The organism is Corynebacterium provencense (genome assembly GCA_900049755.1).
Lineage (GTDB): Bacteria > Actinomycetota > Actinomycetes > Mycobacteriales > Mycobacteriaceae > Corynebacterium > Corynebacterium neomassiliense.
Genome location: LT160593.1, coordinates 874,530 through 932,200, shown reverse-complemented (window position 1 = coordinate 932,200; position 57,671 = coordinate 874,530). Strand labels below are relative to the sequence as shown.

At 67.7% G+C, this 57,671-nt stretch carries 49 protein-coding genes, 1 tRNA gene and 1 pseudogene (2 of these 51 cut by a window edge); 26 read left to right on the top strand and 25 right to left on the bottom strand.

The genetic code is table 11. The features are described from left to right. Nucleotides 1-298: the 5' end (the start) of a 2-isopropylmalate synthase gene (gene leuA / locus BN3906_RS10640; protein WP_066588115.1), read on the bottom strand. It extends 1,532 nt beyond the left edge of the window; 298 of the gene's 1,830 nt are visible here — the first part of the coding sequence; its start codon is at nt 296-298; the stop codon falls past the left edge of the window. Nucleotides 299-557: 259 nt separating this feature from the next. On the opposite strand from leuA, the gene BN3906_RS10630 reads away from it, so the two are divergent. Then, nucleotides 558-1,952 (top strand): putative hexosyltransferase, encoded by a 1,395-nt coding sequence (locus BN3906_RS10630; RefSeq protein ID WP_261796971.1) that lies wholly within the window; start codon nt 558-560, stop codon nt 1,950-1,952. 47 nt (nt 1,953-1,999) lie between these two features. Here BN3906_RS10630 and BN3906_RS10625 read toward each other — a convergent pair whose 3' ends face one another. The 3 genes from BN3906_RS10625 to fepB (BN3906_RS10615) all read right to left on the bottom strand — a co-directional run bounded on the left by BN3906_RS10625 (nt 2,000) and on the right by fepB (BN3906_RS10615) (nt 5,463). Continuing rightward, entirely contained in the window at nt 2,000-2,854 is an 855-nt protein-coding gene (locus BN3906_RS10625) for a DMT family transporter (RefSeq protein WP_066589836.1), read from the bottom strand. A gap of 137 nt (nt 2,855-2,991) precedes the next feature. Then, entirely contained in the window at nt 2,992-4,110 is a 1,119-nt protein-coding gene (gene fepB / locus BN3906_RS10620) for a Fe2+-enterobactin ABC transporter substrate-binding protein (RefSeq protein WP_066588104.1), read from the bottom strand. A gap of 255 nt (nt 4,111-4,365) precedes the next feature. Continuing rightward, on the bottom strand, nt 4,366-5,463 hold the full coding sequence (gene fepB, locus BN3906_RS10615; protein ID WP_066588102.1) for a Fe2+-enterobactin ABC transporter substrate-binding protein: 1,098 nt from the start codon (nt 5,461-5,463) through the stop codon (nt 4,366-4,368). Nucleotides 5,464-5,590: 127 nt separating this feature from the next. On the opposite strand from fepB (BN3906_RS10615), the gene BN3906_RS10610 reads away from it, so the two are divergent. The 3 genes from BN3906_RS10610 (at nt 5,591) to BN3906_RS10600 (ending at nt 10,184) form a co-directional block, all read left to right on the top strand. Continuing rightward, complete coding sequence (locus tag BN3906_RS10610) at nt 5,591-7,663, top strand: siderophore-interacting protein (protein WP_066588101.1); 2,073 nt, start codon at nt 5,591-5,593, stop codon at nt 7,661-7,663. 196 nt (nt 7,664-7,859) lie between these two features. Further along, a complete protein-coding gene (locus BN3906_RS10605; RefSeq protein WP_066588097.1) occupies nt 7,860-9,134 on the top strand; it encodes an aspartate kinase in 1,275 nt (424 codons plus the stop codon). A gap of 12 nt (nt 9,135-9,146) precedes the next feature. Beyond that, complete coding sequence (locus BN3906_RS10600) at nt 9,147-10,184, top strand: aspartate-semialdehyde dehydrogenase (protein WP_066588088.1); 1,038 nt, start codon at nt 9,147-9,149, stop codon at nt 10,182-10,184. Between the two features lie 96 nt (nt 10,185-10,280). On the opposite strand, the gene BN3906_RS10595 is transcribed toward BN3906_RS10600, so the two are convergent. Next, nucleotides 10,281-11,366 (bottom strand): ferrochelatase, encoded by a 1,086-nt coding sequence (locus BN3906_RS10595; RefSeq protein ID WP_066588086.1) that lies wholly within the window; start codon nt 11,364-11,366, stop codon nt 10,281-10,283. Between the two features lie 87 nt (nt 11,367-11,453). Between BN3906_RS10595 and BN3906_RS10590 the strand changes: the two genes are divergently transcribed. Both BN3906_RS10590 and BN3906_RS10585 read left to right on the top strand, forming a co-directional pair. Then, complete coding sequence (locus BN3906_RS10590) at nt 11,454-13,226, top strand: FAD-dependent oxidoreductase (protein ID WP_066588084.1); 1,773 nt, start codon at nt 11,454-11,456, stop codon at nt 13,224-13,226. A gap of 167 nt (nt 13,227-13,393) precedes the next feature. After that, a complete protein-coding gene (locus tag BN3906_RS10585) occupies nt 13,394-13,756 on the top strand; it encodes a VOC family protein (RefSeq protein ID WP_066588082.1) in 363 nt (120 codons plus the stop codon). Nucleotides 13,757-13,874: 118 nt separating this feature from the next. Here BN3906_RS10585 and BN3906_RS10580 read toward each other — a convergent pair whose 3' ends face one another. After that, nucleotides 13,875-14,555 carry an RNA polymerase sigma factor gene (locus BN3906_RS10580; protein WP_078057367.1) on the bottom strand — a complete coding sequence of 227 codons (681 nt, stop codon included), beginning with the start codon at nt 14,553-14,555 and terminating at the stop codon, nt 13,875-13,877. 143 nt (nt 14,556-14,698) lie between these two features. On the opposite strand from BN3906_RS10580, the gene BN3906_RS10575 reads away from it, so the two are divergent. After that, nucleotides 14,699-16,348: a catalase gene (locus tag BN3906_RS10575; RefSeq protein ID WP_227871162.1), complete on the top strand. Its 1,650-nt coding sequence runs from the start codon at nt 14,699-14,701 to the stop codon at nt 16,346-16,348. 87 nt (nt 16,349-16,435) lie between these two features. Here BN3906_RS10575 and BN3906_RS10570 read toward each other — a convergent pair whose 3' ends face one another. The 6 genes and pseudogenes from BN3906_RS10570 to BN3906_RS10550 form a co-directional block, all read right to left on the bottom strand. Continuing rightward, the gene (locus BN3906_RS10570; protein WP_066588080.1) at nt 16,436-16,867 is read right to left on the bottom strand and encodes a Na+/H+ antiporter subunit G; all 432 of its coding nucleotides are present in this window, start codon (nt 16,865-16,867) and stop codon (nt 16,436-16,438) included. Between the two features lie 5 nt (nt 16,868-16,872). After that, nucleotides 16,873-17,151 carry a monovalent cation/H+ antiporter complex subunit F gene (locus BN3906_RS10565; RefSeq protein WP_066588078.1) on the bottom strand — a complete coding sequence of 93 codons (279 nt, stop codon included), beginning with the start codon at nt 17,149-17,151 and terminating at the stop codon, nt 16,873-16,875. After that, the gene (locus BN3906_RS10560; protein WP_078057366.1) at nt 17,148-18,377 is read right to left on the bottom strand and encodes a Na+/H+ antiporter subunit E; all 1,230 of its coding nucleotides are present in this window, start codon (nt 18,375-18,377) and stop codon (nt 17,148-17,150) included. The genes BN3906_RS10565 and BN3906_RS10560 overlap by 4 nt, the downstream gene beginning before the upstream one ends. Further along, nucleotides 18,377-20,041, bottom strand: coding sequence for a monovalent cation/H+ antiporter subunit D family protein (locus BN3906_RS10555; RefSeq protein WP_078057365.1), 1,665 nt, complete (start codon nt 20,039-20,041; stop codon nt 18,377-18,379). Before BN3906_RS10555 ends, BN3906_RS10560 begins: the two co-directional genes overlap by 1 nt. 13 nt (nt 20,042-20,054) lie before the next feature. Continuing rightward, nucleotides 20,055-20,225 (bottom strand): annotated as a pseudogene (locus BN3906_RS14220) (NADH-quinone oxidoreductase subunit K); the annotation flags it as partial. Next, nucleotides 20,222-23,389, bottom strand: a complete 3,168-nt coding sequence (locus tag BN3906_RS10550; RefSeq protein ID WP_066588075.1) for a DUF4040 family protein — start codon at nt 23,387-23,389, stop codon at nt 20,222-20,224. The gene BN3906_RS10550 and the pseudogene BN3906_RS14220, both read right to left, overlap by 4 nt. Before the next feature lie 399 nt (nt 23,390-23,788). On the opposite strand from BN3906_RS10550, the gene BN3906_RS10545 reads away from it, so the two are divergent. Beyond that, a complete protein-coding gene (locus BN3906_RS10545; RefSeq protein WP_066589828.1) occupies nt 23,789-24,640 on the top strand; it encodes an aldo/keto reductase in 852 nt (283 codons plus the stop codon). A 111-nt stretch (nt 24,641-24,751) separates the two neighbouring features. After that, on the top strand, nt 24,752-25,876 hold the full coding sequence (locus tag BN3906_RS10540; RefSeq protein WP_261796970.1) for an HtaA protein: 1,125 nt from the start codon (nt 24,752-24,754) through the stop codon (nt 25,874-25,876). Between the two features lie 99 nt (nt 25,877-25,975). Here the strand turns inward: BN3906_RS10540 and BN3906_RS10535 are convergent. The 4 genes from BN3906_RS10535 to BN3906_RS10520 all read right to left on the bottom strand — a co-directional run bounded on the left by BN3906_RS10535 (nt 25,976) and on the right by BN3906_RS10520 (nt 29,482). Then, nucleotides 25,976-26,049, bottom strand: a tRNA-Pro gene (locus tag BN3906_RS10535). A 117-nt stretch (nt 26,050-26,166) separates the two neighbouring features. Beyond that, on the bottom strand, nt 26,167-27,126 hold the full coding sequence (locus BN3906_RS10530; RefSeq protein WP_066589823.1) for a metallophosphoesterase: 960 nt from the start codon (nt 27,124-27,126) through the stop codon (nt 26,167-26,169). Nucleotides 27,127-27,210: 84 nt separating this feature from the next. Further along, nucleotides 27,211-27,612 (bottom strand): hypothetical protein, encoded by a 402-nt coding sequence (locus tag BN3906_RS10525; RefSeq protein ID WP_066588073.1) that lies wholly within the window; start codon nt 27,610-27,612, stop codon nt 27,211-27,213. A 52-nt stretch (nt 27,613-27,664) separates the two neighbouring features. Next, a complete protein-coding gene (locus BN3906_RS10520) occupies nt 27,665-29,482 on the bottom strand; it encodes a transglycosylase domain-containing protein (protein WP_078057501.1) in 1,818 nt (605 codons plus the stop codon). 486 nt (nt 29,483-29,968) lie between these two features. Here BN3906_RS10520 and BN3906_RS10515 point away from each other — a divergent pair, with 486 nt between their 5' ends. From BN3906_RS10515 to BN3906_RS10505, 4 genes are all read left to right on the top strand, one after another. Continuing rightward, nucleotides 29,969-30,391 (top strand): WhiB family transcriptional regulator, encoded by a 423-nt coding sequence (locus BN3906_RS10515; RefSeq protein ID WP_066588070.1) that lies wholly within the window; start codon nt 29,969-29,971, stop codon nt 30,389-30,391. A gap of 186 nt (nt 30,392-30,577) precedes the next feature. After that, nucleotides 30,578-30,730, top strand: a complete 153-nt coding sequence (gene sp36 / locus BN3906_RS14850) for a Sp36 family protein (RefSeq protein ID WP_174217089.1) — start codon at nt 30,578-30,580, stop codon at nt 30,728-30,730. Nucleotides 30,731-30,732: 2 nt separating this feature from the next. Beyond that, complete coding sequence (locus BN3906_RS10510; RefSeq protein ID WP_066588066.1) at nt 30,733-31,197, top strand: RidA family protein; 465 nt, start codon at nt 30,733-30,735, stop codon at nt 31,195-31,197. 193 nt (nt 31,198-31,390) lie between these two features. Further along, on the top strand, nt 31,391-32,227 hold the full coding sequence (locus BN3906_RS10505; RefSeq protein ID WP_066589822.1) for an MBL fold metallo-hydrolase: 837 nt from the start codon (nt 31,391-31,393) through the stop codon (nt 32,225-32,227). A 69-nt stretch (nt 32,228-32,296) separates the two neighbouring features. On the opposite strand, the gene BN3906_RS10500 is transcribed toward BN3906_RS10505, so the two are convergent. The 3 genes from BN3906_RS10500 to glxR form a co-directional block, all read right to left on the bottom strand. Further along, complete coding sequence (locus BN3906_RS10500) at nt 32,297-35,599, bottom strand: FAD/NAD(P)-binding protein (protein ID WP_066588063.1); 3,303 nt, start codon at nt 35,597-35,599, stop codon at nt 32,297-32,299. After that, nucleotides 35,596-36,720: a pyridoxal-phosphate dependent enzyme gene (locus BN3906_RS10495; protein WP_078057364.1), complete on the bottom strand. Its 1,125-nt coding sequence runs from the start codon at nt 36,718-36,720 to the stop codon at nt 35,596-35,598. The genes BN3906_RS10500 and BN3906_RS10495 overlap by 4 nt, the downstream gene beginning before the upstream one ends. Before the next feature lie 126 nt (nt 36,721-36,846). Further along, nucleotides 36,847-37,530 carry a CRP-like cAMP-activated global transcriptional regulator GlxR gene (gene glxR, locus BN3906_RS10490; RefSeq protein WP_066588060.1) on the bottom strand — a complete coding sequence of 228 codons (684 nt, stop codon included), beginning with the start codon at nt 37,528-37,530 and terminating at the stop codon, nt 36,847-36,849. A 202-nt stretch (nt 37,531-37,732) separates the two neighbouring features. On the opposite strand from glxR, the gene nth reads away from it, so the two are divergent. From nth to BN3906_RS10470, 4 genes are all read left to right on the top strand, one after another. After that, nucleotides 37,733-38,434 (top strand): endonuclease III, encoded by a 702-nt coding sequence (nth, locus tag BN3906_RS10485; protein ID WP_066588058.1) that lies wholly within the window; start codon nt 37,733-37,735, stop codon nt 38,432-38,434. 287 nt (nt 38,435-38,721) lie between these two features. Then, nucleotides 38,722-39,222: a TlpA family protein disulfide reductase gene (locus BN3906_RS14215; RefSeq protein WP_261796969.1), complete on the top strand. Its 501-nt coding sequence runs from the start codon at nt 38,722-38,724 to the stop codon at nt 39,220-39,222. A gap of 56 nt (nt 39,223-39,278) precedes the next feature. After that, the gene (locus tag BN3906_RS10475) at nt 39,279-40,133 is read left to right on the top strand and encodes an NUDIX hydrolase (RefSeq protein ID WP_078057363.1); all 855 of its coding nucleotides are present in this window, start codon (nt 39,279-39,281) and stop codon (nt 40,131-40,133) included. Continuing rightward, the gene (locus BN3906_RS10470; protein WP_066588054.1) at nt 40,130-41,335 is read left to right on the top strand and encodes a MarP family serine protease; all 1,206 of its coding nucleotides are present in this window, start codon (nt 40,130-40,132) and stop codon (nt 41,333-41,335) included. Before BN3906_RS10475 ends, BN3906_RS10470 begins: the two co-directional genes overlap by 4 nt. Before the next feature lie 15 nt (nt 41,336-41,350). Here the strand turns inward: BN3906_RS10470 and BN3906_RS10465 are convergent, their stop codons facing one another. From BN3906_RS10465 to BN3906_RS10455, 3 genes are all read right to left on the bottom strand, one after another. After that, a complete protein-coding gene (locus tag BN3906_RS10465) occupies nt 41,351-42,250 on the bottom strand; it encodes an alpha/beta fold hydrolase (RefSeq protein WP_066588051.1) in 900 nt (299 codons plus the stop codon). 25 nt (nt 42,251-42,275) lie between these two features. Continuing rightward, entirely contained in the window at nt 42,276-42,791 is a 516-nt protein-coding gene (locus BN3906_RS10460; protein WP_066588048.1) for a phage holin family protein, read from the bottom strand. A 173-nt stretch (nt 42,792-42,964) separates the two neighbouring features. Next, nucleotides 42,965-43,855: an HAD family hydrolase gene (locus BN3906_RS10455; RefSeq protein ID WP_261796968.1), complete on the bottom strand. Its 891-nt coding sequence runs from the start codon at nt 43,853-43,855 to the stop codon at nt 42,965-42,967. Between the two features lie 166 nt (nt 43,856-44,021). Between BN3906_RS10455 and BN3906_RS10450 the strand changes: the two genes are divergently transcribed. The 6 genes from BN3906_RS10450 to BN3906_RS10425 all read left to right on the top strand — a co-directional run bounded on the left by BN3906_RS10450 (nt 44,022) and on the right by BN3906_RS10425 (nt 48,923). Beyond that, nucleotides 44,022-45,089 (top strand): CpaE-like family protein, encoded by a 1,068-nt coding sequence (locus BN3906_RS10450; RefSeq protein ID WP_066588044.1) that lies wholly within the window; start codon nt 44,022-44,024, stop codon nt 45,087-45,089. Further along, a complete protein-coding gene (locus BN3906_RS10445) occupies nt 45,086-46,357 on the top strand; it encodes a TadA family conjugal transfer-associated ATPase (protein WP_261796967.1) in 1,272 nt (423 codons plus the stop codon). Before BN3906_RS10450 ends, BN3906_RS10445 begins: the two co-directional genes overlap by 4 nt. Beyond that, on the top strand, nt 46,345-47,610 hold the full coding sequence (locus BN3906_RS10440; RefSeq protein WP_261796966.1) for a hypothetical protein: 1,266 nt from the start codon (nt 46,345-46,347) through the stop codon (nt 47,608-47,610). The genes BN3906_RS10445 and BN3906_RS10440 overlap by 13 nt, the downstream gene beginning before the upstream one ends. 158 nt (nt 47,611-47,768) lie before the next feature. Beyond that, complete coding sequence (locus BN3906_RS15520) at nt 47,769-48,125, top strand: DUF4244 domain-containing protein (RefSeq protein WP_390620340.1); 357 nt, start codon at nt 47,769-47,771, stop codon at nt 48,123-48,125. 19 nt (nt 48,126-48,144) lie between these two features. Continuing rightward, complete coding sequence (locus BN3906_RS10430; RefSeq protein ID WP_261796965.1) at nt 48,145-48,525, top strand: hypothetical protein; 381 nt, start codon at nt 48,145-48,147, stop codon at nt 48,523-48,525. 5 nt (nt 48,526-48,530) lie between these two features. After that, entirely contained in the window at nt 48,531-48,923 is a 393-nt protein-coding gene (locus BN3906_RS10425) for an Rv3654c family TadE-like protein (protein WP_078057499.1), read from the top strand. 57 nt (nt 48,924-48,980) lie between these two features. Here the strand turns inward: BN3906_RS10425 and BN3906_RS10420 are convergent, their stop codons facing one another. Beyond that, nucleotides 48,981-51,593: a DEAD/DEAH box helicase gene (locus BN3906_RS10420; RefSeq protein WP_261796964.1), complete on the bottom strand. Its 2,613-nt coding sequence runs from the start codon at nt 51,591-51,593 to the stop codon at nt 48,981-48,983. Between the two features lie 283 nt (nt 51,594-51,876). Here BN3906_RS10420 and BN3906_RS10415 point away from each other — a divergent pair, with 283 nt between their 5' ends. Next, nucleotides 51,877-52,080: a cold-shock protein gene (locus BN3906_RS10415; protein WP_010120999.1), complete on the top strand. Its 204-nt coding sequence runs from the start codon at nt 51,877-51,879 to the stop codon at nt 52,078-52,080. Between the two features lie 235 nt (nt 52,081-52,315). Here the strand turns inward: BN3906_RS10415 and BN3906_RS10410 are convergent, their stop codons facing one another. Beyond that, complete coding sequence (locus BN3906_RS10410; protein WP_066588038.1) at nt 52,316-52,684, bottom strand: winged helix-turn-helix transcriptional regulator; 369 nt, start codon at nt 52,682-52,684, stop codon at nt 52,316-52,318. A gap of 207 nt (nt 52,685-52,891) precedes the next feature. Between BN3906_RS10410 and BN3906_RS10405 the strand changes: the two genes are divergently transcribed. Both BN3906_RS10405 and topA read left to right on the top strand, forming a co-directional pair. Further along, entirely contained in the window at nt 52,892-53,533 is a 642-nt protein-coding gene (locus BN3906_RS10405) for an NAD(P)-dependent oxidoreductase (protein WP_066588036.1), read from the top strand. Between the two features lie 229 nt (nt 53,534-53,762). After that, the gene (gene topA / locus BN3906_RS10400) at nt 53,763-56,753 is read left to right on the top strand and encodes a type I DNA topoisomerase (RefSeq protein ID WP_066588034.1); all 2,991 of its coding nucleotides are present in this window, start codon (nt 53,763-53,765) and stop codon (nt 56,751-56,753) included. 50 nt (nt 56,754-56,803) lie between these two features. Here topA and BN3906_RS10395 read toward each other — a convergent pair whose 3' ends face one another. Then, on the bottom strand, nt 56,804-57,671 hold the 3' portion of the coding sequence (locus tag BN3906_RS10395; protein WP_066588032.1) for an alkaline phosphatase D family protein. It continues 821 nt past the right edge of the window; 868 of the gene's 1,689 nt are visible here — the last part of the coding sequence; its start codon lies off the right edge, out of view — the gene reads right to left on this strand; it ends in the stop codon at nt 56,804-56,806.

The window sequence follows — 57,671 nt, the reverse complement described above, 5'->3', positions numbered from 1 at the left end:
TGCGCAGCAGCAGGTCGAACATGCGGCGCTTACGCTCCGGGCTCATCGGGTCGATCAATGCCTGGTTGCCGTCACGCAGGTCGACCGCGCACCACTGGGGGGCCCTGTCGATGACCTTGTCCGGCCAGGTACGGTCCGGCAGCCGGAAGTCCTCCACCTCGGTGAAGTGCGGCTGGTAACGGTGGACCGGCATCTGTGAGGGACGCTGCCGGTTCCAGGACGGCTGGTCGGCCGGGATCTCACCGGCCGGGGTGTCGATGTGGGCCGGGGCGGAGATGAACGAATCGGTGGGGGTCACGGTGTGCTCCTGATCAGGTCTGACGCTGGCGGTGCGTCTCGGTGGAAAACTCTCGACACCGACCGGCGCAACTCAACCCCGCGACGGGGAGCCGGTCGGTATTACACCCTGACCCCGCCGCGGCAGAGAAGAAGAAGCTGACCGCGGAACGTGTTCACGGCGACCACTCTAACCCATCGGCGCCGAAGAGTGTGACACGGCCCATAGGACACACCATATCCGGGGGGATTCCTGCGAGGCTTCGCTAACCTCAGGGGCGATGAACAGCCACGCCCCGGGAGCCCGCCCCGCCACCAGCCCCGCCACGAGTCCAACCACCAGCCCCACCACGAGTCCAACCACCAGCCCCCGCCGTATCCCCGTGGTCCCGGTCGTGGCGCTCGCCACCACAGCCCTGCTGCAGACGGTGCAGTTCCTCTCCATGCAGATCGCCGGCTCCCGCCGGGGAATGTCCCTGACGGAGGTGCTGATGCAGTGGGACTCCCAGTGGATGACCCTGATATCACGACACGGCTACTCAGGATTCTCCATGGGCACTGCCGGCCAGCCGGGAGGGGAGCCGATCCAGTGGCAGTCGGTGGCGTTCTTTCCCGGCTACCCCTTCCTCGTCCGGACGGTCGCCGCGCCGGTCAGGTTCCTGACCGGCGCCGAGATCACTTCCGGAGCGGCGGTCGGAGTGTCGGTCGTGGCGTCCTTCCTCATGGTCTGGGGGCTCGGACGCCTCGCCGTGGACGTCCTGTGGCCCCGGGTACGGGGGATGCGGGGACGACAGGACGACGCCACCGTGACACCGGCGGGCCCGGTCACCGAAGGACTGCTGACAGCGTCGGCAGGGGTCCTGGCGCTGGGGGCGCCGATGGCCGTGGTCTATGTCATGCCGTACTCAGAGTCCCTCTTCACCGCACTGTCGGTCTGGACGGTGTACATGCTGCTGCGGGGGCGCCACCTCACGGCGGGTGTCCTGGTGTTCCTGGCGGGCCTGACCCGCATCACCGCCGTGGTGCTCGTGCTCACCCTCTTAGTCGCCGCCGTCGTGGAGCTGTGGCACTGGTGGCGCGCCGGGCGGGGAGCGGACACCGCCGGCCGGGTCGAGCGTGCCTGTGCCGCGCCGGTGATCGGGGCTCTCGGGACCGCCGGCTACATCATCTGGGCCAACCGACAGACCGCGGAGATCGGCGGCTATTTCGCCGCCCAGGAACGAGGCTGGCACTCCGGCTTCGACTTCGGCGTGGCCACCTGGGAATGGGTGACCACCAGACCGTTGAACATCTTCTCCCACGGCGTCGATGACGGGACCATGCCGGGATACGCCATATCAGGGTGGTCGATGATCCTCGTGGCCGTGCTGTGTGCGGTCTCCCTGTGGCCGCTGCTGACCGGGACGATCCCCTGGCAGCTGTGGCTTCCGGCCGTGGCAGTCGCAGGGATGACGCTCGGGTCGGACGGAATAATGCACTCCCGGCCGCGTCTGCTGCTCATCCCGGTGCTCTTCCTTCTGCTGCCTGCGGTGGTCCGCGGTGTCCGCGCGGTGCGGTCCGGAGCTGTGCGACGCCCGTGGTTGGCAGGGGTTCCGGTGGTCGTCGGCGTCACCTGGTGTGTGGCCGGCACGCTGGTTTCCGCGGCGATGCTCGTGGACTTCGCCTACGCGATATAGCCGGAGACATGCACGATGAGGACATCCAGGTTGAGGTACCGCCTGCCTCAGTCGACGCCGCGACGTGACAGAACCACTGTGCCGACGATCATCGCCGCCAGCGCCGCAGCCATCACCAGCCAGCCGGTTCCGTGGACCTGGAACTTCTCGCCGAGCAGGGTGTAGCCGAGGATGAACGCGACCACTGGCTCGGCGATGGTCATCGCCGGCAGGGAGTTCTTCAACGCCCCGGCATTGAAACTGAGCTGCTGGATTCCCGTCCCGACCGTCGCGCCGGTGATGAGTCCGTAGATCTCCCAGCTGGTCACCAGGCCGTGGACGCCGTCGGTGGTGAAGATGTCCACCACCGCCTTGGAGAGCACGGCGACGTACCCCATCACCGCTCCGGTGACCAGCCCCAGCAGCAGTGCCTTCTGGTTGTCGGGTCGGCGCCCCGCGGCCCAGCACACCGCGGCGAGGCCCACGACACCCACGCCGAGGGCGATGATCCAGGCGTCCAGGTCCGGGACCGAGCGCCCGGGAAGGGGTCGGCCCATGATCACGAGGACGCCGACAGCGACGGTGAGCAGGCCGGCCCAGAACATCTCCGGGCGTGAGACCCGGCGGCCGTCAAACTTCGCGGATAGGGGCAGGGTGAACATCAGTGACAGCACGAGGATCGGCTGGACGACCAGGAGCGTCCCGAAGCCGAGGGCGACGATCTGCAGTGCGTACCCCGTCGCCGCGCACAGAAGTCCTCCCCACCACTTCGGCCGCATGACGGCGGCGAGCAGTGGGGAGCGGTGTGCGTCGTCCGGGTCGCCGGAGGTCTGCTCCGCAGTCTGGTGCCTCAGGACGGTGCCCCAGGCGATGGTGAGGGCGGAGAGCAGGGCGAAGACGACAGCGAGCGCGTTGCTGTGCATCATCAGGGAGCCAGGTTATCTGACCGGGGCCCCCGACGGAGAGTTACGTGGCAGATCGGATGCATGTCACTGCCCCGTCAACTCTCCTTCTCTGCCCCCTGCCGCCGCCCCCTGCCGCCCCCCCTGCCGCCGCATTTCTACTTGGCGAAGTAGTCCTCGATCTGGTCGAGGATGTCCATCGCACTGAAGTAGTCGATGCGGAAGGCGGACGGGGCGAGTTCGAAGACCCTGTCGTTGCTGACGGCGTAGGTGCCGGCCAGGTTCGGGACTGCCTTCAGCTTGTCGATGACCGGTTCCTTGCCGTCGACGTTGATACCCAGGACAGTTTTGCCGACGAGCCCCTTGTCGGCGTTCTCCGCGGTGACCTGACGGACATCGGTGCGTCCGGCGTAGCTGCCGTCGGTGCGGGCGACCCCGTCACCGGGGACGTCGAGGTCCCAGCCCAGGTCCTTGACGATCTCGCCCTGCGCGGATTCGGCGGTGAAGAAGTTGACCGCACCTTCCTGGGCGGGGATGACCACGTTGACCGGCTGTTCCGGCTTCTCGATCTTCTCGGTGACCTCCCTGACCCGGTCGTCGTAGCTCTGGATCGCGTCGGCTGCCTCGGCTTCGTGGCCGGTGATCTCGCCGATGCTGGTGGTGATGTCGCCCCAGGTCTTGTCGGAGTAGTCGAGGACGACCACGGGGACGCCGATCTTCTTCAGCTCCTCGTACTGTGCGGTGGCGGTGTCTGCGCCGCTGGCCGACACGAGAATGAGATCGGGGTCCTCTGCCGCGACCTTCTGCAGGTCAGGCTCGAGCTGCCAGAGGGCTTTGACGCCTCTGTCGTCGGCTTCCCCTGCCCACTGCGTGAAGAATCCCTTGTCGTCCGAGGTGGGACCGACATTCGCCCCGCCCGAGGCCACGACGGGGGCGTCGACGGCCAGGAGCGAACCGGTCAGTGTGACGGCGGTGGAGACGATCTTCTCCGGCTTCGCCGGGATCTCGACCTTCTCGGTCTCCTTCGTGGCTTTGCCGTTGCTGACGACGACGGAGTCGACGGACCGGGGCCAGGTTCCCTGGTCGTCTGAGGCGTCCCCGGTTTCCGTGCCACCGGCGGCACCGGTCGTCCCGGTCTGGGACGCCGAGGTTCCGGACTCTCCGGAATCGTCGCCGGAACAGGCGGCGAGTCCCAGCGTGAGGACGGATGCAGCTGCGGCTGCGACGACGGCCCGTGCGGGCCTGTTCCGTCGGAGCGGGAGGGTACGGAAGTTCATTGTCGCGGACTCTCTTTCTCGTGGATCGGACTGTACTGGTGCGCTTCCCCGAAAGGCACGCGCGGTCCAGAGTAAAGAAAGACTGGCCTTACCGGTACCACCAGGTGGAATGTTCAGAATTTTGATAGCATCCTCTAAGTAAAATATTCATCAGAAAAATCTCTGTGCCGCACCGTTGCGGGAGTTCGGGTCTCCCGGCACCGGAGCGACCGGATCCCGGACGCCCCCGGCGGGAGGTGTCCGACGGTGGGGGAGCTACTTCACGAACAGTTCGTCGACGCGGTTGAGCATCATCATCGCGCTGTAGTAGTCCATGCGGAACAGTTCCGGCGGCATCGTGTACACGCGGTCGTTCTGCACGGCGTAGGTGCCGCTGAGTATCGGAAGGCTCTTGAGATACTCTGCGGGGTCTTCTCCGATACCGGAGTCAATGGCGAGCACCGTGTGCCCGACGAAGGCCTTGTCCTGGTTTTCAGCGGTGACCTGCCTGACATCGGTTCGACCGGCGAAGGGGCCGTCGGAGCGGGCCACGTCGTCGGGAACGGTGAGGTCCCATCCGAGTTGGGCGGCAACCCGTCCCTGCGGCGACTCGGCTGTCATGTAGTTCGCGTTACCGCTCTTGTCGGCGCTGGGAAGGACCAGGCTGACCGGCTGCTCCGGATCATTGATGTTGTTCTTCACTTCGTCGACCCGTTGGTCGAACTCGCTTATCCGGGCGGCGGCGTCTGCCTCCCTTCCGGTGATCTCACCGATCTCTGTGGTGAGCTCCTTCCAGTCCATGTTGACGTAGTCGATGACGACCACAGGGACGCCGATGGCCTGGATCTTCTCGATGCCGGTTACGGCGGAGTCCTGACCGTTGGCGGCGACGAGGATGAGATCCGGGTCAGCGTTGACGATCTTCTCTAGGTCAGGGCTGAGCTGCCACAGGCTCTCCACCCCCTTCTCCCGTGCTTCGTCGGCCCACTGGTTGAAGAACCCCTCGTCATTGTCTGCGGTGGAACCGCGGGTGGCCCCGCCTGTCGCGGTGACCGGAGCGTCCACCGCCAGGAGAGTTCCTGTCAGTCCCACGGCGGTGGAGACGATGCGCTGCGGCTGGGCAGGGATCACCACATCCTCAGTGGCACAGGTGGAGATGTCCAGCTGGTTCGTGCAGTCCAGATGGTGGTTCTTCACTGCCAGCGAGGAGACGGTGCGGGGCCAGGAACCGTCCCCTGATGATGATTCGCCGGTACCGTCTCCGGTGTTGTCCGAACAGGCCGCAAGTCCGGTGGTCAGGGCCACCGCCGTGGCGGTGGCGAGAATGCCGCGCAGCCTGGGGCGCAGCCTGGGACGCAGATCTTTCTTGAACATACTTTGCTTCCTCCGGGGTAGCACGTCAGATCAGAAGCGCGGGGTGGGCCGGCAGATACCGGATCACCTTCCGCGAGCCAAGCCAATGCTAGCCTTGCCCCGTAGTGAACAACCGAAAGGACGCCCCGTGCCCCGCATCAGCCGTGACACCGACATCTACCCCATCTCCCTGCGTGAACTGGAGGTGCTGCGGGTCGAGGACGTCACCCCTTCCATGCGCCGGATCACTTTCGGCGGCCCTGGGCTGCTCACCCACATCAGAGACGGCGAAGAAGTCCCCGCTCTGGTCAGTGACGGTTTCGACGATGACGTCCGGCTGATCCTGCCTGACCCCGACACCGGTGGACGTCCCCGGCCCCGCTCCCTCGGGGACGGTCGTCTGGAGTGGACTGAACAGGTCAACGACCTTTTCCGGACGTACACGGTCCGGAAGTGGACCCCGGACGCCGGCCGGTACGGGGAGCTGGTCATCGATTTCGCGAGACACGGTGCCGGGCTCGCCGAGAGCTGGTCCGCAGAAGCGCAGCCCGGTGACCTCGTGTATGTCGCAGGGCCGAAGAACTGCGGTTCCCACCCCTCCCACACTGACTGGCTGCTGCTCATCGGTGACGAGACCGCGCTCCCGGCGATAGGCCGTTGTCTCGAGGAGTGCCCGGCCGGCCATCCGGTCACGGCGGTCGTCGAAGTGCCTTCGCGCGCCGACATCCAGGAGATCAGCACCGGGGCCGCCCTCGACATGCACTGGGTGGTCCGGGACGAGGGAGGGGACTTCACCGACGAGATCTTGCGGCTCGGCCGGGCGGGAAACAGACTTCCCTCAGGTACCCCGTTCATCTGGGCTGCCGGAGAGGCAGGCCGGCTGAAGAAGATCCGCGCCTTCGCCCGCAGGTCGGGGGTTCCGAGGGAACACGTGCAGATCACCGGCTACTGGCGTCGCAACGACTCCACCGGAGCTGACGGCGCCGGAACGTCAAGTGTGGCCCCGTTGATGCAGCTCTACGAGATGGCGGACATCACCCCGGGTCTGGCGCTGCGCGCGGCCGCGCAGCTCGGCGTGTTCGAGGCTGTGGACGCCGCGGGAGAGTCCGGTCGCACCGCCCCCGGCGGTTCCTCTCAGGGGACGCAGGCCGGAGCCGGGTCACCCGTGGTGACCCCGGCCGTCCTCGCCCCTGTCCTCGGCGTGGACGCGGCACTGTTGCTTCGGTTCCTCCGGTACCTGGGTTCACTGGGACTGGTGGAGCTGGATGTGCCCGAGGGCGGTCCCGGGGGCGGTGCTGACGGCCGTGCAGGAGAGCATGCAGGAGGGTCGGTCAAGGTGGATCGCACCGACGGTGACGTACCCGTTGACGCAGCCTCGACGACCGGTGTCCGGCTCACCTCCCTGGGCCGCGAACTCGCCGACCCGGAGGGACCGGTCTCCCGTCTCACCGGCCCTGAATCCCTGCGCTCCCTGGCTTGGCTGCATCTTGTCGAGGGGTTGCGCACCGCAGGACCGGTGGCCGTCGGGGACACGGGGAAGACCTGGGCGCAGCTCCGGGAAGCCGACCCCGCTGTCGTCGCCGGTCTGGCGGACGCCGAGGTCACCCGGTCCCAGTGGGTCGCACCGGCTCTGGCGCAGGGTTTCGGCCGGCTCGCCGACAGGCTCACCTCCGGACAGGGGCTCGCCTCCGTCGCCGTCGCAGGGGCGGGGGAGGGGACCGGCGCAGCGGTGTACGCCGACGAGCTGCTGCGTCACCATCCGGACCTGCAGGTTGTCGTCCTTGACACCGGGGTCGGCGCTGACCGGCTCACTGCGGAGGTCGGACCGTCCCGTCGGGACCGGCTGACAGTCGCAGCCTGGGACCTGACGGCTGTCCCGCAGCCTCCCGTGATCCCCGCTCTGCCTGTCGGCCCGGAGGGCAGGGTCGGGGCGGTCGTCGTCGTCGACCCCTATGCCCTAGTCTCTCCGGGCGAGGTTCCCGCCCTGCTGGAGTCCGCGGCGGCGGTGTCGCCGCGTGTCGTCGTGGTCACCCGCCTTCTGGCGGAAACCGGGGACGAGGACCACGACTACGCCGAGGACCTCACCCGTCAGCTTCTCGACGCACGAGCCGTCCCCACTGCCCGGGACGTGTCCGCAGCTGTCGCCTACGCCGGGCTGACCGGGGTCGCCGATCTTCCCGTCGGGTGGGGAAGCCATGCCGTGGTGACTCTGAAGCTCTGAAACTCCGACTCCCTGTCCCTGTCCCCGTCCCCGGGCCCCGGGACAGGTCGGTCGGCTCGGTCGGCGGGTCACAGACCTCTGTTACCCGGGCCTTACACTGGTCAGGTACGCTGAGGCGGTCTGACAGTATTCGCGCCGTCGGTGGCGTGACCGTACGCGGCGGCATCCGCGACAACGGGAAGTGGAGTAGACAACAGTGGCCCTGATCGTCCAGAAGTACGGTGGCTCGTCCCTGGAGAATGCCGAGCGTATCCGAAGGGTCGCCCAGCGCATCGTGGAGACCAAGAAGGCGGGCAATGACGTTGTCGTCGTCTGTTCCGCGATGGGGGACACCACCGATGAACTCCTCGATCTTGCCGCCCAGGTCAACCCGGTTCCCCCGGGGCGCGAGATGGACATGCTCCTCACCGCCGGTGAACGCATCTCCAACGCCCTCGTGGCGATGGCGATCAACTCTTTCGGTGCCGAGGCGCAGTCCTTCACCGGGTCGCAGGCCGGTGTGATCACCACGGAGCGTCACGGTAACGCCCGCATCGTTGACGTCACCCCGGGCAGGGTCCGGGAGGCGTTGGACGAGGGCCGGATCTGTCTCGTCGCAGGGTTCCAGGGGGTCAACCGTGAGACCAGGGACGTGACCACGCTGGGTCGCGGCGGGTCAGACACGACCGCGGTCGCTCTGGCGGCTGCTCTCGGCGCCGATGTCTGCGAGATCTACTCGGACGTCGACGGCGTCTACACCGCCGACCCCCGGATCGTGCACAACGCCCAGAAATTGGACCACATCTCCTTCGAGGAGATGCTGGAGATGGCAGCCGTGGGTGCCAAGATTCTCATGCTGCGGTGTGTCGAGTACGCCCGTGCCTTCAACGTCCCGATTCACGTCCGTTCATCATTCAGCAACGAGCCCGGCACTGTCGTGTCGGGGTCTGTGGAGGATATTCCAGTGGAAGAAGCAGTCCTTACCGGTGTCGCCCATGACCGTTCCGAAGCCAAGGTCACCGTTCTCGGCATCCCCGACAGGCCCGGCGAGGCGGCACGCGTCTTCCGCGCCCTGGCGGACGCGGAGATCAACATCGACATGGTGCTCCAGAATGTCTCGAGTGTCTCGGACAACCTGACGGACATCACCTTCACCTGCCCCCGGGCGGACGCCCCCCGCGCGGTGGAGCTGCTCAAGGGTCTGCAGGGTACCGAGGAGGACCAGAAGTTCGGCCAGATCCTCTTCGACGACCAGGTCGGCAAGGTGTCCCTCGTCGGTGCCGGGATGAAGTCGCATCCGGGCGTCACCGCCGACTTCTGCGAGGCCCTGCGTGACGCAGGAATAAACATCGAGCTGATCTCCACCTCCGAGATCCGTATTTCCGTGCTCATCCGTGACACCGAACTCGACAAGGCTGTGGCTGCCATCCACGAGCGCTTCCAGCTCGGAGGAGACACCGAGGCCGTCGTCCATGCCGGTACCGGCAGGTAGAAAGGAATCCCCGTGACCACTCTCGCCGTCGTCGGCGCGACCGGACAGGTCGGCCGAGTCATGCGTTCAATCCTCGAGGAGCGGAGTTTCCCGGCCGACAAGGTCCGGTTCTTCGCGTCCCCCCGGTCTGCCGGTACCACCATCGCCTTCAGGGGTGAGTCCGTCGTCGTGGAGGACATTGCAGCCACTTCGACCGAGGATCTCCGAGGAATCGACATCGCCCTGTTCTCCGCAGGTGGAGGGACCTCCCGCGAGCATGCGCCGCGCTTCGCGGAGGCGGGGGCGACCGTGGTGGACAATTCCTCGGCCTGGCGTAAGGACCCTGATGTCCCGCTGATCGTCTCCGAGGTCAACCCGGACGACGTCCACCGGGTCCCGAAGGGGATCATCGCCAACCCCAACTGCACCACCATGGCCGCCATGCCTGTCCTCGGTGCCCTTCACCGGCAGGCAGGACTGACCAGGCTGCACGTCTCCAGCTACCAGGCGGTCTCCGGTTCCGGTCTCGCCGGGGTCAGGGCACTGGCGGACCAGGTCCGTGCGAACACCGGCATTCTGGAGGAACTGACCACCGACGGATCAGCTCTCGTCGCGGAGGATTTCGGACCCTATGTGGCGCCGATCGCCTTCAACGCCCTGCCCTTCGCGGGGAACCTGGTCGACGACGGTTCCCTGGAGACCGATGAAGAACAGAAGCTGCGCAACGAGTCCCGCAAGATCCTCCACATCCCGGATCTCCGGGTCGCAGGGACCTGCGTCCGTGTCCCGGTGTTCACCGGGCACACGATGACGGTCCACGCGGAATTCTCGTCCCCCGTCACCCCCGGGGAGGCGAAGTCACTGCTGGAGGACGCCCCGGGTGTCACCGTGGTGGACGTGCCTACCCCGCTCGCGGCCGCGGGTACCGACGATTCACTGGTGGGCAGGATCCGTCAGGACCAGTCGGTCGACGGTGACAGGGGACTCGTCCTCGTCGTCGCCGGGGACAACCTGCGTAAGGGTGCCGCGCTCAACACGATCCAGATCGCGGAGCTGCTGCTCCGGTCCTGACTGCGGAGCTGCTGCTCCGGTCCCGGGCACCGTGTCCCTGCCGACGTGCCGGTGCCCTCCACGGGTCGTCATCGACCGGTCAGGAACCCCCGACAGTCACCGTGCGGCGATGTCGGAGGTCTCCTCCTCACCCGGGATGTCGGGCCAGTGCTCGTGAACGAGGTCGAGGACCATGCGGGTGAACTCGGGCTCGAAACCGGGGGTGGGGACCCTGACCAGGGGGACGCCGAGTTCCTCGGCCGTCGCTCTGGCTTCGGTGTCGAGGTCCCAGATCACCTCCATGTGGTCGGTGATGAAACCGACCGGACACAGCAGCACCGGGCGCCGGTCGCCGCCGGGGACGAACTCCCCGGAGAAGCTGGCGGCCCCCTCTCCTGCGATGGTCGCCTGCAGATGATCGCAGATGTCCGGCTCCAGCCACGGGATGTGGGGAGGTCCCGAACGCGACTGCCACACCAGTTCCACATCGGTTCCGTCAGCGCCGTCGACGGCGAAGGAGGAACGTTCGCGGATCTCTCGTGCGGCGGTGAGCACCTGTCCGGAGTAGCGGTGCATGTTGTCGGCGGAGGATGCCTCGTCGGCGCTCACCGGCACGGAGTGCGCGGTGAACAGCAGGCGTATGCCCTCTTCCCCCGCGTCCGGGACTTTCGCACGGGTTTCGTCGATGAGACGGGCGAATGCGTCGAGGAACAGCGGATGGTCGTGGAAGGGACGGATCTTCGTCATCGCCGGCGGGGTGAGACCCGCTTCCCGACAGGATTCTTCGGCGCGGGCGATGTCCTCGAGATACTGGACATGCCCCGAGTAGCCGCCCCACGCGGAGGTGGCCAGGACCAGAGCCTCAGTGATGCCGTCCCGGGACATCTGCGCGACCGTGTCCTCGACGAAGGGGTGCCAGTTGCGGTTTCCGAAGTAGACGGGCAGGTCAATGCCCGCAGGGGCCAGCCGTTCCGCGATCAGCGACTTCAGATCGTCGATGATGCGAAGGTTCTGCTCGGTGATGGGGCTCCTGCCGTCCATCGCGAAGTAGTGCTCCCCGACCTCGGCGAGCCGTTCGCGGGGGACGCCCCGCCCGCGGGTGACGTTCTCGAGGAAAGGTATGACGTCCTCGGTGGAACCGGGGCCGCCGAAAGACAGGAGAAGCAGTGCCCGGTGCGGCACCTGTGGAGACTCTGAAGCCATGAAGGACAGCCTACCCGCGGGGGTGCCGGGAGCAGGTAATCGTGGAAGCGCCATGACTTCATATACCCCGGGGGGTATGGTGTGGGCATGAGAGAACCACACCACACCGTCATCGTCGGAGGCGTCGCCGGAGGAATGTCCGCCGCGACAAGACTCCGGCGCCGCGACGAACACGCCAGAATCACCGTCATCGAGAAGTCCGGGCACGTCTCATTCGCCAACTGCGGACTGCCCTACTACATCGGAGGCGTGATCCGGGGGCGGGAACAGCTCCTGCTCCAGACCCCGGAATCCCTCCACCGGCGCTTCAACCTCGACGTCCTCGTCAACACCGAGGTCACGGCGCTGCACGCCGACGCCCACGAGGTCGAGGTCGTTGACCTGACCACAGGCCGGCGCCGGACCGTCCGCTACGACTCCCTCCTCCTGGCCCCCGGTGCGGCCCCGTTCGTGCCCGAGATCCCCGGCATCGGGCGGGCACTGGTCCTGCGTACCGTCGAGGACACCGACCGGATCCACGCCGAGGTCAGCTCACTTCCGCACGGGGCACCTGTCGTGGTGGCCGGCGGAGGATTCATCGGGATCGAGGTCGCCGAAAACCTGGTGCACCGCGGCCTGGAGGTCACCGTGGTCGAACACGGCAACCAGATCATGGGGCCCCTCGACCCCGAGATGGCTTCGATCGTGGAACAGCACCTGCGTGACCACGGCGTCCGCGTCCTCACCTCGGCCGGGGTCACCGCAGTCGGCGCCGACGACGTCACCCTGGAGGACGGCACCAGTCTCCCCGCCGCTGCCGTGATCATGGCCGCAGGCGTCCGGCCGGCCACCGCCTTCGCCGTCGAGGCGGGGCTGGAGACCCTCCCCGGCGGGGCACTCGTCGTGGACCGTCACTGGTGTACCTCCGCCCCCGACGTCTATGCCGTGGGGGACGCGGTGGCCGCCCCCGACTTTCTCACCGGCGATCCGGTGGTCGTTCCGCTGGCGCAGACCGCGAACCGTGACGGCCGGTACGTCGCCGACATCATCGCCGACCAGACTGCCGGCGCGGAGGATGTCGCCGGGTCGGCAGGGGCACCGGGGGCCGGCCGTTCCCGGAGCAGGGAGATGCCGGACACTTTCGGCACCTCGGTCATGGGGGTGTTCGGACTGCAGGTGGCGTCCACCGGATGGTCGCAGAAGAAGCTGGTCGCCGCCGGCGTACCCCACCGGGTCATCGCCACCCACCCCTCCGACCATGCCGGCTACTACCCGGGGTCACAGACCCTCTCAGTGAAGATGACGGTCGGGTCCGGTGCGTTCAGGGGAGAAGACCTCACCGACAGGATCCTCGGAGCACAGATCGTCGGAGGTGCGGGGGCGGACAAGCGCATCGACGTCATCGCCACGGCCATGCAGTCAGGTCGGTCAGCCCCCGACCTGGCGGACCTTGAACTGGCGTACGCCCCCCAGTTCGGTTCCGCCAAGGATCCGGTCAACATGCTCGGATATGTCGCGGACAACCTGCGCACCGGCCGTACCGAGCTGGTGACATGGGAGGATGTCGACAAGATCGTTACAGGTACCGCCCCGGAGGATCTCACCGACGCCGTACTTGTCGACGTGCGCACCCCCGGAGAGTTCGCGTCCGGTTCGGTACCTTCAGCGGTCAACATTCCGCTGGACGAGCTCCGGGGACGCCTCGACGAGCTACGGGAGCTGAGTGAGGGGACGCAGGGACCTCGTCCGACAGTGGTGTTCTGTCAGGTCGGTCAGCGTGGTCATGTGGCCGAGTCACTGCTCCGGGGAGAGGGTTTCACCCGGGTGTACAACCTCACCGGCGGTTACCGTACGTGGTCGGACGGGCAGCGCAGCCGCTGACAACGCACGGGTGCCGGTCGGAGGGTTTGATTCAGGGGCTGCCGGGATCTGACGCCGCGTCCCCGCGCGCGGTAGCGTGGACGGTGCACGTGTCACCACAGTGAACCGGCACGTGCCTGAACCAGAAGACAGTCACCGTACATCCCGACATTCCCGAGGAGACGACCATGGCCGACGAGCCTAGCCGCGAACTGAAGTTCATTTTCCTGTCCACCGAAGACATCGACGAGTCGCTGAAGTTCTACACCGAGGTGCTCGGTTTCCCGCTCAAGTTCAGGGACGGCAGTCACTTCGCCGCACTTGATGCGGGGCAGGTGACCCTGGCCCTGAGTACCTCCATCGACCACCCCATCCCCGGAAAGGTCGTCGTGGGCATCAAGAGCGACGATCCGGACCGGGACGCCGCTCTCGTCGACGCCAACGGCGGAGCAGTTGTCCAGGAGGCCCACGATGACGCCCATGAGCGCCGCGCTGTCGTCTACGACAACGCGGGCAACGGCATCGTGTTCTACCGGTCACTGCACCGCTAGACCACCCTCGACGCCACCGGAGTTGCCCCGGGTGACCGGGACTCTCCCCGGACCGGTCGTGCCCGGACCGGTCGTGCCCGGCCCGGCTGAGCTTCGCCGGGCGGACCGGGGGACCCGGTCAAGCGAGGTGGAGGTGGCCGCCCGTGTCTCCGCTGCCGCGGGAAGACACCTGGCTGCCCGCGGTCCCCGGGACGGTCCGACGCGCGTTCTTCTGTGCTTCGAGGAGGTCGGCGCGGGCCCGGGCGACACGGGAGCGGATCGTGCCGACTCTCACGTCACAGATGTCGGCGGCCTCGGCGTAGGAGTAGCCGAGAATCTGGGTGAGTACGAGCGCTTCGCGCCGTTCCGTGGGCAGGTTGTCGAGCATCGCCCGGGCATCCACGAGCTCGGCCCACGCCTGGTCGCCGGCGGTGTCGGACGAGGGGGTCTGACCCGCGGCGTCCTCCCATTCTTCGACGGACTTCCGCGGCCGGGCCATGTCATGTCGCACACTGTCGACCCACACTCTGCGGGCCAGGGACAGGATCCAGGTCCGTGCGGAGGACCGTGCGGCAAAGCGGGGGAGTGCACCGAGGACGCGGAGATAAGTCTCCTGGGTGAGGTCGTCGGCGCGGTCGGTGTCCGCGAGATGGGCGAGGAGCCGCCAGACGTCACCGTGTGTGGCCTCGATGAACGCGGAGAGTGCCTGCCTGTCCCCGGCCCCGGCCTTCAGTGCGAGATCGGTGACGGCGGCATCGTCGGAACCGTGTCCGGAGGTGGCCGACCGGCGTTGCCGGGAGAAGTGTTCACGCACGCGCATAACTGTAGCACCCGGGTGGTCACACACCCCCCGCATGATAGGTAAACCATAGGTAATAAGTTGCGACTGATCGACAGAAACGATCAGATCGTGTATAACCGGTGTTGACGGAGTTCCACTGATCCACCTGACTGGAGGACACCATGACTGTCAACGACCGCACCACCCCTGAAGACCGGGCCGGAGCATCCGGTCCCACCGGACCCGAAGACATCGCAACCCGGGGTGTGTGCCCTTACTCGGGCCACTCCACCAACGTCAACGGAGCACCGGTCCGGACCGAGGAGCACTCGGTGACCGTGGGGGAGCAGGGGCCCCTCGCACTGACGGACACCCACCTGCTCGAGAAGCACGCCCACTTCAACCGTGAGCGCATCCCGGAGCGCAATGTCCACGCCAAGGGCACCGGCGCATTCGGCGAGCTCACCGTCACGGAAGACGTCTCCAGGTACACGAAGGCGGACCTGTTCCAGCCCGGACGCGTTACCCCGATGCTCGCCCGCTTCTCCACCGTCGCCGGTGAGCAGGGCTTCCCCGACACCGTCCGTGACGTCCGCGGATTCTCGCTGAAGTTCTACACCAGGCAGGGAAACTACGACCTCGTGGGCAACAACACCCCCGTGTTCTTCCTCCGGGACGGAATGAAGTTCCCCGACTTCATCCGCTCCCAGAAGCGGCTCACCAACGGGCTGCGCAGCCCGGACATGCAGTGGGACTTCTGGACCCGCAGTCCGGAGTCCGCGCACCAGGTCACCTACCTGATGGGCGACCGCGGTATCCCGCGGGACGCCCGCCACATGGACGGCTTCAGCTCCCACACCTACCAGTGGATCAACGCTTCCGGTGAACGCTTCTGGGTGAAGTACCACTTCAAGACCCGCCAGGGATGGGAGTACTTCACCGACGAAGAAGCAGGAAGAATCGTCGGTTCCGGCGACTTCGACCACACCCGCGCCGACCTGTACGAGGCCATCGAACGGGGCGACTACCCGACCTGGGACTTCAAGGTGCAGATCATGCCCCTCGACGAAGCCCCGGGCTACCGCTGGAACCCCTTCGACCTCACCAAGACCTGGTCCCAGAAGGACTACCCGCTGATTCCGGTGGGCCATTTCACCCTGAACCGGAACCCGGAGAACTTCTTCGCCCAGATCGAGCAGGCCGCGTTCGCTCCCTCCAACATCGTTCCCGGCATCGGGTTCTCCCCGGACAAGATGCTCATGGCCCGTACCTTCGCCTACGCGGACACCCAGCGTTACCGCCTGGGGGTGAACTACTTCCAGCTGCCGGTGAACCGGCCGGTGGTCGAGGACAGGAACTTCTACACCGCCAAGGACGGCGCCGCGGCCTACGAGTTCCCGCCGGCAGGCACGCCGCTCTACTCGCCGAACCGCTACGAACGTGAGGAAGGCGTGGCCGACGTCTCCGACGGATCCGGTGTCGTGGAGGCAGGCGTGGAACCGGGCACCTCGAAGTACGGTTTCGGACGGGGCGCGGAATCCGCCACCGGGCCGGCTGACGACCTGGGACTGTTCGACGAGAACTACGGCGGTGACCTGACCCGGGGAGCCTACGTCCGGCACCCGGAGGACGACGATTTCGTTCAGGCCGGCCAGCTGGTCCGTGAGGTGCTGGACGACGCCGCCCGCGAACGGCTCGCCGGCAACATCGCCCGCGCCATGCAGGGCGTCTCGGAGCAGGTCGAGGGTCAGTGCTGGGTCTACTGGGGGAAAGTGGACGAGAACCTGCGGGACCGTGTCCGGGAGATCTACACGGAGCTCAGCAACAGCTGACGCTGCCGGGCACAGGGGGGTCGGAGACCGAGGTCCGTGAAGAGCGGGCCGCAGGTGTCCGATGACAGGGTGACAGGCGGGGGCCTGTCACCCTTTCCCCGGTTCCCGTTCCCCTCCGGACAACGGGACAGTGTGGTCCCAGTGTGTGGCGTGCAGGGCACGGCCCATCACCCACGAACCGACCGCCTGGACGATGAGCAGAGCTCCGATCGCCCCGACGGCCTCGAGCAGCTGTCCCAGTGCGAACCCCTCGGTGAGCCACGAGTTGACCAGGTGCGCGATGATCAGCAGCGGCAGTCCCATACCCATGGCAGGGCCCAGCATGTTGACCTGACTGAGGGCGTCCGGGGCCAGGTACATCGCCACAGCGGAGACAAGGATGAACAGGGATCCTGCGACCGCCAGCAGACCGACGACCACAGCCCCCCACCAGGTCAGTTCATGGTATTCGCGCATGACCGGTGCTTCGGCGGCGAGGACTGACAGGGAACCGGTGACGGAACCGGTGAATGCACCCATCTCACTCACCGTCGTCCCCGGGTGAGGACCCGTGCATAGGAGATGGTGCTGATGGCACCGCCGAGACCGGCGATGAGAACCACGTCATAGACGATCGATGATCTCTCGAACAGGGTGTACACGAGGAAACCCGCGATAACGGTGACGAAGATGATGTCGGCGAGAACCGCCCGCCGGGCGTCGTTCCCTGTCGTCACCGCTCTCCAGAGCACGACGAGCATGGAGATGCCGACGATCACCGCGGAGATTCCCGCGAAGATCCACAGCAGATGGGTCGGGGTCACTGGTCCTCCTCCTTCTTCTTGTCTTTCCCGTTCCTGTTCCCGGTGTCAGTGCCGGTCCCGCCGTCGCCGTCGCCGTTGGTGGTGCCGGTGCCGGGACGGTCTCCTCCGGAGTCCTTCTCCGGAGGCGGTGCAGGTGCCGCGGGCCGGCGACCGATGTTGAGACGCGGCAGCGGCAACCGGGCCCGTACCTCGAGAGCGTTGATGAGGGACGAGTTCGCGGGAACACCGGATCGTCGCTTCCGGGCCGTCCTGCCGGAGCCTTTCCCCGTTCCGGAGTCGGCGCCGTCTCCGGTCTCCGACCGGTCCGAACCTCCCTCCCGGCCATCCCCGGTACTGCTCCCGGTGGCGCCGGAACCGGGTGCGGCGTCGGAGGTGGAGGCCCCGTCGCGGGACCGGGTCAGGCCCGACGTCAGACCGAGACCTTCTGCGGCGCGTTCGTAGATGCTGGCGTCCTCCTCTCCCAGCGCAGCGAGTGCGGCACGGGCCTCCCGCCGCCGCTTCTGCTCCAGCTTCCGCTTCGCCGCCATCTTCTCCGCGTGCTCCCGGGCGATCTTCTCCCGCTCCGCCTTGGACAGGTCCGGAAGGTCGGCGACATCAAGCTCATCCTCGGCACGCATGATCGCCGCGACGAATGCGGTGGCATGAGGGGTCGAGTCGACCTTCTCCACAGCAAACACACTGTCTTCGCTGGCACGTCCACCGTGGGTGCCCCGGTAGCCGCGTGGGCCGGGGACACCGCGTTCGACCAGGTGCTCGACATCGAACTCCGGAGTTCTGCGCTTGACCTCGGGAGCAAGCTTCGCCTCCATCACCGCCAGGGAATGGATGAGCTCCTGGGGGTCCGCGCCGTACATCGCGTGGACGGCGAGGAAACGTTGGACCCGGGGCAGACCGTGGGTGCGGAACTCCTTCGGCCCGGTGGCACCGATGTCCCGCGGGTTGAACTTCCCGGACGCGGCGTCATCGTCGACCTCCTTCGGCCCGGTGATCCCCAGGGCGAGGGTGCCCGGTGTCATGGTGATGGATGCGATGAACGCCGCGACATCGGTCTCCTTGGTGACGCGCAGCGGATAGTAGATGATCACCGGGGCGATGTTGCGGCCGGTGGTGAAGGTGTCCTTGGCCATGATCAGCGATTCCCTGACAATCTGGCCGACGAGCCAGCCGCAGTACGTCACCACGTGCACGGCGGACCTGAACAGGGAACCGGGGGAGCGGAGCGCCATCACCGGTCACCTCCTTGAGGAGTGTCGGCTTGAGGAGTGTCGGCTTGAGGGGTGTCAGCCTGCGGGGTTTCTGCCGGCGGGGTGTCGTCGGAGGTCGTGGGGGCGGAGGGATCGTAGGGGGCGAGAAGCTCCTCCGGTGGGAGGACAACTCCCACCGCCTCCTCCGGGTCGCCCAGGACCGCCCTGACATAGCCGGTGGTGTCGATCAGACCGGCCGCAGCGTCCCTGGTCCACCCGGTGACCGGCCCGACGGCGACGAACATCACCACGCTGACGGCCATGAGCGCGGCCGAGGGGAGGGTCATCCTGCCGCTGACGGCGAGGGACGGATCCATGTCCTGGGGGTCCATCGGCCTGCCCCAGAACGTCTTGCGCCAGGCGTACAGGAGGCTCAGCAGGGCACCGACCGAGGCGACGACGACCGCCGCCAGGCCCACCCACACCTTCCACCCGGAGTCGGCGCTGATACCCAGCACGATCAGCAGTTTCCCCCACAGTCCGGAGAACGGGGGCAGTCCTGCGAGAGACAGTGCCGCGGCGGCGAAGACGGTGGAGACCAGGGGGTCCCGACGCATCAGCCCGGACAGGCGGCGCAGCCGGCCGGTTCCGTAGGTCTCCTCGACAGCACCCGCGGCGAGAATCATCGCGGCCGCGCTGACCATGTGGTGCAGCATGTAGAACACGGCCGCGGACAGCATCAGCCCGGCATTGCCGGACAGGAAGGCCAGTGCGATGAGGATGAAAGGGATCCCGTTGACCATCTGGTACGCGATGACGCCACGCAGTGTGGTCTCGCCGAGCCCGGCGAAACTGCCGATGAGCATGCCCGCCACCGCGAAGCCGAGGATCACCTGGGCCCACCGCTGGTCACCGTCGAAGACCGTCATGTACACACGCAGCACGGCATACACGCCGACCTTCGTGTGGAGACCGGAGAACAGTGCCATCACCGTCGGGGAGGTGAACCCGTAGGCACGGGGCAGCCAGGTGTGCACCGGGGTCGACCCTGATTTCACGCACAGGGCGATGAGCACCATTCCCAGGGCGAGCCACAGCTGCCACTGGGTCCCGAAGACTCCGTCGTCGAAGCCGGCTTCAGAGGCCCGGGGTCCGGCCGCCCCGGCCAGGGCGGCGAGGTTGGTCGTCCCCACGACCCCGTACACCAGGCCCACCCCGGCGAGCAGACACATGGAGGTCACCAGGTTGACGAGGATGAACGTCCGGCCTGCTGACAGCCGCGCCCAGGTACCGGTCATCGTCAGCAGCCCGAAGGACGGCATGAGCATGATCTCGATGAACACGAAGAGGTTGAACAGGTCGGCGGTCAGCAGTGCCCCCCACACACCTCCGAGAAGCATGAGGGTCATGGAGGGGAAGAATCTGACCCGGTTCTCACCCACCACCTCGGCGAACCAGTTCGCCGCCAGGGCGACGACCGAGGTCGTCATGATCATCAGCGCCGACAGCGTGTCCGCCACGAGGGGTATGGACACTCCGCCGACGAACTGGCCGATACCGGTGGCGATGACGCCGGTGCCGGCCTGTCCACCGGGCCCGGACACCGCCGCCAGCAGGACGCCACCGCCGGCAATTCCGGCGGCCGGAACCAGCAGGGCGACTGCGCCAGAGGACCCCCGGGTCCCGCAGCTGTGTCTTATCCACATCTAATGTGTATAAGAGACAGGCGACGGGGTCGTCCCGCCAGGCGCCCACTCCGGTCGCCAGCAGCAGGAGGTTAACGCCGTGGCTCATCAGGGTCGTTCCGATGATGATGCGCACCATGCCCCGCTGCATGACGAGGTAGACACCGCCGGCGATGAGGATCGCGATGACAGCGGAGATGATCACTGGTCCTTCTCCTTCCCCGCGGCGTCCGCGGTCTCTCCGGTGTCTCGGGTCGCTCCGGTCTCTCCGGTCCCCCTGTCGTGCCCGGCCTCTTCGGCGCGCCGGACCTCCCCGGGATTGAGCGGCACGGCGGAGCCGCCGAAGTTCACCGCGACCGGAGATGCTGCGGTGGCGGGAAGGGGAGCCGGTGTGTCACCGGTCTCGACCGGGTCCGCCTTGTGCGAACGGTCCGGGTCCGCGCCGGGTCGGCCCCGGCCGCCGAGCATGTTCACCACGGTCATCACGGTCCCGATCACCGCAAGGTACACGCCGGCGTCGAAGACCAGAGAGGTCGTGAGATGTTGACCGGCGAATTCACCGTGCAACGGTGTGAGGAAACCGGCACCCTCGGGCGCGAGGTAACCGACCAGTCCGGTCCCCAGGGCGAGGAGCATACCGGCCCCGATGATGCGGTAGCCGATCTCCGGTGCCCCGACGGTCCGGGAGGAAGGTTGCACGAGGTACCAGAAGACGATGCCGAGGGCGAGGACGAGTGCGGCGAGGAATCCGCCACCCGGCGACTGGTGGCCACGCCAGAACACTGCAGCCGAGTAGAGCACGAGAACGGCCGCCATGGGCCACATCACCACCCGTCCGAGCATCGAGTTGAGGTAGGTGCTGCGCAGGTAACGGGAGTAGAAGGGGGCGAGCTCCGGAACGTTGTGAACGTCAGCGAACCGGGCGGTCGCCTTACCGGTGGTCTTCCGGCGGAACAGTTCGGAGGTCGAACCCGGGCCGTAGCCGGGCACGGGGGACCGGGGCACCGACCCTACGACCGCGGCGACCACCAGGCCCGCCATGCCGAGCACGCACAGTTCGCCCAGGGTGTCGAAGCCACGGAACTCGACGATGATCGAGGCGACGATGTTGTTCGCCCCGGTCTCCTCCGGACCGTTCTCCAGGTACCACATCGCCAGCTCCGGCCGGCCGTGGCGTCCGACGAGCAACCAGGAGCCGACGAAGACCACGATGCCGACGACCGTGGCCGCCACCACCGAGAACTTCGCCCGGTTCTCCCCCTCGCGCAGGTAGAGGCGGGGCTGGTGCCGGACGACGAGCATGAGGAACACGGTGACCACGAACTCGACCATCAGGTTGGTCAACGCCACGTCCGGGGCGCCGAGGGTCAGCATGATCCAGGAGACCGCGGCACCGGCGACACCGACGAGGATCACCGAGCCGAACCTGGACCGGGTGGAGATGATCGCGATGACCACCGGCAGCACCATTGCGAGGCCGACGAGGTCACCGATCTGGTCTATGCCGTCCACCCGGGGGGGCAGGGACCCCAGCTGCCGAAGGCCCTCCTCGTCGAGGAAGGCGGCGCCGGCGAGCACCAGCACCATCGCGAAGATCCAGATGAGATGCCGGTTCGGGTTCAGTGAACTGCCCGGCAGATTGGCCAGGCGTCCCCACCTGTTCGCCAGTTGCACGGTCAGTGAGATGAAACCGGCCCCGGTGAACGGCAGCAGGTGCCGGGACTCTGCCGCGGCGAAGATCTGCCGCCGCCGGAACAGCAGGAGGACGCCGACGACAATGACTCCGCAGGTGATCCACAGCGGCACGGTCCAGCCGTGCCACAGTGACAGGTGGGAGTGGGGTGACCCCGCCCCGGTAGCGGCGACGACGGTGTCCAGGGGACCGTCCCAGGCTGACAGCATGACCACCGCGGGCAGGGAGGCGACCGCCGGGAGCACTGCCGGGATCCAGAACACCGGTGAGGCCTCACGGACCTCGGCGTCCGGCTTCGTTGACGGGGAGGGCACACGTTCGGTGCCGTCGGAGTCGACGGGGCGCCCGTCGATGAAGGCACCGAAGACGTACTTCGCGGAGTACAGGAGTGTGGCGAGGGCCCCCACCGCGGCGGTGGCAAGCAGCACGGTCTGTCCCGCGGTGCCCAGCGGCGCCTCCTCGAAGGCCGCGAGCATGCCTTCCTTGGACACGAAGCCGAGGGTCGGGGGGATCCCCGCCATGCAGGCGGCGGCTATGACTGCGCCGGCGAAGGTGAAGGGCATCCTGCGCCAGAGGACCCCCAGGTCGCGCAGGTCGCGGGAGCCGGCCTGGTGGTCGAGAACGCCGATGACCATGAACAGCGAGGACTTGAACAGGGCGTGTGCGGCGGTGTGCAGTACCGCGGCGGCGAGGGCGGCGGGTGTGCCGACACCGATCGTCGCGACGATCCAGCCCAGCTGGGAGACCGTGGAGTAGGCGGTGAGCTTCTTCAGGTCGGGCTTCTGGACGGCGAATACGGCGGCCATGACCGCGGTGAACATACCGGAGATGATGAGCAGGAGGTTCCAGACGGTGACGTCGTGGAAGGCCCCGGAGAAGCGGAGCAGCAGGTACACGCCGGCCTTGACCACGGCTGCGGCATGGAGGAAGGCGGAGACGGGTGTGATCGCGGCCATCGCCTCCGGGAGCCAGGCGTGGAAGGGGAACTGCGCTGCCTTGGAGAATCCGGCCAGCGCGGTCAGGGTGGCCACGACGCCGGTGAGCACGGCGTCCCGCCCCCAGACGTCGGAGGCGATGATCCCGGAAAGGCTGGTGGTCCCGGTGGCCGCGACGGAGATCCCCAGGGCGACAAGGAGGCTCAGGCCTCCGGTGAAGGTCAGCAGGAGGGTCCGCATCGCGCCGGGTTCGCCGGTGTGTCCTGCCCGGGCGATGAGGAAGAAGGACGCCAGGGACACAAGTTCCCACCCGATGAACAGGAGTGCGACGTCGTCGGCGAGGAAGAGCAGCACGACGGAGGCCATGAAGCCGGTCATGAGCACGTAGAAACTCATCGCCCCGTCCCCGCGGTGCAGGTAGCGGGTGGAGTAGGCGAAGACGGCCGCGCCGATGAGGAGTGCGAGAAGCACGAAGAACAGGGACAGGCCGTCGAGCCGGAGGGAGAAGGAGATGTCTCCTCCGCCGGGCAGGACGTCGGGTAACCAGGTCGTCGACCAGGTCACCTGTCCATGGTCGTTCACGGCACCGGCGAGCGCGGGATCCGCGAGGATCCAGACTGCGAGTGCCGTGAACAGGGCGGCCAACGGCCAGCCCGCGTTCCGGTCGAGTACACGGACCAGAACGGGGGCGAGGACGAGGGCCACGGCGAGAATGACGGGGATGAGGACAATGCTCGTCACGGTCTGCGGGCCACCTCACTGTTTGACTGGGGTCTGCTGGGTCTAATGTACGGAAACTTCAGTTACCTGCGTGACATCTCCCGGGGACGGTGGATACTGCCGTTGCGTGCCGGTGGACGTCTGTGGACGTCGGTGGGACTCCGGCGGGAGGTCCGGAGGGAAGCCCGGAGGATGTCGGGCCGGAGACCGGCCCGGATATCACACAGGCGTCCGCCCTGGCGGCGAAGTGAACGGCATGAACCTGAGAGTGAACAGATGCGTGCTCTACTGTAACAGGCGGGGCGCCACTCCTGCGCTGCAGGTCACAGGTGGTGGACGGTGAAGCATCGAGAGTGTGCCGGTGAACTGACCCACGCTGAGCCCTGCACAGGTGGGGGAAGTGGTCCTACCATGGCCACCATGACTTCTGAACCACTGACACTGCCCTCCCTGGGATTCGGCACGTACAAGCTCCGCGGGGAAGAAGGACGTTCTTCGGTGACCACCGCCCTGGAACTCGGCTACCGGCTCATCGACGCCGCCTACAACTACGAGAACGAGGGGACCGTCGGTGCCGGGATCCGTGACGCCGTCACCGCAGGTACCGTCTCCCGCGACGAGGTGATCTACACCACCAAGCTTCCCGGCCGGTACCAGCGCCGGGAGGACGCCCTCGACACGGTCGCCGAAAGTGTGTGGCGTGCCGGCATCGGTCCGGTGGACCTCTACCTCATCCACTGGCCCAATCCCGGACAGGGACTCTACGTCGAGGCGTGGAAGGCGCTCATTGAAGCCCGTGACCGTGGACTCGTCAGACACATCGGCGTCTGCAACTTCCTGCCGGAGCACCTCAGCCGGCTCGAGGATGAGACCGGGGTTCTGCCCGAGGTCAACCAGATTGAACTGCACCCCTCCTTCCCCCAGAACGAACCGCTGGCCGGCGCCCCGGAAGGAGCCCTGGCCTGGAACACCGGACACGGCATCATCACAGAGTCCTGGAGCCCGCTGGGCCGCGGGACCTCCCTGGACTCGGAACCGGTGCGCGCCGCCGCAGCAGCCCATGACGCCACCCCCGGGCAGGTCATCCTGGCCTGGCACCGGGCCCTCGGGGCCGTGGCCATCCCCAAGGCGTCCTCCCGGGCACGTCAGCAGGAGAACCTCGAATCCCTGCAGCTGGAGCTCACTGACGCGGAGATCGCGGCGATCACCGCACTGGGACGCCCCGACGGTCGGCTGAACGACCAGGACCCGGCGGTCTACGAAGAGTTCTGACCCCGGTCTCCCGCCCCTGCCCCGGGCGGGTTCCACCCCCGGGAAGGGGCACACCGGAGGAGCGGTCGCAGACCACAGGTGAAACAGCCTAGCTGAGGCTATGCTCATTCCATGACGTTTCCTCAGCGCCGGGCACGTGCCGCCCGCCATCCCCGTGTTCTGAACTCCCTCCGCGGTACCCGTCGTGCCGGCGCCGTCCTGACAGCGTCCGTCCTGACAGTGTCCGCCCTTCTCGTCCCCGGTCTCGTCGCACCCGGCGCCGGAGCCACGGCCTCTGCGGCTACCCTCCCCACCGTCCCGGACTCCCTCTTCCCGCCCGTGGCAGAGAACCCCTCGGTGAGTGTCACCTTCGATGACGGCACGCCGGTGACGGAGACCTCGGTGGCCCACCGAGGTGACGTCCTCCTCGTCCACGGCACCGGCTTTTCGCCGGAAGCCAACCGGGGAGGTTTCATCATGCCGGTGGCACCCGGGGTGCCCAACGGTGTCTACGTGCTCTACTCCGGTTTCGGCGATCAGTGGCGCCCCTCCGAAGGTGCCCCGGGGGAAGCCCGCACCCACCCCCACGACGAGCTGGCCTGGGTTCTCCCGGACTCCTCCCTGCAGGCCCTGCCCACCGCACCGCTGGACATGAGGACGCCGATCGCCCGCGAATCCCAGCGCATGAACGAGGACGGCACCTTCACCGCGCGAATCGTCGTCGATCCCCCGGAGCAGACCCCCGGGGACAACTTCGGGGTGTACGTCTACCCGGCTGCAGGCTCGGTCAACGCCGCCGAGGAACTGTTCGTCCCCCTCCCGTTCTCGCCGGAGCCCGGACCGAACACGCCCGCAGCACCGACGGCCGACCTCGTGCTGGACGCCGGGGTGGTCGAGGAGGTGGCGACGACTGCCGGCGGCAAACTTGTCCCGCGAGACGGTGCACAGGTCCTCGACGACGGCAGGGTCTCCTACTCCCGGGTGGAGGGTGACGGTGCCGACGGTAACGTGGTCCGGTACCGGGGCACAGTCCATGCGACCGCCAGGTTCTCGCTGGCGGATGTGGTGGTCAGAGATCCGTGGATCGAGACCCGGGAGGACGGGACCCGGCTACTCACCGCAGAAGTGTCTGACTCCTACAACTCCTCCGACGACGCCGTGACCCGTCGCGTGCTGGGCGTCCTCGTCGACAACAACGGTACGACAGACCTCTTCCTCGGCCCGGTGAACCTGGGGCAGGTGGGCATCGCAGGCTGACCGCCGGGCACCGCTCTGCGGGCGTCCGTCCGCCGGCTGCGCGGTGACGCAGAAAACCCTCCGACCCGGTGAACAGGTCGGAGGGTTTCTCTGTGGCTGTCGGGGTAGCGGGATTTGAACCCACGACCTCTTCGTCCCGAACGAAGCGCGCTGCCAAGCTGCGCCATACCCCGGTCTGGAACGGCACCGTCGCCCGTGACAGGCGGCTGTGTCGCAACGAGGACAAACTATAGACTGCCCGGACCTGCTGAGCAAAGCTGCAGGTCATTCCCGGTACCGTCGGCGTGCCGTCAGGCGGGTACCGAAGGCCTCTCCACCACGTGGAGAAGAGTCGCCGAGGGGCGGCAGAACACCCGGAAGGGCACGTACTTCGACGTCCCGAGCCCACTGGAGACGTGCAGCCACATCCTTTCGCTCCACCGGGACAGGCCCGAGACCCGGGAACGGTCGATACCGCAGTTGGTGACGACAGCATGCCCTCCGGGCAGGCAGAGCTGCCCGCCGTGGGTGTGGCCGCTCATGGTCAGCTGGTACCCGTCTGCGGCGAACTGGTCGAGGACACGGGGCTCCGGGGAGTGGGACAGGCCCAGCGCCAGGTCCGCACCGGGGTTGGGCCCCCCGCCCAGCGCCGGGTAGTCGTCACGGTCGAGATGCGGGTCGTCGACACCGCCGACGGCCAGCCTCAGCCCGTCCACCGTGAAATCGATGCGGCGGTGGGTGGCGTCCTCCCAGCCGTGCTCGAGGAAGGCCGCCCGCATGTCCTGCCACGGCAGGGCCGTGTCACCCGGAGGGTTCTTCCTGCCCAGGAGATAGTTCACCGGGTTGACCGGGTGGGGGGCGTAGTAGTCGTTGCTGCCGAACACGAACACCCCCGGGCGCCGGAGCAGGGGGTCGAGCGCCTGCAGGACCCCGGGAACCGCCTCGCGCTCTCCGAGGTTGTCGCCGGTGTTGACCACCAGGTCCGGCTCCAGGGCCCCGAGCGCCGACACCCACCGCTGCTTCATCTTCTGGTGGGCGAGCATGTGCAGGTCCGAGACATGCAGGATGGTGAACTCCCGGCGTCCGGCGGGGCGGCCGTCGCCGTGGAACCTGCTCAACCTGTCGAAGGTCCCGGACTCGAGGACCGGGGCGGTCACCTCCCTGAGTGCGAAGTCCCGGGTCCCGAGGAAACCCCCTGCCGCGGTGGTCAGGCCCGCTGCGGCGAGGACTCCACCGGCGGTGAGCGCGGTACGCAGTGCTGAATTGGTCACCGGACCAGTGTAACCGGGGCGCCGGAAAAGACCCTCCACCTGCCGGTATCCACAGGTAGGTCCGTTACTGCGGCGGTGCCGGTGTCAGAGCCGGGAATCCCGTCCGTGGAGGAACGACCTGTCCACCTCCGGCAGAGCCCCGCCGCCGTAGAGGCCGGCGGTGGCCGTCAGTGTGGTGAAGAACGCACGCGCCGGTTCACCGCCACCGAAGAGGTCACCGGACGCGCACTGCCGCAACGGGGAACTGCACAACTGCTGCACGGAACCGCCGTCGTTGAAGGCGTATGTGGCCCCGGCAAGTCCCGGAATGAATCCGAGGAAGGCCGCCGACTGATTCGACTCCGTCGTCCCGGTCTTCGCAGAGACCGGTCCGGACCACCCGGCGCTGCGGGCCGCGGCCGCCGCGGTCCCGTCACCGGCGTCGAGAGGGGGTTTACGGTTTCGGCAGAGTATGTGGCGGCGGTCCCACTGGCGGCGCCGGCACACTGTCGTCCTGAAGCGTGACGTGTCCCACAATGGGGCTGTCTCTTATCCCCATCTAGATGTGTATAAGAGCCTGCCCGTCACCGGCGTCCCCGCCCAGTCCGACGGCCAGCGCGTCGGCGGCCTTCCGGTCGAGGACCTGTTCGCATCCTCCCACCTCAGGTGTGACGTCCTTTCCGGAGCGGTCGGTGACCTTGAGCACGGGGGTCGGCGGGCACCACCGGCCGTGGTCTGCCAGGCTCGCGGAGACGTTGGCGAGTTCCAGGGGGTCGACCGCCAGAGGTCCGAGCACGAACGACCCCATCCCGGTCGCGGTGACGGCGTCGACGACGGAGGTGTCGGCGTCGAAGCTGCCCGGTTCGGCGTAGGACCTCAGACCCAGCTTCACCGCCAGGTCGACCATGGATCCCACACCGACCTTCTGCGCGAGTTCGATGAAGGGGGTGTTGGGGCTGGTGGCCAGCGCCTCCCGGAGGGTCATCGTGGAACGGTAGGGACCGGAGTTCTCCACGCAGTACTTTCCGGGGGGACAGCCTTCGGCCCCTCCTTCACCCATTCCGCTGACCTCGACCCGTGCGGGGACCCTGACCGTGTCATCCAGACCGATGACGCCCTCCGACAGCGCCTGCGCGGCGGCGAAGATCTTGAACACGGACCCTGCCCCGTTCCCCACGGTCGAGTGGGTGAGCGGGAGAACCGTCTGTCCGGCGTCCTCGTCAAGCCCGTAACGGCGTGAGGACGCCATGGCGACCACCTCGTGACCGTCGTCGGTGGGGGCGATGAAGTCGGAGGCCACCGAGACCCCCTCGGCGTCCGGGGCAGCTTGCTGTCTGACCGCGGCAACGGCAGCGTCCTGGACGGCGGGGTCGAGGGTGGTCTTCACCGTGTAGCCGCCTTCGGAGAGCACGGCCTCGTCGATACCGTGACTGCCGAGGTAGTCCAGCACGTAGTCGCAGAAGAGCCCGGCGTCGTCCGCGCTGATGCATCCGGAGGGTTCGGTCGAGGGGGTCTCGGAGACTCCGAGTGGTGCGGAGGCCGCGGCATCCCTGTCGGAGGGGGAGAGGACCCCGGTGGAGACCATGGAGTCGAGGACGATGTTCCTGCGCTCCAGGGCGGCGTCCGGATGGTCGTAGGGGTCGAGTGCGGTGGTGGACTGCACCATGCCGGCGAGCAGGGCCGCCCGCGGGACATCGAGTTCGGCGGCGGAAGTCCCGAAGTAGGTGCGGGCCGCCGCCTCGATGCCGTAGGCACCGCGCCCGAACGAGATGAGGTTGAGGTAACGGGTGAGGATCTCGTCCTTTGAGTAGTTCCTGTCGAGGTCCACCGCGAGCTTCATCTCGCGGAGTTTCCGGGTCACCGAGGTCTCCGTCGCGGCGTCCCGGTCGGTGTCGTCTTCGGCGTCGATGAGCAGGAGGTAGTTTTTCACGTACTGCTGGTCGATCGTGGAGGCTCCCTGTTCGACTCCTCCTCCTGCCACGTTCGCGGCGAGTGCCCGCAGGGTCCCCCGGACGTCGACCCCGTCGTGGTCGAGGAACCTGCGGTCCTCCACGGCGACGACGGCGTCCTTGACGTGCTGTGAGATCTGGTCGGAACCGACCTGGTAGCGGCGTTGGTTGTAGAACCTGGCCAGCACGTTCCCCTCACGGTCGGTGACGGTGGACACCAGCGGCAGTGACCTGTTGGCGTCGATGTCCTCCAGGTCGGAACTGAGGGTCTCGTCCGCTGCCACGGTCGCCACCCCGGCGCCGCCGATGAGTGGTACGGCGGCGAGGGTGAGGACGACCGCGGTGAGCAGGACTGCGGCCAGCAGCCCCGGCAGGCCGGGGAAGGGGGACCCGGGTGCCGCTTTTCCAGTCTTGTGGGGTCCGGTCATGTAGGACACAGTATCCGGACGAGGCCCTCGGGTGGCGGGTCCGGTGCCCGAGGGAAAAGGTGGGCCGGGGACGGGGTTCATCATCCGACAACGGGGGTAGTCGCGGGGGTAGACGTTTCGGGGATCATGGACGGAACTCTGACGGCTCCGGTGTCGGGTGCGGTAAGGAGCTGTCGGTCCGGGCTTCCACGTCCGGGGATGGAGGGGGAGTAATGCGGATGACCTGCGGTAACGAGGTGAAAAGGAGCGGGGGGGTTGACGATTTCGGCAAAGTATGTGGTGGCAGTCACAATGTCGGCGCCGGCACACTGTCGTCCTGAAGCGTGACGTGTCCCACAATGGAGGGCGATGTGAGCTATTAGACACTTCTAAATCTGTGTGAATAGACTTACATCTAGTTTCCGGCAGCGAGCCGCTGACGGCCCAGAAAGCCGCCAGACGGGGTGCCGGACAGCCTTAACCGACTCTCACAGGGAGGTCTCTCCGATGACTGCTCCGCTCCGCACAGCCTCCGACGGTGTGACCCGCACCGCCGACCAGACCGGCTCCGACACCCGCAGGGCAGACAGTGGTGTACTCCGACGGACAGCGCAGCAGGTGACCACCCGGGAGTCCTTCTCCAACCGCGGCGAATGGGTCACGCAGGCACACTGCCGGAACGTGGACCCCGAAGAACTCTTCGTCCGGGGAGCAGCCCAACGCAAGGCTGTCGCCATCTGCCGCCACTGTCCCGTCGTCCTGCAGTGCCGGGCCGACGCCCTCGACAACAACGTGGAATTCGGTGTCTGGGGCGGCATGACCGAGCGTCAGCGCCGGGCCCTGCTGCGCAGGCACCCCGAGATCACCAGCTGGGCAGACTTCTTCGCCGGGCAGCTCAACCCCGCTGACGAGGACAGCCGCAGTGCCTGATCTGCCACGCCCGGTTTCCCGCACCTGATTTCCCGGGGCCTGATCTCCCGCGTCTGATTACGGGGACCCCGGTTCCGTGGTCCTGCCCGGGCGAGCCGGTCCGGGGTATCCGGTTCTGGGTATCCGGTTCGGGGCGTCGCATGACGGTCCGCCCGGCTCCTCCCGACGGTGCAGTATTCTTGCTCCATGACTTCCTGGGAATACGCCACCGTTCCGCTTCTCACCCACGCCACCAAGCAGATCCTCGACACCTGGGGAGATGACGGCTGGGAACTCGTCACCGTCCTCCCCGGGCCGACCGGGGAGCAGCACATCGCCTACCTCAAGAAGGAGAAGTAGGGATGACCGCCACCGCACGCCTGTCCGAACTGGGCATCACCCTGCCCGCGGTTGCCGCACCTGTCGCCGCCTACGTGCCGGCCCTGCGCAGCGGCGACCTTGTCTACACCTCCGGCCAGCTCCCCTTCGTCGACGGGGAACTCCCCGCCACCGGTTCCGTCGGTCAGGACGCCGCGGTCTCCCCCGACCGGGCCCGCGACTACGCCCGTACCGCCACCCTCAACGCCCTGGCCGCCGTGGACGCCCTCGTCGGCCTCGACTCGGTCGTCCAGGTGGTCAAGGTCGTCGGATTCGTCGCCTCTGCTCCCGGATTCGGTGGTCAGCCCGGCGTCGTCAACGGGGCCTCCGAACTTCTCGGGGAGATCTTCGGTGACGCCGGCGCCCATGCGCGCAGCGCGGTGGGGGTCGCAGAACTGCCGCTCGGCAGTCCGGTGGAGATCGAGCTCATCGTCCGCGTCGCCGACTGAGGTCGGTGGCAGCCCCCCTTCCACACGCTCCCGCGCCACTGCGCGGCCGTCCGGGCACCGGCGCGGGACCTGCGCCGCTGCTCCACCCGGTGTCTTTGCCGTCCCCGTCCCCGATCCACACGAAGCGGGTCTCCGGCAGTTCCCCGCGGATCAGCCGGGCGGTGGGGCGGTGGATGACAGTAGGATCGGGTTCATGGAGCATCCCGCTTACAGCCAGTTGCGTCCCGTCACCCACTCGGTCGGAGTGGTGCTGTGTGACAATCCCAGCTACACCGCTCTCGAAGGCACCAATTCATGGATTATCCGGGCTCCGGGAGACCGGGCGGCCGTCGTCGTCGATCCGGGTCCGCAGGATGAGGGGCATCTCAATGTGCTTCAGTCCAGGGCCGAGGCGGGGGGAGCGAAAGTCGCGCTCATCCTCCTGACCCACCATCACGGCGACCACGCTGACGGGGCCGCCAGGTTCCGTCAGCTCACCGGGGCGCCGGTACGGGCCCTGGATCCGCGCTACTGCGCCGGCGGGGAGGTGCTCACAGACGGTGAGCTGATCCGCGTCGACGGTCTCACCCCCACCATCGAGGTCGTCGCGACCCCCGGGCACACCGGTGACTCGGTCTGCTTCTTCGTGCACGGTGCAGGTGGCGCCGCGGGAACAGACGACGATGTCGAAGGAATCATCAGCGGTGACACCCTCGCCGGGCGGCACACCACGATGATCTCCGAGACCAGCGGTGATCTGGGGGACTACCTCGACTCCCTCCGGAAACTCGAGAAGCGCAGTCACGGCGTCCGTCTGCTGCCCGGTCACGGCCCCGACCGTGCCGATGCCGCGGAGGTCGTGGAGAAGTACATCGACCGCCGTGAACAGAGGATCGCCCAGGTCACCGCCGCAGTGAAGGAACTGGGGGAGGACGCCACGGTCGGACAGATCGTCGACGCGATATACACCGATGTCGACCCGGTACTGCGGTCGGCGGCGAAGCAGTCCACCCGGGTGACACTGCGCTACCTCGGTCTGCCCACGAACTGACGGTCACCGGCAGAAGCCGGCCGGCAGAAACCGGTTGGCCCTGAACCAGCCGGCCGGAGTTCTGCAGGCTCAGCGGTCGACGGGGTCGACGACGAACCGGAGCGGGGGAAACACGGTTCCCTGATCTGCGCCCCGCCCGCGTGATACGCGTCCCCCCGTCCCGTGGGCCCCGGGGACCCCGGTGGATTCTGCGGTGACCAGATTCACAGCCAACGGGATCTGGTGTGACGCACTCTCCAGGATGTGCATGTAGTACCCGCCGGTGTTCGGCAGGGCCACGACATCGCCCACCTCCACCCCGTCCGGGAATGTCACCCGGCGTCGGAGGATGACCTCGTCCTCGATGCAGTACGCGCCGACGAGAAAGCCGCTGCGGGCCCCGGTCCGGCCCGTACCCGGCCCGCAGCGAACGAGAACAGGGTCAGCCAGGAAATCGTCGGAGGTTGTCCGGCACTGGGTCCGGTTCATCTCCAGCCCGATCAACGGCACCCCGTCACTGCGCTCCTTGAGGAATGCGACCCTGGCCAGGGTCATCCCGACTCCGTCGAGGACGGACCTCCCCGGTTCCAGGTGCAGCCGCAGTCCCCTTCCGGTCAGGGCGTCCGCGGCCGTCGCCGTGACATCCCCGACCGCCACAGGTCCGGTGAGCAGGTCACGGAGCCATCCGCCCCGGACCGGGCCCTGATGGAAAGGATAGATGGTGCGCAGCGGATCATCCTTCCACGTGAAGCCCTCGTCCGCAGGCATCCCGCTGTCCCGGACGGCGACGCGCGCCCGCTCCCTGAGGAAGGCCTCCCACTGCTCCGCGTCGTCCAGGTAGCTCATCGGCACCCCGCCTCCGAGGTCGACGAACTCCGGACGGTGACCGAGTTCTCCGGCGGCGTCCACGACCGTGAGTGCCTGTCCCAGGGCAGTCCTCCTGTCCGCGGCAGAGTAGCCGTGCAGGTGCACGTGCATTCCGCAGACCGTGAGGGAGTCCCCGCCACAGCCGGAACCGGTGTCCTCCATCCAGCGGATCCACTCGTGCGGGGACGCCCCGAAGCGGGTCGCCGGCAGCGTCGACGGGTCGGGGGCGATCCGGGGAGCCACCCGGGCGGTCACACCGGCCGAGATCGCCGCCCGCCGAACCCGCCCAAACTGGGGGGAGGCAGGGCCGGCGCCCCCCCCGGGCCGTACCGCCACCCGCAGCGCCTGTCTTTTAAACCACTCAGGATGTATAAAAGAGACAGCGGTCACACCGGCCGAGATCGCCGCCCGCCGAACCCGCTCCGCCTCCGCGGGAGTGTCCGCCGAGACGGTGACACCGGCCCTGACCGCCGCGTCGATGAGCTCCACCGGCTTCACCGCAGCGCTGAGGATCACACGTTCCCCGGGCACCCCCCGTGCCAGCACCTGGCTCAGTTCCCTGTCACCGGCGACGTCGATGCCGTGTCCGGCGGCAGCGGCGGTGTCCACCGCGGTGAGGATCTTGTTGGCTTTACGCGCCAGGAACACCCGGACGTCCACCCCGCAGTCCCGGCCGGCCCCGACAAGCTCCCCGGCATTTCTCAGGACCGGGGCGGTGTGGTGGACATTGACCGGGGAACCGTGGTCGTCCAGGAGCGAGCTGACCGTGTCCGGGTCCTCGAGGAGTTCAACCATCCAGGGCTCCAGCCTTCCCGTCAACGGTACGGTGGCGTGGGCACGGGTGTCCTTGACCGTGGTTCGCCCGTGGTCCCGGATGACCCGCTGAGCCCACCGCGGGATGACGTCGTGGAGCCGACGCGACAGTGTGTCCGCACCGGGACGTCGGGGCTCGACGTCCCTGCCCACCACGGTGAGGTGGGTGTATCCGGGGACACTGCCGTCCGGGGGCAGGACCGTGGTGCCGGATTCACCGGGTGCCCTGCGGCCACCGGTGGTGCAGGCAGGCGAGGTCCGGCGAGCAGGGCCGTCGACAGGGCCGTCTACAAGGCAGTCGACAAGGGAGCCCCGAGTGACCCCGGGGGGCGCGAGCACGGCGTCCACCACGTGGTCTGCATCCCTGTCTGCATCTCTGTCTGCGCCCCTGCCTGCAGTCTTGTCTGTGCCTTCCGGTGCCACAATTCCGGTGAGACACCCGCAGTCGACGATGCCCTCGTCGATGAGGGCGAGCAGTCTCGACGCGTTGCCGGGGGTGGGGCCGAAGGCCACACGCTCCAGGGTTGCTGCCAGAGCGCGGAATCCGGTGAGTTCAGGGCGGGTGGTGTCTGCGACCCGGTCCACGACGGCCGGGTAGAGCTGTCGGAACGCCTGTCCGACCGCCCATGCGGGCCCGGGGGGAAGATCACCGACCGCGATATCGCGCGACCTGCGCAGTTCCTCCACCGCCTGCCGGGACTGCGTCCGAGACCCCCCGGACGGTCCATCGTCCCCGTCTGTCCCGTCGAGGACCGCGGTGACCTCATCGTGCGACCCCGTACCCCGGACCCGGTCCAGCAGCACCACGGCATAGTCCGCGACCACCTCCCGGAGCTCCGCCAGATCCCCGCAGATCCGTGCCCGTGCCCGGCCGGCGGTCAGGGCGTCCTCCGCGGAAACGGACGCCAAGGGCAGCCGGGGGTCAGGTTTCACCTCCATGAACCGTCCCCTCCTGCCCACGGGAACAATGGCGGCCGGCTCCCGTCCGGAACGCACGTAGACCAGGTCGTGACGGCCACCGGAACCGGCCCGGACACCCGGCCCGACGTCAGCGGCGGGGACGAAGGAGCCGCCCCGGCCCACCGTGAGTTCCAGGGCGGCGTCGATGAACGTCAGAGCCGTACCCCGCACCACCGTGCGCGACCCCGGGGCGACCGCGGAGAGCTCCCCGGGAGGATAGACGCCGCAGGTACGGGCATCCCGGGGAAGCATTCCGGGCCACCGGGCCGCATGACCCGTGGCAAGCAGAACCTCGTCGTACAGGTGCACACCGTCACCACATGTCAGCGACCACCCGTCGGAGCCGTCACCTCCGTCAGCAGGCTCCACCGAGGTGACCCTGTCCCGGACATGGCGGACCGTACAGCCCCGGGGAAGTCCGGAGAGAAGAACCCGCCAGGACCAGGCGAAGAACTCGCCCACGAGGGATCTCGGCGGAAACGGGTCAAGAGGCAGGGCCTCCCCACGGGACCGACGCCACCCGTCGAAGGAACCGGCGGCCGTGCGGACGATCGAGGAGGACACGTTCATCGTCCAGTGGTCCGGCTGCCCCGGACCGTAGGCTGAACCGGCCCCGGCAGGGGAGGGGTCCCACACCTCGACCGACACCGGCACCCGGTGGGCGGCGGCCTGTGCCGTCAACTCCTCCACCGCCCACAACCCCCGCGGTCCTGCACCGACCACGGCCACCCTGACAGTTCCGGGGGCGGTCACAGGACAGCCCCCGGAGAATCCCCGGAGACGCCGGACGTCGAACCGTCCAGATCCGGGAGGTCACCCGGTTCGGCGATGTGGGTTCTGACCCAGTCATCGTCGTAGAGGGTCTCGAGGTAGGCGTTGCCGAAATCGTGGAAGACGAGGACGGCGTCCTCGCCCGGACGTATCGCCGACCGCAGGGCCATGAACGCGGCAACAACCGCTCCTCCGGAGGCGCCGGGGAGAAAACCCTCACGCCGGGCGGTCAGCCGGGCACCGGCCACAGCTCTCGGCGCACTGACCCGGTCCAGGCGGTCAGGGGAGGACATGCGGGAGAGCTCAGGCACCACGCCGGCGCCGTAGCCGGGAAGAGGTCTCTCCCCCGGTGTCCCCCCGTACAGGACCGAACCCCGGGCGTCCACGGCGGTGACGGTGGTGGACGCCCCGATCCGCCGCAGGAGACGCAGGCACCCCCCGATCGTTCCCGTGGTGCTCACGGCGACGAGCAGATGGTCGGGAGGGTGGCCGAGCTGCGCGATGATCTCTCTCATGGTGCCGTCGGCGTGGGCGTCCAGTGCGGCCCTGTTGGAGTACTGGTCGAGGTTCACGGATCCGGGGAGCGTCTCAAGCAGCTCCCGGACACGGTGACGGCGTGCAGCCAGCCAGTCCCCGGTCGCGGGATCCGGTGACAGTACCCGGTGGATGGTCGCCCCCAGAGCCTCCATGACCGCCACGGTCTGACGGTTGACCCTCGGATCCACCACGCAGTGGAAGCTGATCCCGCGCAGGGCACAGGACCGGGCCAGTGCGACCCCGAGGTTGCCTGAGCTGGACTCGACGACAGTGCCCCCCGGTCCGGTGACACCGGTGGAGACCGCTGAATCGAGGAGTGCCCGGGCGGTCCTGTCCTTCGCGCTTCCCCCGGGATTGAACCCCTCCATCTTTCCCCAGACGGAGACGCCCCGGGCCCGGCAGAGGCGGTTGAGGCGGATCAGTGGAGTCCCGCCCACGCAGGAGTCGATGCCGTCTGTGCCGGTTCCGGCGTCCCCGCCCCCGCCCCCGGGCCCGGCTGCCCCGCCGGTGCCGGTTTCGCCCGGATGGTCGATTTCAGGGTCGGTTCCGACGTGTGGTGACCTCATGCGCCTGGCCCTCAATTCTTGCAGGTGGCCCTGCATCAGGTCCGAAACTAGCAGTTCCGTACCCGGGGCGCGGCGTAATCGTCGGAGAGTGCGGAAAACGCCTGAGGGTCAGTGAGGGGCGGACTGTCACCTGGCGCGCTTGGCGAGACGTTCCGTGTCCGAGATCAGGACAGACTTGCCCTCAAGGCGGATCCAGCCCCGGTGGGCGAACTCTGCGAGGGCTTTGTTCACCGTTTCCCTGGACGCTCCGACCAGCTGGGCGATCTCCTCCTGGGTGAGATCGTGGTGCACGCGCAGTGCGCCACCCTCCTGCACGCCGAAACGGTTGGCGAGCTGCAGGAGTGCCTTGGCCACCCGGCCGGGGACATCCGTGAAGATGAGGTCGGCCAGGGCGTTGTTCGTGCGGCGCAGACGCCGCGCCAGGACACGCAGCAGCTGTTCGGAGATCTCCGGGTGCGCCCGGATCCAGTCATGGAGCATGCGGGAGTCCATCGTCGCGGTGGCGACCTCGGTGACGCACACCGCCGCCGAGGTGCGGGGGCCGGGATCGAAGATGGAGAGCTCGCCGAACATGTCGGAGGGTCCCATGATGGTCAGCAGATTCTCGCGGCCGTCGGGGGCGTGCCGGGCCAACTTCACCTTGCCGGAGATGATGATGTAGAGGCGGTCACCGGGTTCCCCCTCGTCGAAGATCGTGGTGCCGCGGGGGAAAGTCGTCGAATCCAGCTGCTCGATCAGAGTGTTGACCGCCGCTGCTTCGACTCCCTGGAAGATGCCTGCGCGGGAGAGGATCTCGTGTACTTCGCCCATTGCCTGTTAGACTCCTGTAAAGCTGCGCTGCCGTGGACGTCGGCTGTGACAGGTTGGTCACAACGGCCCGGCGTCATGGTTTACCGCACAGAGTACAGCGTGCGCTGCCGTGCGGGGGGAACTGGGGGGCGCACAGGCACCGACCGTGTCACAGGCTACGGGACAGGGTACAGCACAGGGTCAACGACTAGGCTGGTCGCTCATGTCGGCCAGTAAGCCTGAAACTCCCCTGGCGCGTACCCGTCGTACCCGCCGGATCAACCGTCTCCTGGCAGAGGAGTACCCGGACGCACACTGTGAGCTCAACTTCACGAATCCGCTGGAACTGCTGGTCGCCACGGTACTTTCTGCCCAGTGCACAGACAGGCGGGTCAACCAGGTCACCCCGGCACTGTTCGCCGCCTACCCGGACGCGGCGGCCTATGCAGGGGCGTCACCCGCAGCTCTCGAGGAGCTGATCCGGCCCACCGGGTTCTTCCGCAACAAGGCGTCCAACCTCATCAGGGCCGGTGCCGTCCTCACCGAAAGGTACGGAGGTGAAGTTCCCCGCACCATGGAGGAACTTGTCGCGCTTCCGGGTGTGGGGCGTAAGACCGCCAACGTGATACTGGGCAACGCTTTCGGTGTGCCAGGATTCCCGGTGGACACCCATGTCGGACGTCTTGTCCGACGCCTCGGACTCACGGAGCAGACCGATCCGGTGGCAGTTGAGCGGGAGATCACCGCCATGGTCGAGAAGAAGGAGTGGACGATGTTCTCCCACCGGCTGATATTCCACGGACGTCGCGTCTGTCATTCCCGCCGCGCCGCCTGCGGGGTGTGCGTCCTGGCACGGCTGTGCCCCTCCGCCGGGACGGCCGGCCCCCTGGACGTCGCGGACGCCGGAAAGCTGGTGACGGCGTGAGCGACAGGGCCCGCACACTCCTCCTCGTCGTCGTCGTGCTCGTCGGACTCGGTGTGGCGGCCGTCCCTCTGGTGCTGTCCCTGTCCGGAGGTGGAACAGGATCCCCGGTGCAGGACGCGTCCCCGGTGTCACCGTCGGCCGGCCAGCCGGGGACGCCGGTCGCGGAGNCCCCCCCCCCCGCCCCCGGGCTGGGGGCCCCCCCGCGGGGGGGGGCCCCCCCCCCCCCCGGCGGGGAGGTTGGTGGGACGGGCCGAGTAGGAGAGGACCTTTCCTTAAACCACATTAAGTTGGGAAAAAGAAACAGCTACGACATCGCCGCAGACCGGCGCACGGCCTGCCCCGCCGGTGACGGCACCGACCCGGTGGACTCCGAACTCGCCGACGTGGTCCTGCCCTGCCTGACCACCGGCGGAGGTGAGGCCCGGACATCGATGGCCGCCGCCCTGGCCGGGAAACCGACCCTGGTCAACGTGTGGGCCTGGTGGTGCCAGCCCTGCCGTGCGGAGCTCCCCGTGCTGCAGGACGCGGCAGAGAAGCATCCCGAGTGGAACATCGTCGGCGTCCACGAGAACGGGCAGGGCCAGGCGGGTGCCGATCTGCTGGAGGAACTCGATGTCCGGCTGCCCGCGTTCCAGGACAGCACCGGTGTCTTCACCGCCGCCGCCGAACTGCCCGAGGTGATTCCCGTCTCAGTCGTCTACCGTGCCGACGGCACCCGGGCGGCGTTCCACCCCGGGGAGATCCGGTCGGTGGAGGAACTCGAGGAACTGATGGCAGGCGCGGCGTGACCCCCGGTTCCGGTGCCGGCAGGGTTGACCGGCCGTTGGGCTAGACTGGCGTCCCCATGACTTCCACACCACAGTCCAGGACGCCGGACGACAGGACACCGGACGACAGGACACCGGATGAGCGGGTCCGCGGGGGCGGCGTCCCCCTCGGCGACTGGTTGGCCGGTGGACGCCGCCAGCCCGACCTGCCGGGTCCTCTGCCGGACTGGCTCAGGCCCCTGGTCGGACGGGCGCGACGAACCTCCACCGACCGTGCCACCCCGGGCCTGCCCGTCGGCGGTTCCTCCACGGTGCCCGAACTCGGCCCGGACGGCACACCACCGCGTCCGTCGGCGGTCCTCGTCCTTCTCGGGCGCGAACAGGGGCAGGACCCCACTGTGATGCTCACCCACCGGACCCCGACCCTGCGCAGCCACTCCGGCCAGCTCGCCTTCCCCGGCGGACACCGTGAGAGCGTGGACGCCGACCCTGTGGCCACCGCGCTGCGGGAAGCGACCGAGGAAACCGGTCTCGACCCCTCAGGGGTCACACCCCTGGCAGTTCTCGACCCCCTGTACATCGACCGCACCAACCATGCCGTGGTGCCGGTCATCGGCTGGTGGCGGCGTCCTGTCCCCGTGGCTCCCGCCACCGCGGAAAGCGACTGGGTGCGTAGTGTCCCCCTGTCGGAGCTCTCGGACCCGGCGAAACGGATGTACCTCGGGATCCCCGGGACCCGCGGCTGGCGCACCCCGGCATTCGACGTGGACGGCTACCTGCTGTGGGGCTTCACCGGAGCCCTGGTCGACGGACTGCTGAAGATGGGGGAATGGGAGCAGCCGTGGACTGCGACCGCCCCGGTCCTGGACCTCTTCGACGCCCTGGCGCAGTCGCGTAACGGTGAAACCCTGACCCCGGAGGATCTGCTGTGACCGGTTCGACGATCGTTGACGCACTGCTGGCGCTGGCCGCGCTCGGCGCACTGCTCACCGGCTGGCGCCAGGGAGGGATCTCGGCGCTGCTGTCCCTCGTCGGCGTCCTCGGAGGAGGCTGGCTCGCCCTGGATCTCCTGCCGGAGGCGCTGGACCTGGTGGACGGGGAGTCCGCCAGGTTCTTCGTCGCGGTGGCCGTCGTCGCAGTAGGTGTGGTGGCCGGTTACTCACTCGGATCGTGGGCGGGCCTGAAGCTCCGGGACGGGATCCGCACCCGCAGCATGCTGCGGGTCGACTCCGCCTTCGGCGCGGTGGTCCAGGTAGTCACCACGCTGGTGGTGATCTGGATGGTCGTCGTCCCGGTCGCGGGTAACAACTCCGGTGACCTGGGTGCTTCCGTCCGCGGATCGAAGATCCTGCGGGGCGTGAGTTCGGTGTCCCCGGAATGGCTGGAGGCGCTGCCGAACAGAGCGGCGACTCTGTTCAGCGACTCGGGTTTCCCCGCCGTCACCGATCCTTTCGCCGATGTCCCGGTGGTAGACGTCAACGCCCCGGACTCCGGTCTGGCGGCGTCCCCCGCGGTGGAGGCCGCACGCCCCTCCGTCGTGAGGGTCGTCGGACAGGCCGAGCAGTGCAGGAGGGTCCTGCAGGGCTCCGGGTTCCTGGTGTCACCGGACACCGTGATGACCAACGCCCACGTTGTCGCGGGTACCGACGTGGTGGGTATCGACACGGTCAACGGGGAGTTCGACGCCTCCGTGGTGTACTACAACCCGCAGGAGGATGTGGCGCTGCTGCGTGTCACCGACGATACCGGTCTGGCCCCACTGGCATGGGCCCCCGACCCTGCGAAGCCGAACGACGACGCCATCGTGATGGGGTTCCCGCTGGGAGGACCCTTCAAGGCGACACCGGCGCGGGTGCGTGACCTGTTCACGGTTTCGGGTCCCGACATCTACGCCGACACCCGGGTGGACCGGGAGGCGTACACGCTACGTGGCACGGTGGTGCAGGGCAACTCCGGCGGCCCCGTGCTCAACGCCTCCGGTGAGGTCATAGGGCTGGTCTTCGGCGCGGCTGTGGGGGATTCCGAGACAGGCTACGCCCTGTCGAAGGCTGAGGTCCTTGACCATCTGGGCGACCCCGCCGGCTACGACTCGTCCTACACGGAGTCCGTGGACACCCGGGCGTGTGTGGCGTGACCGTGGTGGGGACGGTCACCCGGCGTCGCGGATGATCCGGGCGACCGCTGCGGGGTCCTCGATGTGGGGGAAATGTCCCACCCCGAACAGGACCTCTGTGCGGGAACCGCGGCCGCCGTGTGCGGCGGACATCCGCGCGATCTTCGCGTTGTAGGTACGGTCCATCGAACCGTCGATGCAGACCACCGGGGCATCCGTGTGGTTGGGGAGGGTGTGGTCGAAATGACCGCCCTCGGGGCGGAACCTGCTGCGCACGGTCCACCGACGGTACTCGCAGGACAGGTGCGCGACCTTGTCCACCTGCATCGCCTCCCTGCGGAGTTCGGCGTGCCTGGCGCAGACGTCGGTGTCGCGGAATCCGGGGGCGACCGACATCCGGAAGGCGTGGGCCACCTTTTCGGCGTTGTTGCGCAGCAGCAGGCGTTCCGGGATCCGGGGGAGCTGGGCGAAGAGGGAGGACCGTATCCGCGGCCACTGGGACACCGGATGCAGCAGCACCGACCGGGCGACGACACGGGGATGTGCGGACGCCAGGGTCACCAGTGCCCGGACGCGTTCGGGCTCGTGGGCGGCCATGGTCCATCCGATGAGTCCGCCTTCACCGTGCCCGACGACGAGTGCGTCGGGGTGACCGAGAACCCTGACCACACCGCACATGTCCGATGCTGCGGTGGTCAGGTCGTAGCCGCGGGGTGTTTTGTCGGACCGGCCGTATCCGCGCAGGTCCACTGCGGCGACACGGTAGCTGTCCGTGTCCCCGAACCGGGGGAGCAGTTCGGTCCAGTCGAACCAGCCGCCACCGAATCCGTGGATGAGCAGGACCAGAGGTGCGGTGCGGGGTCCTGAGACCGCGACGTGCAGCCGGATGCCGCGGGTGTGGACGTAGATGTGCTCCGGTCCGGTGGCGGGTGTCACTGGAATCCGTCCGTGTCCGGCCGACCTAGGTGAACAGCCCGGCGTCCGTGGAGGCGGACGCCGCGCTCTTGCCCGGCCCCGGGACGACGGTCTTGAGCTGTGACACCGACTCAATGGTCGCGACGGGCTTCTTCACGCCCTTGATGAACTTGACCGCGACCACCGCGAGAGCAGCGACGAGGACGACCATGATGAGGAAGACGACGAGGAAGGCGACCCAGCGGGGCATCCAGTTGTCGAGCAGTTCCGCGAGGAAGAAAAAGAAGAAGAACGAACTGTAGGCCAGGATCACCCCTGCGGCCCCCAGCAGACCGGCGGCGATTCCCGCCTTCTTCGCGGAGCCGGCGATCTCCGTCTTCGCCAGTTCGGTCTCGGAGCGGATCAGGGTGGAGACCTGGGTGGTGGCGTCCCGGACGAGTTCACCGACGCTGGGGGTGCGGCCGGAGTCCACGTCGGTCAGCGGGATGCTGTCGACCCGGGGAGTGAAGCTGTCGGCGTCGCTGAAGAGGCCCTCTGCCTTCTTGTTGTCCTTTTCGGTCACTGCGTGTTCTCCCTGTCCTACCTGACATACACGATGTACGTGCTGACTCGTACGTGCTGACTCTGGGCCATTCTGCCATGCCGCGGGGTTCCCGGGGCGGGGAACCCCTGGGGAAGACACCGGGAAGACGCCGGGAAGACGCCGGGAAGACGCCGGGAAGGTGCCGTCGACGGTCAGTCCCGGCCGCGGTAACGCACGACGAGGCCGGTCGCCAGGGCGGCGATCAGCGCCACTCCGGCGGAGGCGCCGGCGATGGCGATACCGCGGTCCTGGATATGGAACAGGGGCTCGGGTCTGCTGAAGGTGACCGTCTCCCATCCGCGGAGCGCGGCCTCCTTCCGCAGCGCCTTGTCCGGGTTGACCGGGACGGGGTGGCCCACGGACTCCAGCAGGGGGAGATCGGTGACGGAGTCGGAGTAGGCGTAGCTCGCCGACATGTCGATGTCCTGCTCTGCGGCAAGTTCCTTCAGTTTGTCGACTTTCGCTGCGCCGCGGCAGAAGAAGGGGACTTCCCCGGTGAAGGTTCCGTCGGCGTCGACGGCCAGTTCGGTGGCGACGAGGTGGTCGACCCCGAGTTCTTCGGCGATGGGGGTGACGAGAATTCTGGCGGACGCCGTGATCATGGCGACCCTGTGTCCCGCCGCATGGTGGGCGTTGATGAGGTCCCGGGCTTCGGCGTAGATGAAGGGGACGATGACCTCGTGGAGTGCGTCAGAGGCGACTGACGCGAGATCGGAGGCCCGGCGTCCACGGACCATCTCGACGAGAATGTCTTTCGTGGCTTCCAGTGAGTTTTCGTCGTGTCCGGCGAGCCGGTAGTTGCCGAGCATGAGCAGCAGCCTCAGCATTTCTCCGGTGGTGATCAGGCCGCGGTCGGCGAGCGGTTTGCGGTACGCCATCGAGGCTGAGGTGTCGATGACTGTCTTGTCCAGGTCGAAGACGGCGAGGACGCGTGACGGTTCGACTCCGGGGTCGGTGGTGATGCGGAGCGGTACGGGGGTGGTGTCAGTGGACGCTGCGGTTGCTGCCGCGGGCTCTCCACTGTCTACGGGGACAGGCCTCACACCCCCACAATACGTCCCACCAGTCACATCCGTTACCTGACCAGAGTGGACGGCTGGTCGCCGACCTGAACTGTCCACAGAGCACGGAACCGGGTTCAGTGCTGTTGTCCACAGCTCTGCGGAGATCGGTTGCCGGGTCGGCGGGTCCCTGGCATTCTCCCTCAGCATGTTGGGGACACTGCAGAACTTCATCGACCGCTTCGAACGGCGCCCGTCAGGGCCGCCGCAGTACCGTACGCCCGCACCTGTCGTCACAGCCCTCGGCGACCGGTCGTCGGAGGACCTCGGCTCCGAGATCTCCCTCGTCATCGCGGTCACAGGGAGGCGTCACCTGGAGTGGAGGCCGGAGCTGGCCCTTCCACGTGACGTGACCTCGGTGCTTCTGGTGACCGGCACGGGCACTGTGCGTGGCCGTGACGGTGCGCCGGTGTCCAGGCAGGAGGTGGCGGCTGACCTCGTCTCCCGTGGCGTCTCGGTCCGGCAGGTCACCGTCACCGGTGATCCGTCCCACACCTCGCCGGAGCCTTTCTACCTGCTGCCGGCGCAGGCTCCCGAGCTTGCGGCGTACCTGGGGGCGTCCGATGTACCGGTGTGCGCTGTGTACGGCTCTGTCGGAGGAGCGGGCGCGAGCACGTTCGCGGCAGCTCTCGCCGGTGCGCTGGCAGACCCGGATCTGGGTGGAGACGGACGAAGCCTGCTGGTCGACTCATCCGGTAACGGAGACCTTGAGTTTCTGCTGGGGCTGGAAGACAGCACGGGACACAGGATGAGGGACATCGCCGGCACACCCGTCCTCACCGGCCCTGCGCTCCGGGAGCTTCCGTGGGCGGCGGACGTCGCCGTGCTCACCGGCAGGGGGACCCCGCCCGCCCGGCTGGATGTCGGCTGCCCGGTCGTCCATGACTGCGGCAGGTGGATGTGCGGGTCACCGTCACAGGCGGGCATGCAGGTGAACCGGACTGTACTGGTCGTGCCGGCGACAGTGCCCGGGACCCTCGCTGCCAGGGCGGTGCTCGGGCAGTTGCCCGGTGCCTCGGTTGTCCTCAGGGAAGTACCACGGGCCGAACTCGAGTGGAATGACGCCCTGACGCTCATGGGACGTGCCCCCGAGGCAGACTGGCGTGATGATCCCTACCTGGTCGGCGAGACTGACCGTGGAGAGTTCACCCCGACTCTCAGCGGGGCAGGAACCGCGGGAGCTGCGGCCTCCCGTCTGGTGAGGGAAGTGTGGTGAACACGGTGGGTACGGCAGGCAGCACGGGCGTGGCAGGCGGCACGGGTGCGGTGGACCCGGCGCGGGAGTCACTGCTGTCGGAGGTCCGTGACGATCTCGCCAGACGGGGAGTGGGGACGCCGACCCCGGCGGAGATCGCTGTGTCTGTGCAGCGGCTGACAGCCGGGGGAGGTCGGAGAAATGGCGACGGGAACCGCAGAAGGAGACGCCATGGGACGGTAGGGGCGCAGGCGGATGATGTCCGGGCACTGGCACGGGAGTTCTCGGGGCTCGGTGAGCTGGCGGTTCCGTTGGCGGACTCTGCCGTCACCGATGTACTCCTCAACGGGCCGGGACCTGTGTGGGTGGACCGGGGAGAAGGACTGGAGGCCACTGACCTGTGGATCACGGACCCCGTCCGTTGCCGGGAGATCGCCGTCAGGCTCGCCGCCGCGTGCGGAGTCCGTCTCGATGACGCCCGGCCGTTCGCGGACGGGGTGCTCACCGCCCTTCCACCTGGTGTGGTGGCGCAGGCGGTCAGGGTCCACGCGGTCCTGGACCAGCTCTCAGGCCAGGGAACCTGTGTGAGCCTGCGCGCGCTCAGCACCTCCCACCGCAACCTTGAGGCACTCCGGCGCGCGGGAATGTTTCCCCCGGAGATCGGGAGGCTGCTCAGGACCCTGGTACGTGACCGGTGCAGTCTGCTGCTCAGCGGCGGGACCGGTGCCGGTAAGACCACACTGCTCGCAGCTCTGCTGGCGGAGGTCCCGGGAGACCAGAGGATCCTGCTGGTGGAGGACACCCCGGAACTGATGCCGGACCACCCCCACGTGGTGGGTCTGCGTACCAGGGTCGCAGGCGTGGACGGTGCCGGAGAGATCGACGTACGGACCCTTGTGCGTCAGAGCCTGCGCATGCGGCCCGACCGGGTGGTGGTCGGGGAGATCCGGGGTGCGGAGATCGCGGAGCTGCTGCTCGCGTTCAACAGCGGCCATGCCGGAAGTGCCGGAACGGTCCACGCCAACAGCGTCAGTTCAGTTCCCGGAAGGTTGACGGCGCTGGGGTCACTGGCGGGGCTCGCGGAGTCAGCGGTGGCGCGGCAGGTGATCGACGGAATCGGCGTGGTCGTCCACGTGGAACGGACAGCGGTCGGACGCAGGGTCTCCCAGATCGGACGGTTCCTCCCCGGGGGCGGGGGGCTGAGTGTGGAGACGGTATGGGATGCGCACAAAGGTTGGAACCCTGCGCAGGATCTCAACGCGGAAGGGAAACTGCAGTGGACACGGTGACAGTTCTGGCGTCTGTGGGGGTGGCAGCCCCGGTGGGGCTGACGGCCAGGCTCATCGGCGGCAGGGTACGGAGATTGTCCGTGGAACGCAGACACACCCGTATCCTGCGGGAGTTCGTGGGCGCGTTCGCCCGCGAGCTCGATGTCGGTGCGACCCCGGTGACTGCTGCAGAGCACGCGCTTGAGTCTGTGTCGACTTCACCGGATGCCGGACGTCCCGGCAGCAGGGAACTGATCGACCGGCTGGGACTGGAGATCAGAAGAATCCGTCTGGGGGCGGTACCCGGGCAGGGCCCGGACCCGTCCGGTCCGGTCGTGGGGCAGGTCGCAGGGGAGCAGGACAGAGGGTGCTTCCGGAAGTGTGGACGACTGCGCGGAAACCGGGGGAACAGGGGACGCCCGGGAGGTGCGGACTCCACGGTCCCTGAGGAGGGGGTACGTCGGATGTTGGCCGTGTGGTCTTCGTCCCGACGCCACGGCACTGCTCTCGGGGCGATGATGGGAAGCCTCGGAGCCGATCTGGAGGCGAGGCTGACTCATCTGGGCCACACATCCGGAGCACTGGCGGGGGCACGGTTGACCGAGACCATTCTTCTGCTTCTGCCGCTGGGGGCGTTGGGGCTGGGGCAGTCGATGGGTCTGAGGCCCGTCGCATTCCTCACCGGAAACGTCCTCGGGGTCATTCTCCTGGTCGGCGGTGTCCTGCTCGGATGTGCAGGGGCACTGTGGACGGAGTCCCTCACCGTCACCGTTCTCGGCGGTGTGGGCAGGAGAGCGGGCCCCTCCGGGCACCGTGGGCTGTCACCGACCGAGGCTGCACGGCTGCTCGATCTGTTCGCTGAAGGACTGACCACCGGGCTTCCCATCGCCGTCGCATGGGGTTCAGCGATCGACTGCGGAGGCCGGGACCCGGCGGAACAGAGGGGAACAACCGGTGGCACGGTCTCTGCAGTCCGCACAGTGGCGGCACTGCTGATGCTGGGTGCCGGTGCGGACGCGTGGAAGCCTCTCCACGACGATCCTCAGCTCGGAGCTGTTGCACGGCTCGCCGGTGCGGGGGCACGTCACGGAGGACGGCTGGCTGAAGGCGTGAAAGCGCAGGCAGTGAGGTTGCGGCAGGATTCGGCGGACGCGTCACGCGCGGGGGCGGAAAGGGTCCTCGTCGTCGTCGCAGCTCCGCTGACCCTCTGCTTCCTTCCCGCGTTTGTCCTGGTGGGACTGATTCCGCTGGTGGTGGGCTTCGCAGGTATATGAGCTGCCGGCCCCGGGTCATTCCACCACCGCAGGTGCGTGGGCGCAGTGCGGACGCAACGCTGCCCGGCGACATCCAACCGACACGCACCAGATACGCACAGCAGAAAACACAGAAGACAAACACAGAAGACAAACACTCACAGAAAGGGGACATGACCATGTCCGAGAAAACTGCAGAACTGGCCGAAGTAACAGGAAACTCACCCGGGATGCCGGAGGCTCATGAGAGGGAAAGGGGGACTCTGCAGGAGAGAGTGCAGGACAGGAGGGGCGGTACCACGGTGGACGCCGCTGTCGGGACAATGGAGTCACAGGGGGAAGTGGCCGGAAAAACCGGCCTCATCGACCGCCTTCTGGCACTGTCAGGTGATGACCGGGGGATGAGCACCATCGAATACGCCCTGGGGTGTGTGGCCGCGGCCGCACTGGGGGCACTGCTCTACGTTGTTGTGACGTCCGACTCCGTCGAGGCGGCTCTGACCGGGATATTCGAACGTGCTCTCGACACGAAGTGACAGGCCTCCGAGGGCCAAGATGAAGAAGCCGGAGAACCGCGGAGAGGGGGAGGAGGGGTACGTCACCGTTGAAGCGGCTGTCGTGTTCACCGCTCTCACCGCTGTGGTCGGGATGGTGGTGGCAGGGGTGGTGACCGTGGCGTCCTATCTCGGTGCTGTCGACCTTGCCCGGGATGCGGCGCGTGCCGCTTCCCTCGACCCGGCGAACGCGGAAGCTGTGGTGGCCGATCTCGTCGGGAAGGTCGACAGTCAGGCCAGGGCATCGGTGACGGTCACCGACACTGTCACCGTGCGGGTGACCCGGCCCGGCAGACTGTTCAACCTCACCGCAACTGCCGTGACCGTGCCGGAACCTGTTGTGCCGGCCCCGGAAGTTCCCACGGGGGTCACCGGCCGGTGAGGCGTGTGGACAGGGCAGTAGAGGGCGGGGAGGCACAGCAGAGTCGCGCAGGAGACGACGGTTCCGCGACAGTTGCCGGGGTGGGCGTGATACTCGGTGTGATCGCGCTGGCTGCGCTGGTGGGCTTCCGGACCTCGGGGCTTGTCGAACAGCACCGTGCTGTGGCTGCGGCCGACCTGGTCGCCCTGTCCGCAGCCACGGTCCAGCTGGTGACGGGTACTGCCGACGCCTGTGCCCGGGCCGCATCTGTCGCAGAAGAGAACGGGGCCGACCTGTCCGACTGCCGTGCAGTCACCGGCGGTGGTCCGGACGCTCCCGGCGGGACCGCGGGCTCGGAGGGGGTACTCGTCGTGGTGACGGTCGGGCAGGCTTCCGCCACGGCGGTCGCAGGGCCCTGACCGGGTCAGGTGGGCCGATGTACCGGTCAGCTCTGTCCGTCGCTGCGGTGGTCAGCTCTACACCGGACCATCTTCCGGACCGTCGGGAACGGTCGGGGGGAGTACAGCCGGTTCTGCTGATTCCGCCGAGTCCGCGAGGGCCCGCAGCAGCACAGCCGCGCCCTTCTTGTACAGGGGATCATTCCCGTTCCCGCACTTCGGAGACTGTACACATGACGGGCAACCGGACTCGCAGGAACAGGATTCCACCGCTTCGGCTGTCATTCTCATCCACTGCGGAAACCGGTCGAACCCGGCTTCGGCGAAACCCGCTCCCCCCGCATAGCCGTCGTAGACGAACACCGTCGGAAGCCCCGTGTCAGCGTGCAGGACTGTGGAGACCCCTCCGATGTCCCACCGGTCGCAGGTCGCCAGCAGTGGCAGCAGACCGATGGCCGCATGTTCGGCGGCATGGAGTGTCCCCGGCCACAGGGGCTCCTCGATACCCAGGTCCAGCAACACGCCGGGATCTACCGTGTAGGCCGCGGCGCGGGTGTCGAGCAGTTGAGGGGCACAGTCCAACGGCACGGTCTGCAGTACCTCTCCCGAGGAGGTGCGTCGCTGATAACCGGTGACCTGGTGACTGACCTGTACTGACACGTCCGCCAGCCAGATTCCCGAAGGTGTGGAGCCGGTGCCGCCGATCTCACGGGTCCGGTTGACCCCCTTCACCCGGATGTCCGTGGTCTCCATGGCCCGGGTGTACCACTCCGGTGACTCCGGATGCACCGCCGCCACCGACCCCTCCAGGTTGAGCTCGTCGACCACATACGACTCACCCTGGTGCACGTACACCGCCCCGTCGTGGACCTCGGATATCGCCCGTGCCGCGTCTACGGTGCCGAGCACCGCCCCGGTCGTGACGTCGACGATGAGAATCTGCTCCCCCGAACCGCCCCGGATACTGACCCGGGCGTGGACACCCGCTGCGGCGTCCACGTCGGCGAAGAATCCCCGCGGCCGGCGACGCAGCAGTCCCCGGGACGTGAGGTCCCTGACCACGGTGGTGGCGTCGATGTCGCCGCCGAACGCGGAGACCTCATCTGAGGTCAACGGTGCCTCCGCGGCCGCGCAGAGTACATGGTCGGCCAGGATGTACGGGTTGGTCGGATCGAACACCGAGGCTTCGACCGGCTGGTCGAGCAGGTCGGAGGGGTGGTGCACCAGGTAGGTGTCCAGGGGGTTGTCGGAGGCGACCATCACCACGAGACAGCCCTGACCACGTCGTCCCGCCCGGCCCGCCTGCTGGCGGAAACTCGCCACGGTGCCGGGGAATCCGCAGCTCACCACGACATCCAGGCCGCCGACGTCGATTCCGAGCTCCAGTGCACTCGTGGCCGCCATCCCGAGCAGGTCCCCGTCGTCGAGACGGTGCTCCAGCTCGCGGCGGGCTTCGGGGGTGTAGCCGGCACGGTAGGCGGCGATGCGACGTGCCCGGTCGGGGTGTCCCAGGGCGGTGAGATCGTCTGCGCACGCCAGGGCGGTGATCTCGGCACCGCGCCGGGAACGCACGAAGGTCAGGGTTCGGGCGCCTTCGGCGATGGTGCGTGCCATGATCGCCGCGGCTTCGGTCGTCGCCGCGCGTCGGACCGGGGCACCGTGCTCGCCGACGGTGTCGGGGAGGAATCCCGGTTCCCAGAGCGCAACCGTGCGTTCCCCACGGGGTGAGCCGTCGCCGGTGACCGCGACCGCGGGTCGTCCGGTGAGCCTTTGCGCGTGTCCGGAGGGGTCGGCGGTTGTCGCGGAGGCGAGGATGACGGTGGGATGTGCACCGGCTCGGGCCGCCAGTCGCAGCAGCCGGCGCAGTACCAGTGACACATGTGCGCCGAACACGCCCCGGTAGACGTGGCATTCGTCGATGACGAGGTAGCGGAGGTTGCGCAGCAGCCGGGTCCAGCGGGAGTTGTTGCCCAGGACCGAGGCGTGGACCATGTCCGGGTTGGAGATGATCATCCGCGACTCTTCGCGGATGAGGCGTCGGGCCTCACCCGGTGTGTCACCGTCGTAGGTTGCGACCGTGACGTCCCGGAGTGCAGGGCAGGACGCCACGAGCCGTGACATCGCGGCACGCTGGTCCTGTGCCAGAGCCTTGGTGGGTGCCAGGTAGAGGCAGGTCGCCCTCGGATCGTGGATCAGGGCGTCGATGACCGCGAGCTGGTATCCGAGGGATTTTCCTGATGCGGTACCGGTGGCGACCACCACGTCGTGTCCCTGGCGTGCCGTGTCGGCGGTGGCGACCTGGTGGGACCAGGGGCGGTTGACGCCCTCGTCGGTGAGGTGGCGGACCACGTCCGGGTCGACCCACGCGGGCCAGGCGACGGGTTCCGATTTTCTGGCAGGTTCGGTACGGACATGTGTGAGTACGGTTTCTCCGTCCCCTCCGTCCCCTCCGTCCCCTCCACCCCCGGACGCCGCGGCGCCGCAGTGCTGTTCGCTGTCGGCGGACCGGCTGCCGGACCGTGGTGTGCCGCTGCGGGCGAGCGGGAGCAGTGCCTCAAGAATCTCGGCCCCGTATGTGGTCGCCGACGGCGTCCCGGCGACTGTGACGTGGTCAGCGTGCGTTTCCGGGGTTCCTGTACTGGTCCCGTCGGGCTCGCCCGGGGTGCTCCCGGTGGTGCTGGTTGCGGTCATGTGGGTCGAGTCTAGGACAGGGGGTAGAGGGACCTGTCGGAGACTTTTTCGGGGTCGGTGTGGTGGTCCGGCGCAAAACGTGGAACACTGGTGGGCGGTCACAGTTTCTGTGCGTCGCTTTGCTCGCTGTTCCACCGGTTCTTCGCCGAGTCAGTAGGCGAAACGTTCGCGGGAGTTGTCTTGAATGCGGACGGACCTCCACTCCGGTGGTCTATGCATCGGCCCGGTGTCTCCGTAAAAGAACGTGGAGATGTCGATCACCGAATCTGAAGAAGGTAAGAACATGGCACAGGGAACCGTCAAGTGGTTCAACGCTGAAAAGGGCTACGGCTTCATCGCACCGAACGATGGTGGCGCTGACGTCTTCGTCCACTACTCCGAGATCCAGGGCAACGGCTTCCGTACCCTCGAGGAGAACCAGCAGGTTGAGTTCGAGATCGGCGAGGGCGCCAAGGGCCCGCAGGCTCAGCAGGTCACCGCTCTCTAAGACTCTCCGGGGCCTGAAAGGGTCCCCCCGGGTCTCGGAGACCGGTTCTGCTCTGCCGGAACCGTTCGAAGACACCGCCCCCCACCGGATACGTCCGGTGGGGGGCGGTGTCGTGTCTCAGGATGTCCCCGCTGCGGTCGCGGCGGTCAGTCTTCCTGTGCTGGGCGGCAACGCCGCCACCGGCGTCCGGAACCTGCCCCGGAACCTGCCCCGGAATTTGCCGAGGTCGGTCGGGTCAGTGCTGTTCCTGCCAGGCGACGACCGAATCCATGTGTTCGACTGTCCAGGTGAACATGGCGTGTACCGGGGTGAGTGCGGAACGGCCCAGGTCGGTCAGCCGGTAGACGACCCGGGGGGGAATTTCGGGGTAGGCGGTCCGTTCGACCAGTCCGTCGGAGGTGAGGACGCCGAGGCGCTGTGTCAGCACCTTGTCGGAGATGCCGTCCACGTGCTTCTTGAGGTCTCCGAAACGCCGGTCGTCGTCCTCGAGGGCCAGAAGTATCAGCATGTTCCACCTGTCGCCGACGGTGGTGAAGAGGACTCGGCTCGGGCAGTTGCGCGCGGCCGGATTCCAGGAAGGTGATGGGGGGACTGCTGTGGACATGTGAATCAGACTAGCACCGGCAGCGGCCGCCGGAACAACACCGTATACACACTTTACATTGGTAAGTTACAAGGGTATGGTCGGTTGCGTAACCACGACGACACCCGTTACGGGTCGTGGCCCGGGACCGCCGAACCGGTCCCTTCAGGTCAGGTACGGTGCCGGCAGGCGCCGTCGTTGTCGCACACCGTCACGAAAGGTCAGTTCATGAGCACCGTCACCGTCTACGGATCCACCGGCATGGTCGGGTCCGCCATCACCGCCGAAGCAGCTTCCCGTGGGTTCACCGTCACCGGAGTGACCAGGGGAAACCCGGATCATGTGAAGAACCCGGTCCCCGGCGTCACCTATGTCACCGGTGACATCGCCGACACCGGAGACGTCGTGGAGAAGGCCCGCGCCACGGACATCATCGTGTTCTCCGTGCCCGGTCCGCGTGACGGAAGCTCGGTCCAGCCCATCATCGACGCCCATTCGCGCATCGTCGCAGCCTTCGCAGGGGCGAAGATCACCGCCCGCATCTTCATTGTCGGAGGGGCAGGAGCCACCCGTACCCCGGACGGCACGATGCTCAAGGACACCCCCGACTTCCCCGCCGCGTACAAGGCCGAAGCGGAGAGCTTCGCCAGGATCCTGGAGCTCTGGCAGGGCTCCGCCCGTGACCTCGACTGGACCATGCTCGCCCCGGCGCCCCAGATCGCCCCGGGTGAGCCCACCGAGTCCTACAACCTCGGTGACGACCAGCCTGCCGGTGACTTCGTGACCGCCGGTACCTTCGCCAGGGCAGCGGTCGACGAGCTGGAGAAGCCGGCTCACCGGCGTGCACGTTTCACCGTCGCCAACGCCTGACCGACAGGCCCTGCCGGCACGCTTCTGACCGTCCTCCCGATGTCGGGCAAGGGCTCCCCGCCACAGGCACAACCGTCGTTGGACGGTCCGTGTACCGGCGGCATCCGCGGTGGCGGGGGACGGTACGACTTCCCCCCGCTACAACGGAGGGAAACACACACCTGTCCGGTGGTCCGTGTATGGTCGCACGTCGAGACTGGTTTCGAGGTATGAAGGTAGGACGGACCGGATGGCAGCGCAGGATAGTGCGGGTACGGGCGGTAGCGGCAGGAAGCTCGTGATCGTGGAGTCCGCCACGAAAGCGAAGAAGATCCAGCGCTACCTCGGCGACGGATATATCGTCGAGGCGTCCGTCGGACATATCCGTGACCTGCCCCGGGGGGCCGCCGATGTTCCCGCGAAGTACAAGAAGGAACCGTGGGCACGTCTCGGCGTGAACGTCGAGCACGACTTCCAGCCGCTCTACCTCGTCAGTGCGGACAAGAAGAAGAAGGTCGCCGACCTCAGGGCGAAGCTCAGACAGGCCGACGAACTTCTGCTGGCCACCGACCCCGACCGTGAGGGGGAGGCCATCGCCTGGCATCTCCTCGAAGTGCTCAAGCCGAAGGTTCCGGTCCGCCGGATGGTCTTCCACGAGATCACCCCGGAAGCTATCCGTGAAGCCGCGGAGAACACCCGTGAGCTTGATCTCGACCTGGTGGACGCCCAGGAGACCCGACGGGTCCTGGACCGCCTCTACGGGTACGAGATCTCACCGGTGCTGTGGAAGAAGGTCATGCCGCGGCTGTCGGCGGGCCGGGTGCAGTCCGTCGCCACGCGGGTCATCGTCCGCCGTGAGCGTGAGCGTATGGCCTTCGTCAGGGCCGGCTACTGGGACCTGACCGCGACGCTTGACCGCGGGGACCGTGGGGCTTCCGACACCGCGGGCGGAAATCCCCGTACCTTCGATGCCGACCTGGTCGCCGTGGACGGTGCGAGAGTCGCCAGAGGCCGGGACTTCGGTGAGGACGGGAAACTGCGGACAAGCAGGTCCCGGCAGAATGTCACAGTGCTCGACGAGGCCCGTGCCCGTGCTCTTGCTGACGCCCTGACCGGTGCCACCATGGCAGTGTCTGACGTGGAGGAGAAGCCGTACACACGGCGTCCCTACGCACCGTTCATGACGTCCACCCTCCAGCAGGAGGCGGGCAGGAAGCTGCACTTCACCTCGGAGCGCACGATGCGGATCGCGCAACGGCTCTACGAGAACGGTCACATCACCTACATGCGTACCGACTCGACAACCCTCTCCGCCTCGGGCATCGCCGCGGCCCGGCAGCAGGCCGCCGAGCTCTACGGTCCCGCCTATGTGGCAGATTCTCCCCGGCAGTACACCCGCAAGGTGAAGAACTCCCAGGAGGCACACGAGGCCATCCGCCCGGCCGGTGAGACCTTCGCCACCCCCGGGGCACTCGCCTCCCAGCTGGACGCCGAAGAGTTCAGACTCTACGAGCTGATCTGGCAGCGCACCGTCGCCTCACAGATGGCTGACGCCCGGGGAACCTCGATGAAGGTGACGGTCTCGGGCACCGCATCCTCCGGGGAGAACGTCGACCTGCAGGCCAGCGGCCGTACGATCACCTTCCCCGGATTCCTGAAAGCCTATGTGGAGTCCACCCGCAACGCCGACGGCCGGGATGTCGCGGACAACGCCGAGAAAGCCCTGCCCGTGCTCGCCGTGGGTGACGCCCTGGACGCCGCGGCGGTCGAGGCCAAGGGCCATGAGACCCAGCCGCCGGCACGATACACCGAAGCCTCCCTGGTCAAGACCATGGAGGAGCTCGGAATCGGCCGACCCTCCACCTACGCCTCGATCATCAAGACGATCAAGGACCGCGGATATGTGGTCTCCCGGGGTTCGGCTCTGGTGCCCAGCTGGACTGCTTTTGCCGTGGTCGGGCTACTCGAAGACAACTTCGGTTCCCTCGTCGACTACGAGTTCACCTCGTCGATGGAGGACGAACTCGACGAGATCGCCCGCGGTGAGGAGAACAGGTCCCACTGGTTGCAGGGGTTCTACTTCGGGGACACGTCCGCCTCCGACGCTCCGGCGGAAACTGTCGCCCGCCTGGGCGGTCTCAAGCATCTCGTGGCCGACAACCTCGAGCAGATCGACGCCCGTAAGGTCAACTCACTGCACCTGTTCGACGACGCCGCCGGCGTCCCGGTGGTCGTGCGGGTGGGACGCTACGGGGCTTACCTGGAGAGAATCGTTCCCCCGACGACCGAGGGAGGCGAACCGACCGTGCAGCGCGCGAACCTGCCGGAGTCGCTCCTTCCGGACGAACTGACCCCGGAGATCGCGGAGAAGCTCTTCTCCACCCCGCAGGGTGGACGGGAACTGGGCGTCAACCCGGCTAACGGCCGGGTCATCGTCGTCCGCGAGGGACGGTACGGCCCCTATGTGACCGAGAAGGTCACCGACGACGAAGAGGCCAGGGTCGTCGCCGAGGCGGAGAAAGTCATCGACGCGGAACGGGACGCCGAGGACGCCGCGCGCGCCGCCGAGGGCAAGAAGCCCCTCAGCAGAGAGACGAAGACGGCACAGAACAGGAAGGAACGTCGGATCAGGGAGATCCTCGAGGAGACCCTGAAGCCGAAGACTGCGTCACTGCTGTCGTCCATGGACCCGGCGACGGTGACCCTCGAGGACGCCCTGAAGGTCATGTCCCTTCCCCGCGAGGTGGGTGTCGACCCGTCAGACGGTGAGATGATCCTGGCGCAGAACGGCAGGTTCGGCCCCTACCTGAAGAAGGGCAACGATTCCCGTTCCCTCGCCAGTGAGGACCAGGTCTTCACGGTCACCCTCGAAGAGGCACGGCGGATCTACGCCGAACCGAAGCGTCGTGGGCGCGCCGCGGCGAAGCCGCCGCTGAAGCAGCTGGGGGACAATGATGTCTCCGGTAAGCCGATGACGGTGAAGGAGGGACGCTTCGGCCCCTACGTGACCGACGGGACGACGAATGCGTCTCTGCGTCGGGGCGACACACCCGAGACCATGACCGATGCCAGGGCCAATGAACTGCTCAGTGAGCGGAGGGCGAAGGAGGCCGCAGAGGGGGGGCCGGCGAAGAAGTCGGCGAAGTCTTCGCGTAAGGCGTCCCCTGCGAAGAAGACGGCGAAGAAAGCTGCGAAGAAGACAGTCAAGAAGACGGTCAGGAAGTCCACGGCGGAGAGGTAGACCACAACCACTCCCGCGCGTGGCATTCCCGCCCGCGTCCCCGCGCCGGCTCACCTCGGAAGCGGCGCTCCCACCGGGCGTGCCCCGGGAGAACCGTGGACCGCCTGGTAGCTCGTCGACCATGCCAGAGGGGCGTCCGGGGTCAGTACGTCGCCGTGGTGCCAGTCGACCTGGACACGGTTCGCGTCCACGTCCACGGCCATGTACCCGTGACGGGAGAGGTCGACGTACCGGAACCAGTTGTCGACCTGCCTGAGGATCTGCTCACCGGCACTGAGCACCGCGGCGACGGGTGCGTCGAGGGCAGGGGAGGTGGCGATCCCGTCGAAGGCGCTGGCCGCCGTCACTGACGGGGTCACGAATTCCGTCGCAGCAGCACGGGTGTTCCGGCCCAGACGCCAGTCACCGGCGTTGGCGGGAATGTCCGCAGCCCAGGACGAGTGGATGTCTCCGGTGAGGAACACCACGCCGCCGCGGGCCGGGACGGAGCCGTCTCCGACGATCAGGTCGATGATCCGCTGGCGTTCAGCCATGTACCCGTCCCACTGGTCGGCGTTGAGTGCCAGGCCGTCCGCGGGGATCCCCGTCTTCTCCACGAGCCAGTCGTGGATGCGGGGGTCGAGGGAGTCAGGCAGGGTCATCGGGGCGAACATCACCTCGTTGCCTATGAGCTGCCAGCGGGTGTCGGACGTGGTGAGGACGTCGGCGAACCAGTCGAACTGGGAGCGTCCCATCATGGTCCGCGCAGGATCCGCGGAACCTCTCCACGCCGCCGGGATCTCCTGCTGCTCGTCACGGTAGGAGCGCAGGTCCGGGATGATCAGTTCGGCGAGGGTACCGAACCGGAGATGCCTCTGGGCGGGGACGCCGCGCAACGGCATCCACTCCAGGTAGGCCTGGGTGGCGGCGGCCTTCATC

Excerpts from the sequence above, each read along its gene's own strand:
- BN3906_RS10520 (WP_078057501.1), bottom strand. The coding sequence starts at position 29,482 with ATGACCGGACCCCACAAGACTGGAAAAGCGGCACCCGGGTCCCCCTTC.
- sp36 (WP_174217089.1), top strand. The coding sequence starts at position 30,578 with ATGACTTCCTGGGAATACGCCACCGTTCCGCTTCTCACCCACGCCACC.
- BN3906_RS10475 (WP_078057363.1), top strand. The coding sequence starts at position 39,279 with ATGACTTCCACACCACAGTCCAGGACGCCGGACGACAGGACACCGGAC.
- BN3906_RS10625 (WP_066589836.1), bottom strand. The coding sequence starts at position 2,854 with ATGCACAGCAACGCGCTCGCTGTCGTCTTCGCCCTGCTCTCCGCCCTC.
- BN3906_RS10405 (WP_066588036.1), top strand. The coding sequence starts at position 52,892 with ATGAGCACCGTCACCGTCTACGGATCCACCGGCATGGTCGGGTCCGCC.
- BN3906_RS10585 (WP_066588082.1), top strand. The coding sequence starts at position 13,394 with ATGGCCGACGAGCCTAGCCGCGAACTGAAGTTCATTTTCCTGTCCACC.
- BN3906_RS10510 (WP_066588066.1), top strand. The coding sequence starts at position 30,733 with ATGACCGCCACCGCACGCCTGTCCGAACTGGGCATCACCCTGCCCGCG.
- BN3906_RS10570 (WP_066588080.1), bottom strand. The coding sequence starts at position 16,867 with ATGGGTGCATTCACCGGTTCCGTCACCGGTTCCCTGTCAGTCCTCGCC.
- BN3906_RS10630 (WP_261796971.1), top strand. The coding sequence starts at position 558 with ATGAACAGCCACGCCCCGGGAGCCCGCCCCGCCACCAGCCCCGCCACG.
- BN3906_RS10505 (WP_066589822.1), top strand. The coding sequence starts at position 31,391 with ATGGAGCATCCCGCTTACAGCCAGTTGCGTCCCGTCACCCACTCGGTC.
- BN3906_RS10595 (WP_066588086.1), bottom strand. The coding sequence starts at position 11,366 with ATGGCTTCAGAGTCTCCACAGGTGCCGCACCGGGCACTGCTTCTCCTG.
- BN3906_RS10590 (WP_066588084.1), top strand. The coding sequence starts at position 11,454 with ATGAGAGAACCACACCACACCGTCATCGTCGGAGGCGTCGCCGGAGGA.
- BN3906_RS10560 (WP_078057366.1), bottom strand. The coding sequence starts at position 18,377 with ATGGCGCTCCGCTCCCCCGGTTCCCTGTTCAGGTCCGCCGTGCACGTG.
- BN3906_RS10415 (WP_010120999.1), top strand. The coding sequence starts at position 51,877 with ATGGCACAGGGAACCGTCAAGTGGTTCAACGCTGAAAAGGGCTACGGC.
- BN3906_RS10410 (WP_066588038.1), bottom strand. The coding sequence starts at position 52,684 with ATGTCCACAGCAGTCCCCCCATCACCTTCCTGGAATCCGGCCGCGCGC.
- fepB (WP_066588102.1), bottom strand. The coding sequence starts at position 5,463 with ATGTTCAAGAAAGATCTGCGTCCCAGGCTGCGCCCCAGGCTGCGCGGC.
- BN3906_RS10580 (WP_078057367.1), bottom strand. The coding sequence starts at position 14,555 with ATGCGCGTGCGTGAACACTTCTCCCGGCAACGCCGGTCGGCCACCTCC.
- BN3906_RS10430 (WP_261796965.1), top strand. The coding sequence starts at position 48,145 with ATGAAGAAGCCGGAGAACCGCGGAGAGGGGGAGGAGGGGTACGTCACC.
- BN3906_RS10495 (WP_078057364.1), bottom strand. The coding sequence starts at position 36,720 with ATGAGGTCACCACACGTCGGAACCGACCCTGAAATCGACCATCCGGGC.
- fepB (WP_066588104.1), bottom strand. The coding sequence starts at position 4,110 with ATGAACTTCCGTACCCTCCCGCTCCGACGGAACAGGCCCGCACGGGCC.
- topA (WP_066588034.1), top strand. The coding sequence starts at position 53,763 with ATGGCAGCGCAGGATAGTGCGGGTACGGGCGGTAGCGGCAGGAAGCTC.
- BN3906_RS10420 (WP_261796964.1), bottom strand. The coding sequence starts at position 51,593 with ATGACCGCAACCAGCACCACCGGGAGCACCCCGGGCGAGCCCGACGGG.
- BN3906_RS10450 (WP_066588044.1), top strand. The coding sequence starts at position 44,022 with ATGTTGGGGACACTGCAGAACTTCATCGACCGCTTCGAACGGCGCCCG.
- BN3906_RS10515 (WP_066588070.1), top strand. The coding sequence starts at position 29,969 with ATGACTGCTCCGCTCCGCACAGCCTCCGACGGTGTGACCCGCACCGCC.
- BN3906_RS10540 (WP_261796970.1), top strand. The coding sequence starts at position 24,752 with ATGACGTTTCCTCAGCGCCGGGCACGTGCCGCCCGCCATCCCCGTGTT.
- BN3906_RS10545 (WP_066589828.1), top strand. The coding sequence starts at position 23,789 with ATGACTTCTGAACCACTGACACTGCCCTCCCTGGGATTCGGCACGTAC.
- glxR (WP_066588060.1), bottom strand. The coding sequence starts at position 37,530 with ATGGGCGAAGTACACGAGATCCTCTCCCGCGCAGGCATCTTCCAGGGA.
- nth (WP_066588058.1), top strand. The coding sequence starts at position 37,733 with ATGTCGGCCAGTAAGCCTGAAACTCCCCTGGCGCGTACCCGTCGTACC.
- BN3906_RS15520 (WP_390620340.1), top strand. The coding sequence starts at position 47,769 with ATGTCCGAGAAAACTGCAGAACTGGCCGAAGTAACAGGAAACTCACCC.
- BN3906_RS10575 (WP_227871162.1), top strand. The coding sequence starts at position 14,699 with ATGACTGTCAACGACCGCACCACCCCTGAAGACCGGGCCGGAGCATCC.
- BN3906_RS10555 (WP_078057365.1), bottom strand. The coding sequence starts at position 20,041 with ATGTGGATAAGACACAGCTGCGGGACCCGGGGGTCCTCTGGCGCAGTC.